Genomic DNA, 55,781 nt, shown 5'->3' with positions numbered 1-55,781 from the left:
CTGGCGTAAACAGAAGCATCATGAGTTTCGCGTCACTCGCGCCCGCGTGACCTGTTTTGAAAAAAACATCGTCCCTCGCAGGCGCCTGCTTCCGCGGGCGCCTGAAGCAATCCGTAGCATCGACAAATAAACGCTGCCCGTGCAATGCGGGATCGCAGAACACGCGAGCCAGGAACAATGCTGCAAGCCAATGCTTCATCGCCACATGCCAGCCTCAAGACTTTCGCTGCCAAGATGGCTTTTGTCCTGCTCTGGTCGGGCGGCTTTCCGATAGCAAAGATTGCAGTCGGCTACGCGCCGCCGCTGACATTGCTGGCGCTCCGCTATGGCTGCACCGTTTGCCTGCTCATCCCTCTCTTCATCATCACCAAGCCCGCGTTGCCGAAGACCCGGGCTGCCTGGGGACATGCGTGTGTGGTCGGCTTCCTGGTGCAAGTCGTGTACTTCGGCTTGAGTTACCTCGCCTTCAAAGCGGGGGTGTCGGCGGGCGTGGCGGCAGTCATCGTGTCGCTGCAGCCTGTGCTTGTGGCCGCAATGGCGCCGAAACTCGTCGGCGAACGCGTGGGCGCCCGGCAATGGCTGGGGCTGACGCTCGGGCTGATTGGCGCAACCGGTGTGGTTGTCAGCCGATCGAGTATGTCGGTGCATTCGGTCTGGGGTCTTCTGCTTGTCGTAGGCGCGTTGATTGGAATGACAGCCGCATTGCTCTATGAAAAGCGCTTTGGCGTGGCGCAACATCCGGTGACGTCAAACCTGATCCAGTATTCAATTGGCCTTGCGTTCTGCGCACCGTTGGCGCTGCTGCTGGAAGACGTTCAGGTTCAGTGGACCGGGACGTTCATGGCTGCGCTGGGATACCTCGTGGTTGGCAACTCACTGATCGCGATCACCTTGCTGCTGGCGCTGGTTCGCGCGGGGCAGGCGTCGAAGATAGCGTCCTTGTTCTTCTTTATTCCACCGGTCGCGGCAGTGCTCTCGTGGTTGATGCTCAATGAAGTCATGCCGCCGCTGGCGTGGGGAGCGATGGTGTTTACCGTTGCCGGCGTGGCGCTTGCAACCTGGTCGATATCGAGTGTCAAGCGGCAGAAACCGTGACCTTGAAGTGGACCGCCCATGCGCGTCAGAGCCCAGTGCTGCGACGAGGCCGTGAAGCGAAACACCTTCTACTAGGGAAACGCTGATTTAATCGACGCGTTTGTAAACGCTGTGACGTAGTGAAGCGTTGTTAGAGCTGGAACGACGACGGAGCGATACGGATGCGACAAATCAGTTTTGCGAGTGCAGAACACCAAGGCAAGAAACGGGTTACGCGGCGCGAGAAATTCCTGGGCGAGATGGAGCAAGTCGTGCCGTGGTCGCGCTTGCTGGGGGCATTGGAGCCCCACTACCCGAAGGGCGCGAGGGGGCGTCCGCCAATTGGGCTGGAGCGCATGCTGCGGCTGTACTTTGTGCAGCAGTGGTACGCATTGTCCGACGAGGGGCTGGAAGATGCGGTGAGCGACAGCGCGGCCATCCGGCAATTTGTCGGTATTGATCTGGGACATGAGGAGGCGCCGGACGCGACCACGGTGCTGAAATTTCGTCGGCTGCTGGAGGCGCACAAGTTGACTGCTGTGCTGTTGGAGGAAATCAACGCGCACTTGCGCGAGCGCGGGCTGATGATGCGCGAGGGGACGATGGTGGACGCCACCTTGATCAACGCACCGACCTCGACGAAGAATCGCGACAAGGCGCGCGACCCTGAGATGCATCAAACGAAGAAGCGTAATCAGTGGTACCACGGGATGAAGGCGCACGTGGGCGTTGACGCTGAGTCGGGCCTGGTGCATAGCACGCACTACACGGCGGCCAACGAGTCTGATGTGGCACACACCCATGAGGTGCTGCATGGTCAAGAGGATCACGTGTTTCTCGATGCGGGTTACACGGGGGTGCAAAAGCGCGAAGAGATAATGAAGGCGCAAGGCGACGGTGCCATTAAGACGCAAGTGCAATGGTCGGTGGCGATGAAGCGTGCCAAGCTAAAGGGCATGGCCGAAGGGCCGTTGAAGCAGTTGACGCAGGCCCTGGAGAAGGTCAAAGCGCAAATCCGGGCGCGGGTCGAACATCCGTTTCATGTGGTGAAGAACCTGTTCAACCAGAAGAAGGCTCGCTACCGGGGCCTGGCTAAAAACGGTGCGCAGTACGATGCGTTGTTTGCGCTGGGCAATTTGGTGATTGCAAAGAAAGCGTTGCTGCAATCAATGGAGAACTCCGTCTGCAAGGCGGCGTAGCGCGCAAAAAGGGGGGGAAAGCCCCACAGAAGTGAAAATTCTCAGCGGCTGGTAGGCAAATCCGCTGCCGGTTCACGAAGGAATCCGCATCGTGCGCACAGCGTTGCACGATGCTGCTTTGTTCAGCGTTTCCCTAGGTGTTTAACCCGACGAATCCAGACCGCGGTAATAACCCGCTATTACCTTCTTTTCCGTCAACGTTGCATACTGAAGCGACGCTATGACACGAGTTCAGCATGACCAAATTCCTTCATCTCATGATTCGCGTTGAATCGCTGGATCGCTCCATTGCGTTCTATCAAAACGCGTTCGGCATGCGCGAGTCGCATCGCCTTGACTTCGATACCTTCACGCTCGTTTATCTCCGCGATCCCGAGAGCGGGACCGAGATCGAACTCACGTTGAACAAAGGCGCGACCACGCCCTACACGCACGGCACGGGCTACGGTCACGTGGCATTCGCCGTCAACGATATCGAAGCATTCCGCGACTCTCTGCTAAGCCGGGGCATGCAGCCCGGCGACCTGAAATCGCTGAGCCACGACGGCGCGGTGGCGGCGCGCTTTTTCTTCATCACCGATCCCGACGGCTACAAGATCGAAGTGTTATCCAGGGAGGGCCACTACGTATGAACTGACGCTGGCGCCGTACACAATATAAAAGGAGACAAATCATGCCCAAGGCGATCCCCATTGCCATAATCGCGGCCGAGACCGGCGACGCGATCCCCGCTATATCGTCCATATCGTCCGTACCGTCTGCGCGCGTGAGCCGCAGGCACTTCCTCCAGGGCTCCGTGGTTCTGACTGGTTTGCTGGTGGCCGGCACGCCGATCGCCCTGCTCGCGCCAAGCCGTGCCTGGGCAGTGGAACTCAGCCATATCGACCAGAACCAGGCCGACGCAATCATGGTGCTCGCGCGCACGCTGTATCCGCACAAGACGTTGCCGGACGCGGTCTACGCGCTCGCGGTCAAGGACGTGGATGCAAAAGCCACGGACTCGAAGACCATCGATGTCATCAAGACCGGCGTGGCGAAACTGAACGACGCCGCGTCCGGTAAGTGGAACGACACAGCAAGCCTCTCCGACGCGCAGCGAACCGCCATTGTCGAAGCCAATCAGACCGATCCGTTCGTCCTGCTCGTGCGCGGCCAATGCGTCACTTCGCTCTACAACAACGAGATGGCATTTGCCCATTTCGGCTACGAAGGCGAAGCGTTCAGCAAAGGTGGCTATGTGTATCGCGGCTTCAACGACCTGACCTGGTTGCCCAATCCGCCCGCCGACGCAAGTCCGCCGGTCGCATGACAGCAAACATCAGCGACGATAAGCAAAGACAAAGGCGCACATCTGATACTGCCGAGGAGGCAAGCATGGCTAAGTTCGACTACAACGACGACTCGGTTGTCGTGATCGTCGGTTCGGGCGCGGGCGGCGGGACGCTGGCAAACGAGTTATGTCAGAAAGGGGTGAAAGTGGTCGTGCTGGAGGCAGGCAAGCGCCAGTCTTCAGCGACCTTCATCAACGACGAATGGAAGTCGTTCGGGCAACTCGCCTGGACCGATAAACGCACCACGTCAGGCACCTGGCGCGTGGCCAAGGACTTCCCTGAATTACCCGCATGGATCTGCAAGACAGTGGGCGGCACGACCACGCACTGGGCGGGTGCGTCGCTGCGTCTTCATGAGCACGAGTTCAAGGCGCGCACGACCTATGGTTCCATCGATCAGGCGAACCTGCTCGACTGGCCGATCGCGCTCTCCGATCTCGAACCCTACTACGCACGCGCCGAAGACAAGATGGGCGTCACGCGCACGAACAACATTCCGGGCCTGCCGGGCAACAACAACTTCAAGATCCTGTACGACGGCGCGACCAAGGTCGGCTACAAGAATTGCAGTACCGGTCACATGGCGATCAACAGCCGCCCACGCGCCGGACGCGGCCGCTGCATGCAGCTCGGCTTCTGTTTCCAGGGCTGCAAGTCGGGCGCGAAATGGTCCACGCTCTATACGGAAATTCCCGCTGGCGAAGCCACGGGCAGGCTCGAATTACGGCCGGAATCGCACGTGATGCGCATCGAGACGAATGCTGCCGGCAAGGCCAGCAGCGTGGTCTATATGGATGCCGACGGCAAGCAGCAGCGTCAGCGCGCACGCGTGGTCTGCGTCGCGGGAAACTCGATAGAAACGCCGCGCCTGTTATTGCTCTCGGAATCATCGAAACATCCTGACGGCCTTGCCAACAGCTCGGGCCAGGTGGGCCGCAATTACATGCGGCACACCACGGGCTCGGTGTTCGGTGTGTTCAAGGAGCCCGTGCATTTTTATCGTGGCACGGTGATGGCTGGCATTGTCACGGACGAAGCCGAGTTCAATCCGAAGCGCGGATTTGCGGGTGGCTACGAAATGGAAACCATCTCGCTCGGTTTGCCGTTCGCCGCCGCGTTCTTCGATCCGGGTGCATGGGGATCGGACTTTGCTTACTATATGGACAACTACGCAAATACCGCCGGCATGTGGATTGTCGGAGAGGACATGCCGCGCGAGACCAACCGCATCACGCTGAATCATGACGTGAAGGATCAGGTCGGGCTGCCGGTGGCGAACGTCCATTACGACGATCATCCGAATGACATCGCCATGCGCAATCACGCGTTCAAGCAAGGTGAAGCCATCTATGCGGCGGCAGGCGCCGTGAAGACGCTGCGCACGCCGCCCTACCCGTCCACGCATAATCTGGGCACCTGCAGGATGAGTGCGAAATCGAGTGACGGCGTCTGCAACAAGCACGGCCAGACCTTCGATGTCCCGAACCTGTTTATCTCCGACGGCAGTCAGTTCACGACCAGCGCGGCCGAAAATCCGACACTGACCATCGTGACGCTGGCAATCCGGCAATCGGATTACATCGCGGACCAGATGAAACGCCGTAATATCTAGAAAACAGAGGCTTGCGAAGCGACCGAAGCGACCCACAGGAACCGCCGCCCGGCGGTTCCTTCTTCAATGTCAGGAGCTGTCCATGTGCAGGATCTACGCTCAAACCGATCCCATTCTCTATGAATGCCGCGCGCGCTCGGTGCGCATCAGCGGCGTGACAACAACCATCCGGCTGGAAAACCTGTTCTGGCAAACCCTGTCCGAGCTCGCCGCCGACAACGACATGACGACCAACCAGCTCATTGCCAAGTTGCATGAGGAGGTCACGCAGCATCTGGGCGAAACGACGAATTTTGCGTCGTTCCTGCGCGTCACCTGTCTTCGATATCAAGGGCTGAGGGCGAATGCATCGATGGATTTTCGCAGCCACGTGGCAGCGGCGACGACTGACAAGGTGACGGGCTGACCGATGACAAAACCGATGACCGGACGTGCATGGGCGAAATCGTCTTGCGGGGTGCTACTCACGCTCACGCTACTCGCGGCAGTTGTATTGCCGGCGCAAGCGGCGCCCGATGCCGCAGCCGCTTTGTCGATCGTGCAGAAGAACAACTGTCTCTCCTGTCATGCCGTGGATTCGCAAGTGGTCGGGCCGGCGTATCGGGAGATCGCGAAGAAGTATCACGGCGATGCCTCGGCGCCCGACAAGCTCTTCACCAAAGTCCGCAATGGCGGCGCTTTCGTTTGGGGTGAAGTCCCCATGCCGCCGAACCCCAATATTAGCGACGCCGACTTGCATACGGTGATCGCCTGGATTCTTTCCGGCGCGCCCGACAAGTAAGTCGACTCTTTGAGCCCAAGCGCGCTGCCCTTTCCACGCAGCGCGCGATATTTTTCCCCTCTAGGTAAAACCCCTTATTTCGCGCGGCCTCCTCACGCACTAACCTCGCGTCAGCTATAAACAGAACGTCGTTCTATCTGACAGAACTTCGTCAAAGCGAGACACCCATAGGAGGGTTCAATGGCAAGCCTGCCAATCGATGCGACGCACGGGTCGCCCAATTCAAGCGCCGGCGTGGGCGATACAACGTTCGGCGTCAATGCGCGCATCGACCGGCTGCCGGCGACGCGTTCCGTCTGGATGCTCGTATTCCTGCTGTCCATCGGCGGCTGGTTCGAATTTTATGACCTGTTTTTTACCGCCTACGTAGGCCCCGGCCTCGTCAAAAGCGGCCTCTATTCCACGACAACGGCCTCATTCTTCGGCGTCTCGGGACTTGGCGCGTTCGTGGCGGCGTCGTTTGCGGGCTTGTTCATCGGCACATTCTTTCTGGCCGGTCTCGCCGATCGATACGGCCGCCGCACCGTCTTCACAGTCTCGCTGCTCTGGTATTCGGCGGCCACGCTGATCATGGCGCTGCAAACCACCGCGCCCGCGATCAACCTATGGCGGCTGATTGCAGGCATTGGCGTGGGCGTGGAGCTTGTGACTATCGATACCTACGTCAGCGAGCTCGTCCCGAAACATCTGCGCGGCCGTGCGTTCGCGTTCGTCCACCTCGTCCAATATTCGGCCGTGCCCTCGGTCGCGTTTCTCGCATGGTGGCTCGTGCCGCAAAAACCCTTCGGCCTGGATGGATGGCGCTGGGTGGTGATCATCGGTGCATTGGGTGCAATCGTCGTTTGGGCGATCCGCCGGCGCGTGCCTGAAAGTCCCCGTTGGCTCGCGCAACAGGGCCGTACGGCGGAAGCGGAGAAGGTACTGCAAGCCATCGAGGCGAAAGTAGCCGCGCAATATGGACGCGCATTGCCGACGCCCGTTGCAACCGTCGAACCGGCGACCACGAAGGCCGCGTTCCGCGAAATCTGGCAGCCGCCGTATCGCAAACGCGCGATCACCATGCTCGTCTTCAACTTCTTCCAGGCGATCGGGTTCTACGGCTTTGCGTCCTGGGTGCCGACGCTGCTCGTCTCCAAAGGCGTCACGATCACGCACAGCTTGCTGTACTCGTTTGTCATCGCGATATCGAATCCGTTTGGACCGTTGATCGGGATGGCGATTGCGGACCGGATTGAACGGAAGACGCTGATCGTGTTATCGGCATTCGGCATCGTCGTGTTCGGCAGTTTGTTCGCCACGCAGACATCGCCAGTCATGCTGATGATCCTCGGCGTGCTGATCACGCTTTGCGGCACGTTGCTTTCGGTCGGCTATCACGCGTATCAAACCGAGCTCTTTCCCACGCGTCTGCGCGCTCGCGCCGTGGGTTTCGTGTATTCCATCTCGCGTCTTTCCGCCATGTTTTCCGGCTTCATGATCGCGTTCGCGCTGCGCCACTTCGAAGTGACCGGCGTGTTCGCCTTGATCAGCGTGTCGATGGTGATGGTGATGGGCGCGATCGGCATCTTCGGACCGCGTACCAACAATCGCAATCTCGATGAAATTTCGCAATGATGGTTCGATCTGAACAAGAGGTTCTGACATGACGCTTCCGTTAGCTGGCGTGCGGGTGCTGGATTTATCGAATGTATTGGCCGGGCCGTTTTGTGCGTATCAACTCGCGCTGCTCGGCGCGGAAGTGATCAAGGTCGAGCATCCGGAAGGCGGCGATCTGGCAAGGCGCCTGGGTGCCGATAAGGACGCGTCGGAACGCGGCATGGGTGCGTCGTTCGTGGCGGTCAATGCGGGGAAGCAGTCGATCACGCTGAACCTGAAAGATGCGCGCGGCAAGGAGATCTTGCGCTCACTTGTGAAGACGGCGGACGTGCTAGTAGAGAACTTCCGGCCCGGCGTGATGACGCGCTTGGATCTTGGCTACGAGGCTTTGAGCGAGATCAATCCGAAGCTCATCTATTGCGCGATCTCCGGTTTTGGTAAGGATGGCGAATTTTCCAAGCGGCCTGCGTACGACCAGATTATTCAGGGCATTTCTGGCGTGATGAGCGTGACGGGCGATGCCGAAAGCGCGCCGCTGCGCGTGGGCTATCCGGTCTCGGATACGGTCGGTGGCTTGACGGCGGCGTTCGGCATTTGCGCGGCGCTGGTCGATGCCCGCGCGAATGGACGCGGCCGGATGCTCGATGTATCGATGCTCGAAGCCACGCTCTCGACCATGGGCTGGGTCGTGTCGAACTACCTGAACGCCGGCGTCACGCCCGCGCCGATGGGCAACGAGAACTTCACGGCTGCGCCCTCGGGCACGTTCAAGACGGGCGATGGTTTGCTCAACATCGCGGCGAACGAAACGAAGCAGTTCGTGAGTTTGTGCCGGTTGATCGGGCGCGCGGATCTCGCCGATGACCCGCGCTTTTCCGAGCGCAACACGCGCAAGGTGAATCGTGCGGCGTTGAAGGTGGAGATTGAAGCGGCGCTGGCAACCGACAGCGCGGTGAACTGGGATGCCAAGCTGACCGAAGCCGGCGTGCCGGTTGGACGGGTGATGTCCGTGCCGGACATTCTCGCGCATCCGCATCTGGTATCGCGTGAATTCGTGCACGAGTTCAACGGTGACAATGCCGTCACGCGGCAACGCGTCACCCGCGCCGGCTTCCGTTTCTCTGATGCCGACACCGCGCCCGCCACCCCCGCGCCGACCTTGTCCGCCAACACCCGCGAGCATCTTGCAACGCTCGGTTTCGACGATACGCAAATCGACGAACTGCGCGCCGAAGGAGTGATCTGACCATGACGCAAACATTTGACGCGGCCACGCTTGCCGCGGATTACTGGAGCACGTCGATCATCGATATCCATCCGGGATCGATCAATGTCCGTGGCTTTCCGATTCAGGAGTTGATCGGCGCGATCAGTTTTCCGCAGATGATCTGGCTCATGCTGCGTGGCGAATTGCCGGATAAAGCGCAAGCGGCATTGTTCGAAGCGGCGCTCGTGGCGTCGGTCGATCATGGTCCGCACGCGCCGTCTATCGCCATCTCGCGCATGGCGACAAGTTGCGGTTTGCCGTTGAACGGCGCCATGGCATCGGCTATTAATGCACTCGACGATGTCCACGGCGGCGCGGGTCAGCAAGCGGTCGGGCTATACGATTCGATCGTCGCGCTCGAAGACGCCGGCGCCACGTTGAGCGATGCTGTCGCGCAAGGCGTGGATACGTTTATCGAAACGAAGGGCAAGTATCTGCCCGGCTTCGGGCATCGCTTTCATCCCGTCGATCCGCGTGCGGTCAAGCTGCTTGCGTTAGTCGATACAAGCGTTGAACAAGGCGCAATCAGCGGACGATACGCGGCGGTTGCGCGCGGTGTAGAAGCGTTGCTCAAGCAGCGGAAAAACAGGCCGGTGCCGATGAACATCGACGGCGCAACGGCCGTGATCTATGCGGAACTCGGCTTCGCGCCGGAGTTGGCGCGCGGGGTGTTTTGCTTATCGCGCGCGGTCGGGATCTTGTCGCACGCGTGGGAACAACGCGGGCGCAACGAGCGCAATAAAGGGCCGATGCCGCGTCAGATGGCCTACAAATACACCGGCAAGCCCGAGCGTCATTTGGGCTGAACCTTCGCGGCGCGTTCCTGCGCGTTGCGCAACGCGCGCGCGTCGCCGCCGAGTGCATCGGTTGCGCGGGCCGCGCAATCGAACAACGCGCCAATATTGCGCGCCACGAACGCCAGATCGATCCGCGAACTCGGACCGGCGAGCGTCAACACGCCGCGCAGGGTCTGGCGCACCCCGAAGACGGGCATCGAAATGCCGGCGGTCTCGCGGTCGCGTTCGCCCATGGAGACGCAGTAAAAGTCGTCGCGAATGCGCTCGAACACTTCGCCTTCCGCTCCGCCGAATGCAAGCAGCACCAAGCCGCCTGAGCCGCTTCCCAACGGCAACACGTCGCCTTCGCGAACGTGATAACGCACTGCGTGCGTCGAATCCACACGATGCAAACACACCCGCACCGCTTCGTCACGCACATAGAAGGACACGCTTTCGCCACTGATTTCGGCGAGCTCGCGCATGAGCGGAACGAGGATATCGCCGAGATTCAAACTGCGTTGATACAACGCGCCGAGCATGAAGGTGGCCGGGCCGAGCTGATAGCGGCCGTCATCGAGACGCAGCAGCAAGCGGTGCTGAATTAGCGCGCCCGCCAAGCGAAGCAGCGTGCTTTTGTAGAGCCCGGTACGCGCGGCGAGTTCGGCAAGCGTCAGCGATCCATCGTCGGGCCTGAACGCAAACAGGATCGAACAAGCACGGTCGATGACGGCAACGCCTTCGCTTTCTTTCGGGCCAGGTTTGATCTCGGGGGTTTGCATGGTTGAGTGACGTGGGTGAAGCGTCGTGTCCTGTATATGGTTCGATGGGGAATTTTACGCGATGGCGGGGACGTCTCATACGGTTCATATAGGTGGCTGAGCCCCCCTTTTCTGCGGAGCCGGTTTTGATGAATATCGAAAGCGCTTTGATCGGGCGATGGCAAACCCCAGATTCACAGATGCGTGGCGGGGCAGAGCGTTAGTTGCTTTTTTGCGCGTTGGCGTCACGTGCGAAAGCATGGAATACGTGGCAGCATTTATGCATCGAACGACACTGGCCAATCCCGCGGAGAACGTGCATGAACGATCGAAAACTGCTGGCGCGCACGCCTAAACTTGAAATTGCGTACGTCGATTTGGGTCCAACCGATGGGCCGCCGGTCATGCTGGTCCACGGTTGGCCCGATGCCGCGCGCGCCTGGACAACCGTAGCGCCACGTCTCGCTGCGGCGGGCTTTCGGACGATCATGCCGGACTTGCGCGGCAGTGGCGACACGCGGTTTCTATCGGCGGATTCTGTACGCGACGGCTCCGGCGTGGCGCTCGCGCAGGACGTGATCGACTTAGCCGATGCCTTGGGAATCCATCGTTTCGATGTCATCGGCCACGACTGGGGCGCACGCGCGGCCTATACGCTGGCAGCGCTGTTTCCTGAGCGTATAGGCCGCATCGCCGGACTCGCGCTGGCGTTCCAGCCCAAAGGTTTGTTCGAACTGCCGCACTTCTCGCAGGCGCGGAGGTTTTGGTATCAATGGTTCATGGCACTCGATGACGCCCCCGCAGCAATCGCCGCCGATCCCAAAGGTTTCGCGCGTCTGCAATGGGATACGTGGTCGCCGCCCGGCTGGTTCGACGATGATGAATTCGCGCTCACTGCCGCCGCTTTCGATAACCCCGACTGGGTGCCAATCACGCTCAACGGTTATCGGCGGCGCTGGCGTCAGGGGGAAGTATCCGATCCGGCATACGCTTCGCTGCGGGAGAAACTGGCGACTATCGACCAGCTTTCGACACCTACGCTGATGATCCAGGGCGGCTCCGATTTCTGCGACGAACCGGCTTCGTCGGAAGGGATGAAGAAGAAGTTTACGGGTGGTTATCGGCGGGTGGTCCTGGACGGCGTGGGGCACTTTCCGCCCCGCGAAGCACCCGACGCGGTGGCGGATCTGGTGATCGGGCATCTGCGCGGGGAGTGAGTGCTTTAGCCGAGCGCACCAAAGCTAAGCGCTAACGTACTCATCCGTAGACAACATAGTTGCATAGGCAAAACCCAGCGCCGCCATGAACGCCGCATGCACCTGGGCGGCCGGAACCTTGACGCCGCCGAACTCCATGTCGAGCGTAGCAACGGCATCATGTATGACCGTCGCCTTATAGCCAAAATCGACAGCCGCCCGCGTGATTGCGTCCACGCACATGTGGCTCATCGCACCGGCAACAATCACTTCTTCAATGCCATTGGCGTCCAGAATCTTCTCCAGGTCAGTGTCACGAAAGGCATTGATTTGATGTTTCAGGACGACGTGCTCCCCTTCCTTGTTGATCACTTGCGGAGCGATCGCGGCCCCTTCCGAGCCGGCGACGAAAAACGCTGCGTCGCTCTTCGGCGACTCATGGCGAACATGCACGACGAGGTGGCCAGCAGCACGTGCTGACTGAAGCAGACGCGCCGCATTCGCGGCTGCGGCTTCGATGCCGGTCAACGTCCATTTCCCACCGGGGAAATAATCGTTTTGCAGGTCTACGATGATGAGTGCACGCTTGGACATGTTCTACTCCTGGGTTTGGCGAGAATCGGGAACGTTCTGCGAGACTCAAGAGTAAGCTTCTGCGATGATTTAGTGAATTGGCAGGACTGACAGAAAACGAGGTAAAACTGACAATGGCAAAAAAACCAGCCGTCGTGGAAATAGCATTGTTGATCTATCCGGGGAGCCAGCTTGCCGCTATTCACGGGCTGACGGACCTGTTTTACATTGCGGAGCGCTTATATCAGCGGTCAAACAACGTTGGACATCCAGTGCTCAAGGTAAGCCATGTCCAGTTCGACGCCGGCAGTTCCGCCCCGCCATGGGCAGATTGCGCGCCCGATTTCGTGATTCTTCCGCCAGCACTCGGAACGCTGCCCGTCGGCGATGCTTTCGCTCCGATCGCCACATGGTTGAACGACTGTCATGCGAGAGGGTCCGTGCTGGCGTCCGTTTGCGTCGGGACATTTCTATTGGCGCAAACCGGGCTGCTCGCCAAGCGCTTGGCAACAACGCATTGGTCGCAGGCGCAACTCCTCGCTGAGCGCTTTCCCGACATTCACGTCGATGCCGACAAACTACTGATCGACGACGGCGACATTCTGACTGCGGGAGGCGTGATGGCGTGGGCTGATCTGGGGCTCAGGATAGTCGATCGTCTGCTAGGCTCTGCGGCAATGGTGGAGACTGCACGCTTCCTCCTGGTCGATCCTCCCGGACGAGAGCAGCGCTATTACAGCGCCTTCTCTCCGAAACTCAATCACGGCGACAAGACAATCCTCGACGTGCAGCACTGGCTACAGACAGACGGCGCCAACCATCCGACAATCGCTTCAATGGCTCAGCGCGCGGGGTTGGAGGAAAGAACCTTTCTTCGTCGATTTCAAAAGGCCACCGGTCTTCGCCCGACTGAGTATTGCCAGCATCTGCGGGTCGGCAAAGCGCGTGAAATGCTCGAAACGAGCCAGCAATCGTTTGATCAGGTCGCCTGGAAGGTCGGTTACGAGGATGTTGGATCGTTTCGAAAGATTTTTATCCGGCTGACGGGATTGGCTCCAGGGGACTATAGAAGGCGCTTTCAAACGCAGAGCGAAGGCATGGCCGCCGCGCCGTTTTAGGGGGCATTCAATTCAAACTTCTAAAGAACGGCAGCCGACCCCGAAACAGCATGCCCGATGCGGGTAAGGTGAAACGTGCGGCGCAATTCGAAGCCCAAACGTTCATACAACCCAATCGCAGAACGGTTGTCGCTGAACACGTGGAGAAACGGAGCCTCCCCCAGTTGCTCGATTTGCCTGCCCAAGGTTTTCACGAGCCGGCCGGCAAGCCCTCTTCCGCGCCAGTCTTCATCGACACAAACAGCGCTTATCTCAACGTAACCGTCGGGCCGCATCCGTTCGCGGGCCATCGCAATGAGACGCCCCTGGTCGCGGATGCCGATGTAATTGCCCATCTCACTCGTCCGCTTGCCGAAAGGACCGGGCTTCGTCTTTTGGACGAGATCGAGCATATCTTTCGCATCGGCGTTACTCAGCGGGATCATTTCCTCAGCGTCCATGTCCCGGGCCTCCAGGTGCGTAGCGACCATTTGATGGACGATGCGATGCCCACGTGCGTCATTTGCAGCGCATGGGCTGGAGCCATCGCATCGAATGATTGCAAAACGACTTGCTCGCCGGGCAGCAAAAGCGCGTGGGGCGCCCGGTAGGTAGCCGGGGTTTCGGACGCCAAGGCGGCGAAGGGCGCCACATCGGGATGCTATCGGCGGGCAAACGATTCGCCGAGCCCAAGATGCGCCTGCCGGGTCGTGAGCGCCGCCCAGATCGGGTGGTCGAGGCCGACGTGCATTGCATGATTCATATGCTTTCCCTTTGCAAGAGCCGACTCTGCCGCCGCGGATTGAATGCCTGGCCAAGCGCAACGCGTGTCACATACCCACGCTTTCCTTGATCGCTTGCTCGATGATCGATAACCCCTTATCGATCTCAGCCTCGGCAATGGTAAGCGGCGGAGCGAGACGGAAGACGTCGCCAAGTCCCGGCAACTGCACGATATTCATATGCAGGCCGAGTTCGAGGCAGCGACGTGTGATTGCAGCGGAAAGATCCGGCGCCGGAGATTTCGTTGCTCTATCTCCGACAATTTCAATCCCGAGCATCAACCCGCGTCCACGCACATCGCCGATACAGTCGAAGCGGCTTTGAAGCGTCTCCAGACCGCCGCGCAAACGAGAACCAAGCACACCGGCGCGCTCAACCAGCCCGTCCCGCTCGATGATTTCGATGACCTTGAGCCCGACCGCTGCCGGCATCGGATCGGACACGTGCGTCGTATAAAACAGGAAACCTCGTTCGTGCGCCTGGTCCTCGATGTCCTGCGTCGTCAGCACGGCGGCCAGCGGAAGTCCTGCGCCCAGCGTTTTGGACAAGGTCAGGATGTCGGGCGCTACGTCGTCGCGCTCGCACGCGAACATGGTTCCGGTTCTGCCCATGCCGGTTTGCGCTTCGTCCACGATCAACAGCATGCCGCGCTCGACGCACTTCGCTTTTAGCGCGCGCATATAGCCTTGCGGCAATTCAATCAGGCCACCCGAACTCAGGATTGGCTCAGCGATAAACGCCGCGAGGCTGCCGCAAGATTGCCTGTCGATCAGGTCGAATGCGTAGTCGAGTTCGGCCGCCCAATCGTATGCGCCGTTGCGTTCGAACCTTGGCCGGTACGGATACGGCGCCGGAATGGCGAAGGACCCCACAGCGGCCGGACCGTAACCCTTGCGGCCGGCGCTGTATGTGGCCGATGCTGCGCCGCCAGTCATCCCGTGCCACGATTGGGCGAAGCTCACGATCTCGTACCGTCCGGTGACGAGCTTCGCCATCTTGATCGCTGCTTCGTTGGCTTCACCGCCGGTGCTGAGCAGCAGGGAGCGCTCGAGTCCTTTAGGCGCGATGCCGGCCAGGCGGGTTGCCAGATCCACGACCGGGCGCGAGAGCATCCCGCTGAAAAGGTGCGTGAGATTACGTGCGCTCTCGGCGATAACTTCAGCGATTTCCGGATGAGAATGGCCGAGGATGGCGCTCATCTGTCCAGAGGTGAAATCGAGTATCGCGCGGCCTGTGGAATCATGAACATGGCTGCCGCTGGCACGCTCGATTATGACGGGCGAGAATGATCCGCCGTAGCGGATCAGGTGCTGCTGAGCGTTTGACCAAAAGTCCCGATCGGTTTGTGCTGACATGTCTGTGTCCAGAGAGGCGGGCGGATGTGCCGAAGGTCAATGTAAGCGAACTAAATCGGCGGGTGGAAATGAAAAGTTGTGATGCCTGCCATTCGAGGAGCTGATGCCATCATGTTGCAGCTGGATTTCGATTTGCTCAGGACGTTCGTCGCCATAGCGGATGCCGGATCGCTCACGCGCGCGGCGGCGGAAGTTGGCCGTACGCAATCCGCGCTCAGCATGCAGTTGAAGAGGATTGAAGAGATCGTCGATGGCGCCGTGCTGGTGCGTACCGCACGCGGTGTCGAGCTGACATCGCGCGGGGATCGGCTGTTGTCGCACGCCCGAAGGCTGGTGCGCGCACACGACGAGGCGCTGGTCGACGTGACGGGTCGCGGGCTCACCGGTTCGATCCGGCTTGGATGCCCCGAGGACTACTGCACGGAGTTCCTTCCGGCCGTGCTGCGCGCGATAGCGGCGCAGCATCCGCGGGTCGCGCTGGAAGTCGTCTGTGCGCCTACGCCCTTGCTTGAGAAAATGCTCGATGCACGCCGTGTCGATGTGGCTTTGGTATCGCTCGCCGCGCAGGGAAATCAGGAGCGGGTGATTCGATGGGAGGACCTGGTATGGATCGCGTCGCAGGACTTCTACGCCTCAAGCGACGGACCGCTTCAAATAGCCTTGTCCGCGCCCGAAACACTCGATCATCAGGCGGCGCGGCGTGCGCTCGACAGTGCCAACATCAGCTATCGCGTGGCTTATGAAAGCGTCAGCAAGGATGGGCTACTGGCCATCGTGCGGGCGGGCATAGCAGCCGCTGTGCTGACGAGAGGGGCGGTGCCGGCTGATTTGCGGATCATGCCCGCCGGCGAACTGCTCCCGCCGCTTCCACATGTGGGCATTGCCGTCGTTTCACATTCGGGTCCGGTCGATTCGCTGCTTGTGGAAAATGTGAAGGACCTCATGACCCGCACCTTGAGAACGATGTCGGCGCCTTCGTCCTGATGAGTTCCGCCGGGTGCCATCGAGATGCTTGCGAGAGCCTTTCGAAGGCAACTGCGAACGCTTCGGACGCACGGCTATAATCGTGCTCAATCGTGGCTATGGAAGTTTTATTCGTGAAAAAGATTGCTGTTGTTGCGCTTGTCGCGCTCGTCCTTACCGGCTGCTCGTCCGCTGAAAAGCAGGAGGCGCAAGCCCAGAAATTCGCCCGCAACGAAACCAGCCTTGCCGCCGCTCAACACAATGCGGTAGTCAATTGCGATGCGGCGAACTGCGACGCCGCCTGGGCGCTTACAAAACGCTATATCGAGCAATATTCCGATACGTCGGTGACACGCGCGGACGCGGTCGCTATCGACACCGACGTGCCTTCCGGCGGCGGCAAGGCCAGCTTATCGGCCACGCGTGACGCGAAAGGTTCGGGCGCAACGCTCACCCTCTTTGCGCAGTGCCGCGGCATGTACGGGCAAGACAGCGCAAAAGGTTCGGACTACGACAAGTGCGCCGACAAGATCCTCAAGGCCCAGAACGGATACGCGGCGTTTCTCCAGGCACATGCATCTGGTCAGTAAATGCGTTGAGTGCGCTGCCCGCCCGACGCTGGCACGTGTGAGCGTACTCAACCTTTCTCGCAAATTGCCTGGATAAGCGCGGCGCGCCCTTCGCTCAGGTTGCGGCGAAGGTTCACAGCGGCCTGACCGAACGCCGGACCCATGACCGTCCCGAGAGCGAGCACGGGCGGCGTCGAAGACCGCGCCCGCTCGGCCTCCCGCTCCAGAAACCAGCTAACTCCCGCTTCCGTGCAGTCGGTCCACGACGTGATGCGAAACCCTTGGCTTACGAGGACGGTGCGCATTGCGTCGGCCGACAGGAGGAAGCTCGTCTCCGGCCCGCTCGCCCAAGGCACCGGGTAATGCAGGGGATCTTCAGATGCGGCAACGACATCGAAGATGGCGAAGTGGCCGCCACGGCGCAGCACGCGACGCGTTTCACCGTAGAGAGCATCCCGGTCGGCAATATTCATGGCAACGTGCTGCGACCACGCGACATCGAACGCGTCTGCAGAGAATGGCAGGGAAAGTGCGTTCCCGCGCTGGTAGGCGACCTTGTCCTCGAGACCTGAACGCTCGGCCAGAAACCGGGCGGCGTCGACAAACGACTGACTTAGATCGATGCCCTGCACCGTGCATCCGAAGGTCTCGGCTAAATAACGGGACGGTCCGCCGAGGCCAGATCCTATATCGATAACGCGAGTCGCCTCGGTGATCGGCAGTGCCTCAGACAGTTCAACGGTGGCCGCCAGTCCCCGCGAATGGAACTGATCGAGTTGAGCAAGATCTTTCGCCGAAAGCCGCTTCTCGCCAAGTCCGCTTAAGGCCAGCGCCGCGCGGAGGTGCTCGACCAGGCTCGGTCGCTCATAGTGTTGGGTGATCTCATTGGCTTCGTCCATGGACCTGCTCCGTCATTATTTGCAACAGCGGTCAGTGTAGCGATCGAACACGAAAAACTGTATGGTCGTAAATGCCAACTTTGAAGTCATTTGCGCCATATGCATTTGCATACTTCAACGTGTCAATCGCAGACATGCGCAAGAAGCTCCGACAGCGGTGTACAGTCACAAACCGTGCTCGCAGTTAATAGAGTCCCGTCGCCACGAGCCATCACATCGGCACCCTTGCCCCATGCAAAATCCAAATGTGTCCGTGACCTCCGTCGCGTTGCCGTCCAGTTCACGCGTAACGCGCATGTACGAGCATCCCAGCCTCGCGGATGCCTACACCATCCGCTTGCCGGACAACGCAACCACCGATCCCGAACTACTCGCGCGTTTCATGTTTTCGCATCAAGCAGCATGGGTTGCAAAGCTCCTGCGGGTGCGCGACGCGCTCGTTGCCGGATTCGGCCTCAAGACTGCGAAACGCCTGGCGGAATCTGCACGATCCGAGCAGGATAAGCACGTCTCCATTTTCAGGATCTACGAGCGCTCGGTCGATGAAATTATCCTCGGCGAAGACGACAAGCATCTCGACTTCAGGGTGTCGGTGTTCCAGGAAGCCAGGCAAGAGGTTGCAGGCGGCGGGCGCTACCTGACGGTATCGACTGTCGTGCAATGCCACAATCTTCTGGGCCGGTCGTACATCCTGTTGATCACGCCATTTCATGAAATGGTGGTTCGATCGAGCATGCGCCGCGCTGCGCTTATCGGCTGGCCCACTGCCTCCTGAGGCGCCTTGCGCTCGACGCATCGCGACACATCGACGCTTTCGCGCACGCGAAACCACCTACTCTTCCCGGTCTCCTTAGAGCCGTGAAGTAAACGCGCGTTTTCGTTGGCACGAGTCGATTCGAAAAAACCGGCATCGCCAGCTTAAGTGATCAGCTTCGTCAACGCCGGGACACTCAGTACTGCGGCGTAATATCCCATGAACTGAACGCCGGTGTTAAAGCCGAAGCGCCGGGATAACAGTCCTCCTAAAAGCCCGATCGTCACGATCACGAGGAACCCCAGCAACTGCCCTTCCCACACGCTGATCACCACGATCAACCCCGCGAACGTTGCAATAATCGCTTCATGGCTGAGTCGCCGTGCAACGAACGAAGCCGCACGGTGCGCATAGTTCATCGAAAACGGATACGCAATCAGCGCCGCCAGCACGACCGACAACAAACCGTAGCCGAGGAATTCCCAGCTCGTCATCAATGTGTGCAGGTTGTTCATTTGCCCCGTGGATGTATCGACGAAAAAGCGCGGCGGCGCGTTGAACAACGGTGCCGCCGGACCCGCTGCCACAGGACTCAACGGTAGTCCGAACGCAATCAGTGGAATCAGTGTCTCGGCAATGTACGTAGCCTCGGTCACGCCGTTTCGTGCGGCAATAACCGTGGTCAAACGATGGTACGCGTGCTTGACCCGCGAGCCGACCAGTTCGCCCATCACGACGGTCATCGCGACCGGGCTGAAGACAAACGTTGCGCTCGACACCGCCGCCGTCGCAATGGTCCAGTTTCGCTGCTGACGGTCAAGCACCTTCAGCGGATTGGGAAAGTAGCCACTCCAGCTTTTCACGTCGGGCGCGAGCGAGAACGTCTTGACCTTGTCGCGGCGCATCACAGCGCGATCGGCGGGCGAGAGGATTGAAAACAGGTCGGCAATCAGCGGGCCAATAGCAATGCCCAAAAAATAACTGACGCTGAGTTTCACGCCGTATTTCCCGGTCAGCGCCTGAAGTCCGACGATCACGAGCACGAACGGCACGAGCAGCAACACGGACGCCCATCGGCCCGATGAAAAGTACGCGATCGCAACGGCTGCGGCGAGAAATACCCACGGCGCAGCTTTCGATATCGACGGGCCGAACGGTGCAAGTAACACAGCGAACAACACGGCCAGCGGCACAGCGACGAAAGCCGCGATAATCCCACCCGAAATCATCTTTCTCAGCGCAATGTGCGGCACGCCGAGATTGCGCAGCATGGTCGCTTGCTGAAGCAGGGGCGCCGCGAGCGTGTCGCCTGGAATGCCGAGCAGCGCGGTCGGGATGGCATGCGTCATGTGTTTTGCCACGGCCCCGGCCATGAAGAACGTAAAGACCCCCGCGGGCGGCACGCCGAGCAGCGCGACCAGCAGGGTAAGCGGTGCAAGCGTGGTGGTTTCGTCCGTGCCTGAAATGAGGCCGATGCCGGCGAACACGACGGCGCCGATCAGGCCCATCGATACCGCCACCAGTATCTGGTGAACAAGCGCATCCATCACGAGGATTCCTTACTTGTTTTCGTTTCGATGAAAACGCGGCCTTCATCGAGCGCACGTTTTGATGCCTCGATGCGCTGCTCGTGTTTGAGGAATACATCGTAGAGACCCAGCTCTTTCATCTCTGTGGCCACCGGCAGCGGCAGATCCGCGACAAAGCCAAGGCCGCCCGCCTCGGCCGCGAGTTGATCGAGCACTTCTTCGCGGCGAGCTGTATCGGATGCCTGGTCGACCACTACACGTTTCGGCTTGAACAGCTTCGCGCACACCGCGCCCGCGATCAGGCAGCCGGCGAGTCCCAGCAGCATGGCGTAAGCACGGGTCATCGCGGCGTCGTGGACGAAGAGCGCGAGAAAATAATTGGCCGAGAAAAATGCGCCGAGGCTGATGCCGACGCCAAGCACGACAGACCACGCGAGATGCCGGATATCGACGGTGTCTCCCCACACTTCAACCAGATGGGAAACCCGCGCATCGACGTCTGTACTCGTGCCAACGGACGTGGATCTCAACGCCTCATCGGCGTCCAATACTGAATGCTTCATTGTCTCCTCCGTTTGCGGAAGTTTTTGTTTCGTTATCGCCGTCGTGCCCACGGTCGCTGCTCAAGCGTCGCGAGGTCCGGCAAGCAGCGTCATGGCGTAGTCGGTACGGACATCGTTTGCAGCAACCATCTTTCCAACGACCCAGTCGATATCCACGCCGGCCGCACCCGCGGACATCGCGATATTGCGCGCGTGAAGCGCCATGTGCCCGCGCTGGATACCTTCGGTGGAGAGCGCGCGCAGCGCGCCCATGTTTTGCGCGAGGCCGACGGCCACAGCAATCTCGCCGAGATCCTGAGCCGAGTGCACGTCCATGATCTTGAGGGCGAGCCGCGCGAGCGGATGGGTTTTGGTGGCGCCGCCGACAAGACCCACGGGCATCGGCATCTCGATGGTGCCTACCAGATCACCGTTACGCGCTCTTTCCCACGTGGTCAGCGATGTATATCGACCGTTCCGGCACGCATACGCATGCGCGCCCGCTTCGACCGCGCGCCAGTCGTTACCCGTTGCGACGATCACCGGATCAATGCCGTTCATGATCCCTTTGTTATGCGTCGCGGCGCGGTACGGATCGATGGCCGCGAACAAACAGGCATCAATCACGCCTTCGATCACCTGCTCGCCCGAATACTCCCTGGTCGTCAGCGTCTCGGCGGAGTAACGAACTTGCGCGCGGGCGAGGCGCAGATCGGCGAGGTTCGACAAGATGCGCAGGCGAACCTTACCGCCCGTGATCTCCTCCATGCGTCCCGCCACGGACTCCGCCATCGTATTGACGGTGTTCGCGCCCATTGCATCGCGTACATCGACGATCAGGTGCGCCACCACCATCGCCCCGCGAGGCGTTTCGGGAAACACGTGAACCTCGATGTCCTTGCAACCTCCGCCGAGACCGATCAGCACCTTGTCGCGGCTATTCGCCAGCTGGATCAGTTCTTCCTTGTGCTTGAGGATCGACAAACGCGCGCCGTAAGGATCGCTCACGCCGATGATCTGCACTTGCGCACGCATCAGCGGCGCGGTGCTCGACGTGATGAAACCGCCGCCCTCGCGCGCCATCTTTGCCATGAACGACGCTGCGGCGACTATCGAAGGTTCCTCCACTGCCATGGGCACGAGCACGTCGCGCCCGTTGATCTGGAAGTAGCCGGCTACGGCCATGGGCAACTGGAACGTCCCGATCACGTTCTCGATCATGCCGTTGGCGGTTTCCAGCGAAAGTGCATCGGCGTTGCCAAGCAACGCATGGTCGGCGTCGCTCAGATTTGCTGCCTCGGCAATGTGCTTCAGACGCTGCGCCGGCGACAGCCCGCGAAAATTCGGCAACTTTGAATCGATGTTCACTCGCAATGCTCCTTGGCTTTCGCTGTTATTCATTCGCCCCTCGCGTCCCTGCTTGCGGAAGTGGCTGGATCGAGCGAATAATAGGCCGGCTGTACCCTATTAAAAGGCACACTTACCCGAGACAGCGACCTCACTGTACCCAGAACAATTCAGTCGGACACGGAGCAATCAGGATCATGCAACGCGAAAAGACGGGCCTGCCTCGCTCCATCGCAGACAATTTGGCCAGACAGATCAAAGACGGCCTGCTTCAGGCTGGCGCCAAATTGCCATCGATTAGGGAATACGCTGAGGGGAACGGTTGCTCGAAGAACACCGTTATCAGCGCCTTTGACATCCTGACGGCAAGCGGCCTGATCGAACCGAAGCGAGGGTCGGGATTTTTCGTGTCACGTTCGGTCGACGTACAGCCGGTCGGAGAAGAACCCACCACGCTGGACCGGGCTATGGATGTTGTCTGGCTGATGCGTGAACAGCTGCAGAACAAGCCCGAGTTTCTTAACCTGGGCGAAGGATTTCCGCCGGTTGAGTGGCTGGAAGAAACGCGTCTGGATCAATTCCATCAGCGTGTGGTCCGGACCGGCGTGGGTTCGCTGTTTCGATACGGCAGCCGCTTCGGATATCTGCCGTTGCGCCAGCATCTTCAGCAGAAGCTGGCCGCGTATGAGATTGAAGCCGCGCCGACGCAGATCGTGCTCACGCACGGCGCGAATCAGGCGATGGACATGGTGCTGCGATATTTCGTGCGTCCGGGCGACACCGTACTCGTCGACGACCCCGGTTATTACCCGCTGTTCGGGAAGTTGAAGTTGAGCGGAGCGAACATGGTCGGCGTGCCAAGAGAGATTGATGGCCCTGACATCGCGGTGCTCGAGGAGCACTTGAAAACCTATCGGCCGAAACTTTTTTTCACGCAATCAGTGGGACACAATCCGACCGCGACCGACACGAGCGCCGCGAAGGCGCATCGTATACTCCGGCTGGCCGAAACCTACGATCTCACGATTGTCGAAAACGATGCGCTCGCCGACCTGAAACCACGCTCGCTTACGCGCATCTCGACGCTGGATCAATTGCGCCGGACGATTTATATCGGCAGTTTCGCGAAGTCGGTATCCGCCGCGTTGCGCGTGGGCTTTCTTGCTTGCGACCCGGCGCTGGCAAGCGATCTCGCCGATGTAAAAATGCTGACGCACGTGAGCAGTTCGGAGTATTGCGAGCGCACGCTGGAGGCCATTCTCAGCGATGGCCACTTCCTGCGTCACACCAATCATATGCAGGAGAAACTTCGACGGGCGACCGAAGCGGGGGTCAACGCGCTTCACGCATTGGGCGCGACGATCTATAAGGTCAGCGAACAGAGCCTCTATCTTTGGGCAGCGCTGCCGCATTGCGAGGACTCGATCAAGTTTGCGAAAGCGATGCTCGCGCAATCCGTCATTCTCGCGCCGGGGACGGTCTTTTCGCCTCACGCGGAAAGCGTTTCGCCGTACTGCCGGTTTAACGTCGCGTATCTGAAGGATCCTCGATTTGCGGCCGCGCTCAAAGCACTCGGCTGAGGCGTAGGCACCTCGCTGCTCCCCCTGCGCATTTTGTCGAAAGCAAAAAAAGCCCAACTATGAGTTGGGCGAATTCCATCGGGATCGGAGCGACCCGCTGGAGGAGGTGCTGTTCGTAGATTCGTTAATTCGTTGATTCGATATGGCTAAGTGAATTGAATGAGCGCGCAAGATCACCACGCGCTCACCAACTCTCTTCGAAGCATTTTTCCAAGCCGCCATCGTTTCTGCGCGGCTTGATATTGCGAGCGGCTAACGTCGATTAATGGCGGGAGTAGATCGACGTGCCGTTGTCATTCGAAATTGGGCTCACGACTGCGTGGCCACCCGATGCGGACGTGCCATCGATTACACCGCCGTAGCTGTTGGCAGCGCCGTTTTGCGCAGACACACGCGCTTCGGCAGCCTGAACGTCAGCCGGGTAATACGGGTCATCGCGACCGGGTTGATAGCCCGCCTTTTCAAGCTGGACCAGTTGGGCCTTTACTTCGGCGCGAGTAACGGGCGCGTTCGATTGCGCGAAAGACGACACGGCCGGGATAGCGAGCGCTGCAGCAACAAGCGAGTGAACGAGTTTCATGACCTACCTCCGAATCTTGATTTTCGCCGCGAACAACCCTGTTCGCGTTTCAGTGATTCAAGTGTAGGTAAATGCACGCTTAAGATTAATAGCAGACTGCGCAAGGGATTATTGTTGATTTAGTGTAAACCCTAGCTAATTGAAAGGGAGCCGAGAATGTCGCCATACAAGGGGCCGACGGTCAGCGAACGGCTCCTTTACCGGCAGCGCCGTGTATGGGGCCGGCGCGTTCTTCAATTGCACGCCGAACGGGGTCGCGCAGTCCGAGGAAGAACGCCAGCTCCGCGACGATGAAGAGCGGCCCCACCGCCAGCCCGATGACATCGTCTACGAAAGCCGGCTTGCTGCCTTCGAAATAGTGCCCGATGAACTGGATCACCCAGCCGATAAAAAACAGTCCCAGTCCCCAGGCAAGCCAAGATGCGGTTGTCTGCATCGCGAGCAGCTTTCCCGCCCACACGCTCAGCGCGAGCAAAATGGTCATCAGGATTCCGAACCGCAGGTCGAGCCGAAGATAGAACACGGCGACTGCCGCGGCGAGCAGCATTGCCGGCGACACGCTCAGCGTGCCCGTCACGCCGAGCGCCGGACGGGCGAGTAGCGTGGCGACCGCGACCACGATCAATGGAATGCCGATGAGATGCGAAACGATATTGCGCGAGTCGCGGTGATACACCGCGTACTGTCCAAGCTGGTCAACCAGGGATTTCATAGAGTGCTCTCCGATTCATCGTGAATGGCATGGCTTAGCGTACGCGATGACGGCTTTAACGCGCATTCGTGTTTGCGCCGATACCCTCAGTTGATTCCCCCCTTCTTATTACCTTAGGCGCCTTTCAATCGTTGACTTCCCGGCTCTGAATACTTTATTCTATATAGAGATAAGCTTATATGTAAAAGTAATATAGCGGAGTTTTTCGAGGTAATAAGGCAATGTTGTTCCGGCAATTTTTCGATGGCCAGTCAAGCACCTACACCTACGTGCTCGCCTCTCGGGCAGGTGGGGAAGCGCTCATCATCGATCCCGTAAAAGAGCAGCTCGACCAATATCTGAAAGTGATCGAGCAGCTGGATCTGCGGCTGGTTCATGCCATTGACACCCACACCCATGCCGATCACATCACGGCGCTTGGCGACCTTCGCGATGCCACGCAGTGCACGACGATCATGGGTGAGATGTCGAAGGCGCATTGCGTATCGCAGCATGTGCGTGAAGATGAAATCCTGCGTATCGACGGCATCGCGCTACGCGCGCTCTATACGCCCGGCCACACCGATGAATCGTTCAGCTTCGTCTTGAACCCTTCGGCACCGCAAGCCGTTTTCACCGGCGATGTCCTGCTCATTCGCGGCAGCGGACGAACTGATTTTCAGGGCGGCGACGCGCATCGGTCGTGGGATTCGATCGTCAACAAACTGTTCAAGCTACCCGACGAAACCACGCTCTACCCGGCTCACGATTACAAGGGATGGACCGCGTCGAGCATCGGTGAGGAGAAGCACTTCAATCCAAGACTCGCGGGGAAAACCGAGAGCGAATACGTGGCAATCATGAAGGGCTTGAATCTTCCGAGCCCCAAGATGATGGATGTCGCCATCCCCGCGAACCTGGCATGCGGTCAGCCATCGACGCCCGCAACGCGCCAGGGCTGATCGATGACCCTTCATGCTTCCGCTGCCGTGACGCAAGCAATCGCAGCGGTGCTCTGCGGCGGTTTCGTCAGCTTCTCGCTTGGCCTCGTCGGTGGGGGCGGTTCGATCCTCGCCGTGCCGCTGATCCTCTACGTAGTCGGTGTCCAGAACCCGCACATCGCGATCGGGACCGCGGCGTTGGCGGTCGCGGCCAGCGCCTACATCAACATGATTCCGCACGCGCGCGCCGGGCATGTCCGTTGGGGACCCGCCTTCGCGTTCGCGGCGAGCGGCGTGCTTGGCGCAATGCTGGGTTCGAGCATCGGCAAACTGGTCGACGGCCAGAGGCTTTTGACTTATTTTGCGTTCCTGATGTGCTTCGTCGCGTTCCTCATGCTCCGGCCGCGCCCCTCGGCCACGGCCGTTGCCGGCGCTTACCCGACGCCTTATCCGCGGTTATGCGGAACGGGATTGGGTGCAGGAAGCTTGTCCGGATTTTTCGGGATCGGCGGAGGTTTCCTGGTCGTCCCGGGCCTGATGTTCGCCGGTCGAATGCAGATCGTCGATGCAATCGGCACGTCGCTATTCGCGGTCGGCTCGTTTGGTTTGACAACAGCGATCAACTACTCGCTGTCGGGTCAAGTCGACTGGCTGGTTGCGGCGGAATTTATCGGCGGTGGCGTGGTTGGCGGTTTATTGGGCACTCAGGCGGCCTGTCGCCTCGCACGAAAGCGTGGCGCGCTGAATCGCGTTTTCTCCGCGATGATTATTTCGGTCGCAACCTATATGCTCTATCACTCGTGGCAGGCGCGATAACTTTCGGAGCGCTGACACTGAATCAACTCAAACTCTTAATCGATGCAGGCAAGTCATGACGCAAGCTAAGTTCGCTCCGGGAAGTCCTGTCATCGAGGAATTTGGACAAGCGCATTGGATCGACGGCGCGGTTCACCTGCCGGACGCGAATGCGACATACCGGATCGTTTTTTCGGTCAGCGCGCCAGGCAAGAAGCCCGAGGCGCCTAATGCGGGACTCGAGCGCGTCGCGCGCGCCGTGAACTTGTACCGCATGTCCGGGGTGACGCCGGATCGGCTTCACTGTGTCGCGGTTATCCACGGCGAAGCGACATCGAGTGTCTTGAACGACTCGCCATACCAGGCCGCCCATTCACGGCCAAATCCGAATGCGCGCCTCATTGGAGCGCTGCAAGCAGCGGGCGTTGAAATATCGGTTTGCGCGCAGGCGCTAATCGCCAATGGTTTCCCGCAAGATGCCCTTCTTCCCGGCGTGACGCGCTCACTTTCTGCACTCACGACCATTACCCTTTTGCAAAAAGATGGATATAGCTTGATGCCGTTGTAGATGGCAAGAAGCATGAGGTTGAAATTGAATATAGGTCCGATCGCGTTACCGCTGCACCCGCTGATTTTCGTGTTGAGTATTGCAGTAGCATTACTTGTTGCGCAGTTCGCGAGTCATGGCGAGCCGAAACTTCAACGGGTAATTTTCACCAGCGTATGGGTCGGATTGCTGGTCGCGCGTTTATCGTTTGTCATTCGCTTTTTCCCTGACTTCCAGGACAACTTCCTGAAGATGTTCGATATCCGCGATCTCGGGTTCGACTTTATCGCGGGGATCCTGGCCGGGCTTTGCGTGGCTGCGCGGTTCTTCTTTCGTTTACCGTCGATGCGGAAACCGCTGGTCATCGCGGTATCGTCAGGCGTGCTGGTATGGGGCGTAGCGAATGCTGCCATCGCTTTTTATAGAACACCTGAGACCATTCCTTCGATTGCGTTGATGAATCGCGACGGCGATCAACAAGCGCTCACCACAGGCGACGGCCACCCGACCGTGGTCAATCTCTGGGCGTCATGGTGCGGCCCATGCCAGTCTGAAATGCCGGTGCTCGCGCGCGCACAAATTGACCATCCCGGCGTCAATCTCGTGTTTGTCAACCAGGGCGAAACCGCGAGTCATGTGGATAGTTATCTTGAGTCTCATGACCTGCATATCCAGAATTCCCTACTTGATCCCGCGCACGCAGTGGCGAAAGCCGTGGGTGCTATCGGCTTTCCGACCACGCTTTTCTACGATGCAAACGGCCGGCTGTTATCGAAACACCTCGGCCCCTTCTCCAAAGCAACGTTCAATCAGGCGCTCAACGCGTTTTATCCTTCGCCCTGAAGATGTTTTAGTCATTGACGCCGCTTTGCGGAAAGATCCGGATGATCCAATCGACGAAAGCCTTGATAGCCGCGCCCGCATTCCTCCCGTTCGGATAAACAATTGAAATGGGCACCGGCGCACTTCTCGCGCTTGCCAGAACCTCTTTCAGACGCCCGGTTTCCAGATACGGCGACGCGACAAACTCCGACAACTGGATCAATCCCAGTCCCTCCAGGCCGCATTGCAAATACGCTTCTGTCTCATTGACGGCGAATCGGCTTGGCATGGTGACCGTGACATTCTCACCGTCCACCTTGAAGCGCCAGTCGAGCGGCCGGCCCGTCGCGTTCGCTATATAGTTGACCGCGCGATGATCGCTGAGCGACTCGACGGTATCAGGTTCACCGTACTCCTTAAGATATCGTGGCGCCGCGCAAGTCAACCAGTTCAGTTGGCCCAGCCTGCGTGCGGTCAACGTCGAGTCCGTCAGTTCGCCAGTGCGGATGACGCAATCGATACCATCGTAAATCAGGTCGACCGGGCGATCGCTAAGAACCAGCGTTAGTTCAATGCCGGGAAAAAGCTGTTCGAATTCCCGCAGCCGCGGCAGCACGATCGCGCGGCCTAATACGCCCGGCATACCCGCTCGTATTCGCCCGTGTGGAGTCGCCGCATCCGCTAACAGGCCGCTCTCTGCCTGCGCTATGTCCGAGAGGATCGCCCGGCACGACGCGTAATAACGCCCGCCTGCATCGGTGAGGCTGAGAGTCCGTGTACTTCGCCGAAGCAGCGGCGTACCCAGATGCTTCTCGAGATTCTTGATGACCGTCGTGACCGATGACCGTGGCATTGACAAGGTCTGCGCCGCCTTGCTGAAGCTCTGCGTTTCGACGACCCGGGCAAAGGTTGTCATCGCTTGAAGTTTGTCCATGAACGGCCACGTGTCCGGTTCTATTGCGTCGTTTATTTCGTCGGTGACAGGCAGTTCGAAAACTGAATCGTTCGACATCGTTCGATGTGCGCGCGTTCTCATTTCAGTGACGGCGAACAATGCCGTGCACCCGCGCCACTAGACTTTCGAGTGTCCGGAGGATCTCCCCTTAAACCCACTGCGGAGAAATGAACCGGTGATAACGGGTCGCGTAAACACGCATCCGACAACTTCTCTCAAGCTAAAAAGGGTACTCGTATGTCGCATGCTAATTCTATTCTTGTCCTGGGTGCAGGCGAACTCGGCATGGCCATGTTGCGCAGTCTCGCGGGCCGCGCTACACCGGCAACAGGAATTTCAATCGCGGTTTTGCTGCGCCCATCGACCATCGATTCGCAGGATCTCGCCAAGCAAACAGACATTGCCGAGCTGCGGACGCTTGGGATCGAACTGGTCGCCGGTGATCTGGCGGCGCAATCGGAAGACTCGCTGGCTGCGGTTTTTGAACGCTTCCACACGGTCATCTCGTGCACGGGATTCGTGGGCGGCAGCGGCGTTCAGCGCAAGCTCGCCCGCGCAGCGCTGAAGGCGGGCGTGAAGCGATATTTCCCTTGGCAATTTGGCGTTGACTACGACGTTATCGGCCGTGACAGTCCGCAGGATCTGTTCGATGAGCAGCTCGACGTGCGCGACCTGCTGCGCTCGCAGAATCAGACGGAATGGGTGATCGTATCGACGGGCATGTTTACCAGCTTTCTCTTCGAACCGTCGTTCGGCGTGGTGGATCTCGCGCAAAACACCGTGAACGCGTTGGGAAGCTGGGACATCGGCGTGACCGTGACAACCGCCGGCGACATTGGCGCGCTGACCACCGAGATTGTGTTCGCGGAGCCGCGTATCGTGAATCAGATTGTGTATATCGCGGGCGATACCGTGACTTACCGTCAACTCGCCGATTCAATCGATAAACTACTGGACCTGAATGTCCGTCGCACCGAGTGGAGCGTGCCGGAATTGAAACGCGAACTGGCCGATGATCCGGAGAATTCGATCAAGAAATATCGCGCGGTATTCGCCGAAGGGAAAGGCGTAGCGTGGGACAAGTTGCAGACGTTCAATGCCCAACGCGGCATTGCGGCTTGCGGGCTCGAAGACTGGATGCGCGCTAGTCTTGTGGCGCGCGAAAGCGTTGCCGGTCAGTCATAAGCTCAACCGTACTGCCGGGGCCTTAGATCCGCTGAAGCACGAGCCAGCGGATCGGGTCTGGGCAGCACGAAAAACCTCGCGGCCGCTACGCGTTCACCGTCCGCGCACTCAGGATGCGCGACAGGTTAATTTCGATCCAGTCCGCCAACGACGTCACCTGGCGCGCGACCTCCTCCCCCAGCGGCGTCAGCCGATAGTCAACATGCGGCGGCACTTCGTCATACACAGTGCGAATCACGAAGCCATCGGCGGCCAGCCACTGCAGCGTCTGCGCGAGCATCTTTTCGCTCACGCCATCGACCTTCCGGCGCAGATCGCTGAAACGGCAAGTCTGCTCGAGCAGCACCATCAACACGAGAACACCCCATCGGCTCGTGACGTGCTTCAGCACTTCCCGCGACGGGCAGTCCGCTGACAGCAATTCGCCGCGACGCAACATCGCCGATAACGGCACACCGTCCTGAGCCAAATCAACATTTGAATCCATGGATACTTACCTTCGCGTACGTACTTACGAAAAGTTAGTTTATCCGATACGGTACGGCTTCGGTCCCATTTATTCCAGGAGTTTGATCATGATCGTCGTTACCGGAGCCAACGGCCAACTCGGCCGGCTCGTTATCAAAGCGTTGTTGAAGACCCAATCGGCAGGTGGCATTGTTGCGGCGGTGCGCAGTCCGGAGAAGGCGGCGGATCTCGCCGCGCTCGGCGTCCAAGTCCGTCGCGCTGACTACAACGAACCCGCCACGCTCGACGCCGCCTTCAAGGGCGCGGACAAAGTGTTGCTGATTTCATCGAGTGAAATTGGCCGGCGCGCAGTCCAGCATCGCGCGGCAATCGATGCCGCGAAGCGCAATGGCGTGCGATTGATCGGGTACACCGGTGTGCTGCGCGCCGATACGTCGCCGCTTGGATTAGCCGATGAACATCGCGAGACGGAAGAAGCACTGCGCGCATCGGGCGTACCGTTCGTTTTGCTACGTAACGGCTGGTACACCGAGAACTACCTCCGAAGCCTCGCCGCTGCGCTCGAACACGGCGCGATCCTCGGCGGCGCGGGCGACGGCAAGATTTCATCGGCCGCGCGGGCGGACTATGCGGAAGCGGCAGCGCTCGCGATGACTCGTGATGCGCAGGCTGGGCGCGTTTATGAACTGGCCGGCGATTCCGCCTACACCCTCACCGAGCTCGCAGCCGAAATAACCAGGCAGTCGGGCAAGAAGGTCGAATACCAGAATCTGTCCGAGGCGGACTATAAGGCGGCGCTGGTCGGTATCGGGTTACCGGAAGTGATGGCTGCGCTGCTGTCGGACTCGGATGCGGCTACATCGAAGGGCGCGCTCTTCGACGATGGTCGGCAGTTGAGCCAACTCCTTGGCCGGCCGACGACGCCGCTGGCTACCGTAGTGGCCGAAGCGCTCGCGGCGTGATCGCCAGTCTCTTGTAGTTGGTAGCGATGGCGCGTGTCGGATAGTCAATGGAACCGACACGCGCCGACGGTTCAATGTGTCGGCGGCGTTGCATTGCCTTTCAGCTTTTACTACCCGGCCAGCATGACAAGGAATGCCCATCTCTCACACCTGGCCGTATACTTATCAGATGTAGCGTTTTTTGTTGTCAAACAGCCTCTGCGCTGGTAGCCTCGCTCCAAGCTATTGAAACGACAGCATAAATAACTCATGCCAGCCGCTTTACCATCGTCATCCATTCGCAATGCCGAGAACCGCGCCTCAATCAAGCGGCTTACTCGTGAGCATTTCGCGCTTTATCGCGGATATCTGGATGGCATTTCGGTCGAGCAACTGCACGCTACTTACGGCGATGCCACCACCGACCTCCGGGCGACTCGTCGTTTAATCGGCCTGTTGCGTGACACCCTGTCAGGTGCCGCCCGCCGTACCCGCGATGTCGAAGCCACGCATCTTCTGCGCCTGAGACCAGGCAGCATTCCCGATACACAACGGCTGGCGGCGAGCGAGATGCCATCGCTTGAGGCTTATCGGGAATCCGTCGATCCTGACGGTTTTCATAGCGAAGCCGAGCTGCTGGAGCTGTATCAGGCGGAGTTTTCTCAGGAGAGCACACAGGGCATTGATAGACGCACGACCCGCAATGCCCGCCTGCGCCGGCGCCAGATTGACGCCCTCGCCCGCATGGAAGCCAGCCTGGTCCAGGCTCCGCAGCCCGGCCACCCGGTCGCGAGCTGGCTCGAACCAGCAATTGCCGGCCGTCTTCAGCACACGGGTATTCATACGCTCGGCGATTTGCTCGGATTCATCGAGACGCGCGGCCACCGTTGGTATGCAAGTGTGGCGCGCGTCGGGCCAAAGGCGGCTCGCCGGATTGTTGACTGGCTTGCTCTTCACGCCGATTCGCTCCGTCATACGCTGTCCAGACGCGCGCTCATTCCCCGCCGACGCTTGTTGCAGGGCGATCCGACGCTCGTCCGGCCGCGCCAGAATGGTATCGTGCCGATCGAATCACTGGCTGTACCCGCGGAAATGGACGGTTCTGCCGGCACCAACCGGGCGCAAAACCACCGTTCTTCGTGCCCGCTGGACACGGATTTGCAAGCAATCGACACGTGGCTCGCCACTCGGCAGCACAGCCCGCACACCGCTCGCGCCTACCGCCGGGAGGCGGAGCGCCTGCTGTTGTGGGCAATCAACGAGAAGAAGAAAGCGCTGTCGTCGCTGGATCACGCCGACTGCGCGGGGTATATCGAGACGTTTCTGGCCGATCCGCAACCAGCCGCACGCTGGGTCGGACGGGCGAAAATAGAGCGGACTCATCTCGATTGGCGACCGTTCATCGGCTCCCTTTCTAATCGCAGCCGGGAAACCGCGCGGGCAATTCTTCACGCGATGGGCCAGTGGCTGGTCGAGCAGAACTATTGGGCGCGCAATCCTTTTTCGACTGTCGCGGCAGTGGAAATCGGCGCGCGGATCGACGTTTCAGGGCGCTCTCTCAACCACGGGGAGTGGCAGAGCGTGGTCCAGGCGGCCTCTCGCGACCAGTACTCTCAACGGGGTTTGCGTGATTATCTGGCGCTGAATCTCGCGTACTCGACCGGGCTCCGGCGGGCGGAATTAGCGGACGCAACAACCGGCCGCCTGGTTCGACCCACGCTGGAGAACGACTTGGAGCCCCGGCCTGACGGCGCATCGGCTAGCGCGTGGCAACTGACAGTGCCCGCAAAAGGCCGTGCGGCTCGAACTGTTCCGGTCTCATCAGCGGTAATGGGATTGGTTTTTGAGAGCCTGCGAGCCCGCGGTTTGCCCGTCGACCCCAGTGCCTGTCCGTCCGACACCCCTCTTCTTGCACACTTTCGCACCGGTAATTCGCTGACGCCCGACGGCATGGGACAGGTGTTCCGCCGGCTTTTCTCCTGGGTCGCTGTTCTTTCAACGCCGCAAAATCTGCTCGATTCACGTCGCTGTTTCAACGCGAGCACGCATTGGGTTCGCCACACTCACTCGCACCACGCGCTAGAACGCGGCACGGACTGCCGCGAAGTCCAAATCCGGCTCGGCCACGCTAGCCTGTCCACTACGCTTTTGTATGTGAAAACCAGTCGTCAGGGCGGGATTGCGAACGGTAAAAGCGGCATGTCGCCGACGCGCTGATAGCAACAAATCCCTCGCCGGCGCTTGAATCTACAGACGAAAAGCGCCGCCAAACCCTCGATTCGCCTCAAGTCTTTTCTCAGCTTTCTCCCCTAGGCCTAACAACCACGTGCCTTTGCGGCTTTCGGGCTCGGCAAAGTTTACTTGCGTTTACTCCGTATACCTCTTAGTCTTCGCTTACCGTCGGTTCTACCTTTTAAGGGAGAATCCACGTTTTTGGTAGAACCAGAGCCACCGGGAAGAACGCATGGATATTAACCTTTCGACGCCACCTATCGAGGTGACGCCGGACGACCTCGTCAATTTGGCGGCTCGCTCCGCGAAAATGCTCGAGCGAATTCGCACTCAAATGCTCCAGCCGTTCCCACGGAAGGTCGCCCCGGTGTTCCCGAGCGGCAAACTGCAGGAACTATGCGGCATCGACAAAGCTCGCTTCTCCTATCTGATCAAGAAAGGAGAGCTGCCGCAAGGCACCCAGGAAAAGCCGGGGGCCGCGCGACAATTTACGCTCGCCGAAACCATCGAGTGGGTTCGGGCGGAACGTAAGCCAAGACAACGTCCAGCGGGAAAAGACGGCAAAGTCATTGCGATCGGCAACTTCAAGGGCGGTGTGACCAAGACCACAACCTCCATGGTGCTGGCGCAGGGTTTGTCATTGCGTCACGGCCGCAAGGTTCTCCATATAGATATGGACCCGCAGGGCAGCGCGACCACGCTGTACGGGATCAACCCGCACGCGGAAATCAATGGCGACCAGACTATTTTGCCCTTGATTGAGGCTTACGTCAGTGGCGAATCCTTCGATATGAAGCATTTGCCCATGCAGACGTATTGGGAAAACCTTGACCTGATCCCGTCATCCACGGATTTGTTCAACGCTGAATTCATGCTGCCGGCGCGCGTTCACGCGTCGCCGAGCGCGAAGTTCTGGAACGTGCTGAACGACGGGCTCGCGGAACTCAAGCACGAGTACGACTACATCATCATCGATACCGCGCCCACGCTGAGTTACTTGACCATCAATGCGCTTTTTGCCGCCGATGGAGTCATCGTGCCGGTGATGCCGGACACGCTCTCGTTCGCGTCGATGGTCCAGTTCTGGTCGCTTTTCTCCGACATGGTCTCCGGCATGAAGCAGTTCGGCGAATCGGCCGATGAAGCCAAGGTGTTCGATTTCATCGACATCCTGGTGACGCGCATGCCGAACAAGGCGAATGCGTCCATCGTGCGGGACTGGGTCATTACGACTTACGGCGAGCGCGTCTTGCCCGTCGAAATCCCGGAAACCGACCTTGCCCGAACGACCACGAACGATTTTTCGACGGTGTACGACTTCCCTAACTATGACGGCAATGCCGCGACGCTTCGACGAATTCGCGTGCCGTATGACCAGGTCGTCGATCTGATCGACAGCAAGGTCTGTTACCTCTGGGACAAGGAGTAAGCATGTCTACAGCAGCGAAACAAAAGGCGAAGGCGGCAGGAATTCGACTCGATGACGACGGGATTGATGCACCTTCGGAACCGGTCGCACCGCGCACTGCGCCTGGGCAGCTGATCGGTCTTCAAGGGCGCGTTCACAGCCAGCAGGCTGAAATTGACAAGCTGAAGCGGGCGCTGGAACAGCGAGCGCCCGGCAAGCTCCCGCTGAACAAACTTCACGAGATCCCGGGTCGTCGCCGACGCCTTACATCGTCGGAATACGCCGAGCTTAAAGCCAATCTGTCGGCATACCCCCTCGCGCAGCCTATAACGGTGCGCGAGCGCCACGACGGCGAGTACGACATCGTGGCTGGTCATAACCGGGCTTCGGTGTATCGGGAATTGGGCCGCACTGAGATTGACGGCATTGTGCTGGACATCGATGCGTCGATGGTTGAGTACGCCGCCTTCTTTTCCAATCTCTTGTCGCCTACTCTCTCGGACTTCGAGAAATTTTGGGGCTTCAAGTCGCTTCACGATTCCACCGGAATCACGAAGGAAGATTTGGCAAAAGCGGCAGGCATCAGCGACTCACATGTCGGCCGGATCATGAAGTTTGATTTGCTGCCGGACGAATGCAAGGAACTGCTGGCAACTCGTCCCGAGCGTTTGGGAAGTAACGCTGCAGAGCAAATGGCGAAGGCAGTGGCGGAGGGCCGTGTCGACAAGGTTAAAGCAGCCATCGAGCGACTTTTAACCGACGACACATATACCCAAGCGCAAGCGGTTGCTTCGACGAAGCCGGATCGAGCGCCGCGCGAGAAGCACGAGCCTCTGATTATCAAACGCGGAGCCAAGAAGGTTTGCCAGATTTCGGCTCGAAACGGAGTGATTGGAGTGTCGTTCTCAGGCAAAGCGGCTGACGAAGCAGAGCAGTGGGCCGAACGAATTCACGCGTTTATCGAGTCGGAACTCGAAAAGCAGTGATCCCTAGTAGGGAACTGCTTTAAATCAATGACTTAGCGCACAGCACTCCAGTACCCGGAAGTCGCGAATCAAAACTCACGACTTCCCTAGTAGGGAACCGTTAAAAATCATGGACTTAACCAAAGAGCCAGGAATGATCATGAACTGATTCGACTGCAGGAAAAACAAAAGCCTTCGGCGGGAACCGAAGGCTTTTGAGTAACCGGGCTTCGCTGTCGCTTGCCCACCGCTGCATTTCTCCGACGGGAATCGGATAAAGGCCCAACACCTCGAAGTGTAGCGGATAGCGATCGGCAGTCAAGCGTTTCTCTTCCATTTTGAAGAAATGGACGTGTGACATGCTTATCGCGCAACTTTCCGTTGCTGGCGAGGGGGACTTGTACCTTCTTCCACCCTCCGACGACTCCGTTGACATCGACCAAACCGCGCTGGATGAATTTCTCGCCGGTCAATCAAATCTCCCTTGGGTTGTATTTCGGGCCGCTCATCGTGCGGCAAACTTCCCGGCACTCCCTGCTCGAGCCCGAGCTGTGTTGGCCGCACTCGCACGCACGGTTGACGCCAATCGGCCGTACGCCGCCATATTCGCCCGCCGAGAGCTTTTGACGGGACGCGCCATGCAATCGATGCGCACGTTCTATCGAAGCCTGGATGACCTCGAAGTAGCCGGTCTGATTGAACGTGTGCCCCAGAAACGCTTTGGAACCGCAGGGTTGTTTGGGCGCGCCTATCTCCACCTCACGGAAAAGTCCGCGATCGTGCTGGGGTATATGTCTCCGCCAGCGGTGTCTCAGCCGTCCATGGCGCAATCTTCCCCTTCCTCGCTTCCTGACGGATCAGCTGCACGCCTAGCTGATCCGTCTTCGCAGGACGATACGGCACTCAGCGCATCCAGCCATTCGTTTAGCCGGCCGTGTGTCACGGTGGCAGACGGAGCTATATATAAGGATCTATTCCCTAAGAATCAAAAGAGACAACCAGGAGAACTCCCAGCGGATCTCCAGCGCTTGCTGAGTTTGGGTTTTCGTCAATTTTTGATTTTTAAACTCATGCGAGAAGCGAAAGCGCAGGCAAAGCTGCTTTCAGACGTGGTCGAAGCGACCTGGGAGCATCTGAGAAATGCAAAGCGCCCCATAAGCTATCTTCGCGCTCTGCTGCGTTCACCGGTCGATTTTGGACATCAGATTCGCGCCAAGCGACTCGCTGCCGAACGACTGGCCGAGCAGAACGCGCAAACCGCGAATATCGACGCCACTGTGCGTCAGTGCGCCGACCACGTGTTTATCGATAAGGCAAACACTCGCCTCATCACGGTCGCAAGCGCAGCGGATTCGATCAGCGTCCACGACTACCGTGAAGCAAAGCCACGCATCTCGACCGGACAGTGGGCAGCGGCATTCGTCGCTGCGTTGAATGCAAGGGAAGTCATCCGGGCGACGCCCGATCAGATCAACGCATTCCGATTGAAGTGCGACGACAATCAGAATCACCCGCTCCAGGTAAAGGCCACAATGCCGGGCGGAGAAGCGGCGCCGCGGGCCAGAACATCGACGGTCAACGATCGCCTGCGTGAGATGAAGAAGATACTTCGGGCCTCATGTGCCGGTGTTTCCTTGGACACACGTGACGTGCAGCTTGACGTGAGTTCTGGACAAGGCCTGAAGGCAATTGGTTAATGGCGTGCTTCCTTTCGTTTCCTCGGCGTGATGGTCTGGGACGTTCTGCGCGTTCACTGCACGAGGAGCATCGATCGATCAACGTCATCGGCGTGTAACGGGAACAGCAGCCGCATGAGACTTCACGGATGAAGGCTGCACATGTCCCTCGTGATCATTGGCGGAGCGCTTATGCAAGTCGCGTCGGGCGTGGTTAAACATCAAGCCGGCATGCAAGGGAGGATGTTCCGAAGCTACGGAATTTCCAAAAATGGATGGAACAAAACCGGCGCGCACATGCCATGCCAAACCTACGAGTCGTGATGGTCAACGGAATAAAACTTGTAAAATCGCAACTAACGGTCAATCCTAAACGCATCCTTCGACTGTGACGTGCAACCTCAGCTATCAGCCGCGTGGCTCTATCCGCATTCAAACGCGCTCCCTGGCCGCCTACAGCGCGCTAGAAAAGAGAAGTACGAGTCGGACGCCCAGCCGCCATCCGCACACACAAGCGCGAACGGGCCTACAAATCCGGGAATTGATTGGAGTTTTGCCCAAAGATACGGATGTCAGCTGAACCCACCAAAAGCCAACGTCACGATCATTCATTCAAACACGTCGCATCAAGTATCATGCGGGTGGGATCTTTGTCAGACGGGAATACAATAATGACAACCGAAATGGGTTTGGTGCGGCCGGAAACGCTGCGTCATCAAGTGGAGAATGTGCTTCGACAAGCCATCACGTCCGGGCGCTTCGCACCCGGCGCGCGGCTGATCGAACGCGACTTGTGCGAGACGCTGGGCGTCAGCCGGACCTCGGTTCGGGAGGCGCTGCGCCGACTTGAAGCCGAAAAGCTGGTATGTAGCGTGCCGCATAAAGGGCCGGTCGTTGCTATTATGTCCAAGCAGGAGGCCACGGAGCTGTACGCAATCCGAGGTTTGCTCGAAGGATTCGCCGCCGGAGAATTCGCTCGAATTGCAGACGAAGCGGCCATCGCAGAATTCGGAGAAAAAGCGAAGGCCCTGCGGGCACAAGCACTGGCCGGCGACCAAGCAGGCGTGCTCAAGGCGAAGACCGAACTCTACGATGTCCTCCTCAATAACTGCGGCAACGCGCTGGTGAAAGAGATATTGATGAGCCAATACTCGCGGGTCAACCTGCTCCGCGCCACCTCATTGATGCACCCAGATCGCCTCCCAGCCAGTCTTCGTGAAATCGACAAACTATTCAAAGCGTTGAAGGCGCGGGACGCGGAAGGAGCCGCAGCAGCTGCGCGACTACATGTGGCAAATGCGGAGAAAGCAGCAATGCGGATGCTTGATGAAACGGCAGAAGGCCAAGAATAAAGGTTACAGGTTAGAGGGAGCTGACGATCGCCAGCTCCCAAATGGCAAAAGCCGCGCAACTTTGAACAAGGTTATGAAAGAGGCCGTTTCCAACGACAGTTGGAAACGGCCTCTTCCGTTCCAGAGTTGCGACTATCACCCACTGATACCCACTGATCGCGCGTCGAAGCCACCCAATCATCACTAACTGCCTTTTCGTGCGTAAGGCAATCAAACCAGTTTCAAACTCGCCACCGCTCAATGACCGAAATAAATAGAATGCGTTCCGTCCGTTGGGGTAATCGACGAGCGCACGCCCGAATCTGACGTACCGCTCATCGAAGGACCATACGACGTAGCGGCAACGCCGCGCTCCGATTCCACGCGCTGCTCGGCGGCCTGAGCCTGGTTGGGATAAGTCGTACGATCAGCCGCAGGGTTATACCCCGCCTGCTCCATCTGCTGAAGGTCACTTTTCACCTGAGAACGCGTCACTTGCGTGTTGTCCTGAGCGAAGGCGAGCGCTGGAGCGGCGAGTGCTGAGGCGATAACAACGGCAGGAACAAAAGTCTTGAACATGATCGAACTCCCATGAAGTTTGCTAAGCGGATACATGCAAACTGCAGGCCAGGTCAGCGCTCGCTTAAGTTCTTCCCTCGATTTCATTTACTGGGAACAACAATGCGATCATTCTCATCGATTTGGACCCAGCTTCGTTGCGAGCGAGACAACAAATGACATACTTAGGATTGCAGATAATTGTCAAAATTTCCACCAGTACGAAAAGAGCGAAGCCTGTAAGAAAGCGCAAGCAGCGTAAATCTCAGACTATGCAGTACACGAAAGGAACAAATGCTCTGAGCCGCCCACGATATCTCCTAACAGGACTTACATATTTAAATAACTTGTTTTCGCAAATTGACGTAAACGCCTACGATAGTTTCTTGAACGTATCAAATTCATGTCGTGAGCAGCTCACAACCAACAGTCATGACCTACGACGAACCCGCCAGCTCCACGCCCGATTTGCTTACGCGGTCATCTCCCGTGGTGTTGCGCGGCGATGACGCCTATGACCGCATACGCCGCGACCTGCTTTCGTGCAAGCTCATGCCCGGGTCGACCGTGACTGAAAGCCAGCTGATGTCGGAGTACGACATCGGCAAAACGAGTTGCCGTATCGCGCTCGTGCGGCTCGTACATGAGGGCTTCGTTCGTTCTCTGCCGCGACAGGGTTATCGAATTGCAGCGATCACATTGAAAGATGTCGAAGAGGTGTTCGCGCTGCGGGTACAACTCGAACCACTGGCAGCGCGGCTGGCCTGCGGGCGTGTGGACGTTGAATTGCTGCGGCGTCTCGAAGCGGCATGCCGCGTGCCGCATCCGGAGCGGGCGCTGTCGGCGCAAATCGATGTTTTCCTCGACGCGAATCGCGGATTTCATCTGGCGATAGCCGCAGCCAGCGGTAACGAGCGCTTGCATAGAACGCTCGCCAGCTTGCTCGATAAAATGTCGCGTCTCGTCGCGCTTGGCTTTGGAGTGCAGGGCACCAAACCCGAGATCAAGCACGATCACAACGCGATGATCGATGCGTTCATCGCAGGCGATGAACGCCGCGCGGAGACCATTGCGCGCCGACATATAGAGACATTCCAGAGCATGACAATGGAGAAGGTCTACGCGAGTCTTTCCAGCGCGGGGGCATCGTTGCCGCTGTACACAGTGGCGGAGCTTCGCCGATGAGCGCCACCACTTCCGCGGCCATCTCATTGCGCTGTGTCGGGAAAAACTTCGGAACACTAAAGGTTATAGATCACGTTTCGTTCGATGTCGAGCAAGGCGAAATAGTGGCGCTCCTCGGCACCTCGGGATGCGGCAAGAGCACGCTGCTCAATATGGTTGCCGGACTGCTTGAGGCGAGCGAAGGCGAACTCTGGATCGACGGCAATCGCAGCGAAGGGACGAAGGACCGCAATGCTCTCTCGTATATGTTCCAGGAAGACCGGCTGTTGCCCTGGCGCACCGCACGTGCGAATGCGGAGTTCGGTCTTGAAGCGGCGCGTCCCGCGATTCCAGCTCGCGAACGCCACACGCGCGCAAACGCGGTTCTTGATTTGGTAGGACTCCAAGGTTTCGCCGATTCCCACCCGCACCGGTTATCGGGCGGCATGCGCAGCCGCGTTGCGCTTGCACGGAGCCTTGTCACCGGGCCCCGCATCCTTTTGATGGACGAACCGTTCTCAAAGCTCGATCCGCAGATGCGCTCACAAATGCACGACGAACTGCTGCGCATTCATGCCACGCAGCGCATGACCGTGCTGTTCGTGACTCACGACGTGGAGGAAGCGATTGTGCTTGCGGATCGAGTCGTGGTGCTTGCGCCGCGTCCTGGCCGCGTGCGCGAGATTGTCGATGTCAACCTGCCGCGCCCGCGTACCGCCACCGATCCCACCGTGGCCGAGGCGATCCGCCAATTGCGTCTCCTGATCTGACCCATGTCCACTGTTCCGCGTAGTTCGTTCGTTTCAACCGTTGCACAACGCGTGGTCCTCGTTGTCCTGCTGCTCGCGGCATGGTGGCTCGTATCGCTGCGCATGCCGCAGTTCGTATTACCCGGGCCGCTGAGAGTGGCGCACGCATTTGTCGGTCTCGTACAAAGCGGCACGTTCTTCGATGATCTCGGCATCACGCTGTATCGCGTGGTGGCTGGATTTCTACTCGCCGCTGCGGTCGGTGCGCCGCTTGGCATTGCGCTTGGTTCCAGCCCGCGCGTGGCGAATTTCTTCGAGCCGCTGCTATCGATTGTGAACACCGTGTCGTCGGCGATCTGGGCGGTGTTCGCCATCATCTGGTTTGGCATTTCGAACGCGACCACCATCTTCGTCGTGTTCATGACGGCAATGCCGCTGATCCTGACGAATGTATGGCAAGGCGCGCTGACCGTGGACAGGAATCACGTCGAGCTCGCGCGCAGTTTTCGCATGTCGCGAACGCAGATCATGCGCAAGATTTTCATGCCTACCATCCTGCCGCATTTCTTCGCCGGCGCGCGGCTCGCGTTCGGTTTCGGCTGGCGCGTGTCGCTGGTGGCGGAGACGATCGGGTCATCGAATGGCATTGGTTACCGCTTGCGGCAGGCGGCCGATCTCGTGCAAACCGATCAGGTTTTCGCGTGGACCGTCACGCTCGTTGTCCTGATGCTGTTGCTCGAAGCGGGTGTGTTGAAGCCACTCGAGCGCCGCCTGTTTCGATGGAAAAAGACCGACTGATATAACGGGGAACAAGGAACATGAAACGCATTTCATTCTTCAGGCGAGGCGCGGCGGCAGCTGCCGTTGCGACGGCCGCGATGCTCGGCGACTTGCAGACGGCGCACGCTGAACCCATGCGCATCGGCTATTGGACGAGCGGCGTGAGCCTGGGTTTCGGCGCGGTGCTCGAGGCGCAAAAATTTCTGCAGCAGCGCGGCCTCGACGTCACCTTCGTTCGTTTCTCCGACGTCAACGCGCCGAATCGCGCGCTGGCCGCCAACGCGATCGACTTCGCATTCGCGGCGCCCGCAGCCGCTGTTTTCAGCACGGCCGCCGAGGGCGTGCCGTTGAAGATCGTGCTTGCGACTCAACCGGCCGATGTCGAATTCGTTGCGCCGGAGGACTCGCCGATCAAGTCGCTTGCCGACCTCCGTGGCAAGAAAGTCGGCATGTCGCCGCCGGGCAGTTCGGTTGCGGCAATCGCCACCGCGGTGCTGCAGGGCAATGACGGCATCAAGGCCAACGACTTTTCCATCGTCCCAGGAAACGAAGCGCGGCTCGCGCAGTTCCTGGTCCAAAAGCAGGTCGATGCTGCCGCGTTGAGATCGGTAACCATCGCACAACTGAAGGAATTGAAGATCAAGCGGCTCGGCAGTTTTGGCAGTGAATGGAAGAAGCTGACGAAGTCCGATGCAACGCCTTACATAGGCGTGAGCGCGATCCGTGCGGACTACCTCGCCCAGCATCCGCAAGACGTGGCGAAGTTGATCGCGGGCATGCGCACGGCGCTGCAGTGGGGCGCAACGCATCAGAACGATGTAGCCGCAATCTTGCAGAAGAGCGCGAATCTTCCCGCCGAAGACGCGCAAGCGTATGCCTCGCGATGGTCGGACATCAATCGCGTGACCTTCGATCCAATTGACCTCGAGACGCTCAAGCGCGAGCACCAGATATTCGTGGACGGCGGTGTGATCAAAGGCACGCTGCCCACCGATCTCTTCGATACCGGCCCCTATGCCGCGTCGAAATCAATCCAATAACAGGAGCAGACACCGTGACCACCTCCATTCCATCGACCATGAAGGCGCTCGTGCTGAACGAGCACGGCGACCTCGATCAACTCCACGCAGTGACCGACAAACCCGTGCCGAAGGCAACGCCTGGACATGTGGTGATCCGCGTGCGTGCATCGTCGTTCAACTATCACGATGTGTTCACCGTGAAGGGCATGCCGGGCATCAAGGTGCCGTTTCCAGTCGTGATCGGGCTCGACATGGCGGGCGACATCGCGGAGTTGGGCGAGGGCGTGCAAGGGTGGAAGACCGGAGACCGTGTGCTCGTGAACCCGCTGTATCCCGGGAAAGGCTTGATGGGCGAGATGCTCGATGGCGGCATGGCGCAATATTGCCTGGTGTCGGTCGGGCAGTTGCTTCGGTTACCCGACGCCGTGAGCTACGACGCCGCGTCCGCTTTGCCCGTGGCGTACGGCACCGTACACCGCATGCTGGTCACGCACAAGACGGTGAAGGCGGGCGACCGCGTATTGATTCTCGGCGCGAGCGGGGGAGTGGGGACGGCCTGCATTCTGATCGCAAAGCAACTCGGCGCCGAGGTGATCGCGTGCGCCGGCAGCGACGAGAAGTGCGAGCAGCTGAAAGCACTCGGTGCTAATCATACGGTTAACTACAAATCGACCGATTTCTCGAAGTGGGCGATTGGCGAGTACGGCAAGCCGCAGCGCCGGACTTACGAGGGAGGGGTGGACGTCGTGGTGAATTTCACGGGCGGCGACACCTGGGTGCCATCGCTGAAGTGCCTGAAGCGCGGCGGCACGCTGCTCGTGTGCGGCGCGACGGCTGGCCACGCGCCTGCCGAAGACCTTCGATACATCTGGAGCTTTGAGCTGAAGATCATCGGCTCGAACAGTTTCTACGATGAAAACCTGCGCGCGCTGCTCGACCAGATCGCGGCGGGAGAGCTGGTGCCGTCCATCGACCGGACGCTGCCGCTAGAACAAGCGGCCGAAGGACTGCGGCTGATTCGCGACCGCGAAGTGCTGGGCAAGGTCGTGGTCAATCCCTGAATAGTTTGGCGAGAGAAACTGAGGAAAACATCATGAGCGAAGCAACATTGCCGAGCGCGCACGATATTGAGGCGCGTTTGCGGCGAGGTCCTTTTCACGAATGGCTGGGCTTGAAAGTGATATCGGTGAGCGAGGGCGAGATTGAATTGCGTGCGACCTGGCGCGAAGAATGGGTCGTGAATCCCGACAAGGGCTACACGCACGGCGGCATTCTCGCCGCGCTCGTGGACCTGGCGGCGGATTGGGCGCTGGTATCGAAGACTGGACGGGGTGTGCCTACCATCGACCTGCGCGTGGACTATCACCGTGCCGCGTTCCAGGGCGACCTGACCGTGAAGGGGAAGGTGATCAAGTTCGGCTCGCAAGTGTCCGTGTCCGAAGCACAGGTCTTCGATAAAGACGGCAAGCTCGTCGCCAGCGGACGCGGCGCCTATTCAACGGCGACGGCGACGGCGACGGCGACGGCGACGGCGACGGCGACGGCGACGGCGACGGCGACGGCGACGGCGGCGGCAGCGTCAACCCCCTGATGCTGAAGCTCGACCATCTCGTCATCAACACGCGTTTCGATACCGACGCTGCTCAGCACGCTTTCGAGCAACTCGGCTTCACGGTTGCACCGCGCGGGTATCACACGCTCGGGTCGATCAATCACGCGATCGTGTTCGATGACCACTACCTTGAACTCATCGGCTTGCCTGCCAATGGCAAGACCCTGCGCGAGGAGATTGTGTCGAGCCCGCTGGGTCCCGAAGGTCTTGTGTTCCGCATCGACGATCCGGCTGAAACCTTCAATACGCTGTGCCACGCCGGTTTCCACGCGACGCCGCCGCAGACTTTCTCGCGGCCGGTCGAACTTGACGGCGAGTCTCCCGCCGACGCGCGCTTCACCACCGTTCGGTTGAAGCCAGGCCAGCTCGACGGAGGCCGCGTCTATTTCTGCCAGCACCTGACACCCGGCCTCGTGTTCCGTCGCGAGTGGCAGCGCCATCCGAATGGAGCGACGAGTTTGAGCGCGCTGCATCTCGTCGATGTTGCGCCCGAACCGTATGTGCAACTCGGCGAGATCGAGCGGGGCTTCGAACTGGTGTACTGGACGCGAGCGGATTTCGACACGCGGTTTGGCACGACTGCGCAATGCATTACCGTGCGCGGACCGCGTTATGGCGCGATAACGGTCCGCACACCGGGTTGGCGCGCATCGGGCGAGCGCGCGGCTGCAGCGGGTTTCCCTGCCTCCATCGAGTTGAAAAGGGCGCTCGTTGCACTGCCTCGCTTTGATACCTTGCTGGAATTCATACCATGACTTTCCCGATGAATCTCGGCGCGTTGATCGCGCGCGGCGAGGGTAGTGACCGAGGCGCCGACACACTAGCGATCATCGGACTAGACGATGGTTTCAACGAGCGTCAATACACCTTCGCTGAACTCGATACGCTAGCCGACGCAGTGGCGCACACGCTCGCCAGCCGGTACGCTCGAGGCGAACGCATTGCATTACTCGCAGCGAATTCGGCGAACTATGTCGCGACGATGCTGGGCATCATGCGCGCTGGTTTGGTCGCTGTGCCGGTCAACTATAAATTCCCGCGTGTGCTGATTGCGGACGTGATCGCCGACAGCGGTGCGCGTCTCGTCTTCACCGATTCCCAGCGTTTCGCTGACGCTCCCGTTGCGCTGCTGCGCGTGGTGTTCGATGGTCAGCAAGAAGCGATCAACGCCCAACCATTTCAGTCGTTTATCGCGCCCGCAAAATCGCGCGGCTTAAGCTTCGAGCCGGTAGTTCCGCACGAAAAAGAAGCGGCCTTGTTCCTGTATACATCGGGTTCGACGGGACGGCCGAAGGGCGTCGTGCTCTCGCACGCGAGTCATCTCTGGGTGGTTGAGACGCGCTTGAAAGCGCAGCCGCTTGGCGGTGAGCGCGTGCTGATCGCCGCGCCGCTTTATCACATGAACGCGCTCGCGCTCGTGTTTCTTACGCTGGCCGCGCGCGCCACAACCGTATTGATGCCCGCTTTCAACGCCCGCGATTACATTCGCGCGATTGATACTTATCGCTGCACGTGGCTCACTTCCGTGCCACCGATGATCGCCATGATGATGCAGGAGCATGAACTGCTTGCGCGTACGGATTTGTCATCGGTGCGATATGTGCGGATGGGCTCGGCCCCCGTCAGTGGCGCGTTGCTCGAGCGCACGCATGCGCTGCTGCCGAACGCGAAGGTCATCAACGCGTACGGCACGACCGAGGGCGGCCCGGTCGTGTTCGGGCCGCACCCCGCGGGTTTGCTCACGCCGGCGCACGCGATCGGCGCGGCCCATCCGCAAGTGGATCTTCGTCTCATCGATCCCAACGGCGAACTCTCGTGCGAAGGTGAACTGGAGATGCGCAGCCCGGGCCTGATGAATGGATATCACAACCGCCCGGATCTGACGACGCCGATCACGCCGGACGGTTTTTATCGTACCGGCGATGTATTCCGTCGCGACGAAGATGGCTTCTACACGTTCATCGGACGACGCGACGACATGTTCGTTTCCGGCGGCGAAAACATTTTCCCGGGGGACGTGGAAAAGATGCTCGAGCGGCATCCATCGATCCAGCAAGCGAGCGTGATTCCCGTCGACGATGCCATCAAGGGTACGAAACCCGTAGCCTTTGTCGTGCTGAAACAAGGGGCGCAATTGAGCGTGGAGGAGGTGAAAGCGTTCGCGCTGGAACACGCGCCGGCGTACCAGCATCCGCGGCAAGTCTGGTTCGCCGATGCATTTCCGCTCGCGTCGACCAACAAGATCGACCGGGCGGTTTTAAAGCGCGAAGCGGCCAGGCGTCTGGCCGATGAAGGGCGCCATGAAAAGCGCTGAGGACGCATGTATCAAGCTATATCATCGAGTTTGATATATATAAAAACTGGCGATATAGCTTGATATCTGCGCTTCCCAAGTGATGACACGGTGCGTGTTGCGGTTCTGCCCGCATCACGCACGGCGTCTGAACCATCCCGTCAGCGATAAACGGTCGCGCGTCGCGGGCAATACTTCGTGCAGCATGTCGGCGGACAAAAACACTGCGATACGGCTGCCGACCGGCGAGATGTCCCGCGTATCCAAACCTTCCGGGTGCAGCCTCAAAGCCCCGCCATGCTCGGGTAGCCAGTCCGCGTTCAGATAGACGATGACGGATACGGTCCGGCTGTCGTCGTAGCGAAACCGGTCACGATGCTGCATGTATGAAGCACCCGCTGCGTAGAACGCAAAGTGGCTTTCGTAGTCATCGAGACCCAGGAACAGGCCGCGATTCAACGCAACGCGCAGTGTTTCCATGATCGCGAGGTAGCGGTCGCACGCGATCGACTGACCGGCTTCCAGCCACTGGATCCGGTCGCCGCGCACACCAGGTTGCAGCGATTGCGCCGCGCCCTGGCTGACGCGCGCCGGGGTAAGCGCGCCGGCTGCGGCGAGCGCCGCGCATTCCAGCGCGAGCGCGAGGGTCAGATCCGCCGGCAAGAAAATGTCCTGCTCCGACCAGCCATGCTCATGAACGGCATCGACAATATGACGATGCAGGCCATCTGCCGGCGCATCGGAATGCGTCGGCGGTTGTAATCGGATCACTGCGGATTCCTTCGAACGAAGGTGCTGAGTGGAAATTCGGACGGCCGTCCGAGGTGGGCAACGGACTTAAGCGGGGAAACGGATATGCGAAGGTGGGGCTTGGATGGTGCTTTGATCTGAGCTGCGGATTTTAACACCCGGGCCTGCTGGTTCCCGGATGTTCCTTGACGCGGCATTGGCATCGAGGGGCCGGTGTTTTTCCGTTGTCGCGATTACGGCTTAGCGGATTTTTCCCGGCCGCCATGCCCCTGACCTAACCAAGTCACCGCTTCAAATCCGAGCCGCATCAACCGCTTAGATCGCCGCCCGACACGTTATCCACAGGGTTGCCAACATAAACGGTGAATAACCCGCGCGACGGTTTCGCTGCAAGAACACGTCGCGCCAGCCTAAACCGGGATCGGAAAATGCACGCCGGCCCGTTGCGCCGCATTCACGATATGCGCTTCAATTGCACGCCCGGCATGCTCGCTGTCGCGCGCCTTCAACGCTTCGACAATCGCCAGATGCTCGTGATACGTCGACAGCACCAGTTCCCGCCGATAAAACGGCAAACGCTGGCTCTCTTTCATGATGTCGGCGCTGCCGCGCAGGATCGATTCAATCGCCGTATTGCCCGCGAGGCTCACGATCCGCATATGGAACGCGAAGTCGAGTTGCGCGGCTTCATCGAGTTCGGCGCAGGTCAGCGCGCTTTGCAGCGAGTCGAGGTTGTCCTGCAGCCAGACAATGTCCGCGTCCCCAATCGCCGGCGCCGCTAATCGGGCGACAAACCCTTCGAGCGCGAAACGCATCTGGTAGGTGTCGGGCAGCGACGCCTGATCGGCGAAACGCCACGCGTGCGCGCCGGCCGCCTCGGCGCTATTCACATACACGCCTTTGCCGGGACGAATATTCAGCATCCCGAGCGCTTCGAGCGTGGAGAGCGCTTCACGCAGCGAGGCGCGGCTGATCGCCAGTTCCTCCGATAACTGCCGCTGCGCCGGCAGCAGACTTCCCACGGGATAAACGCTCGTCTCGATCCGCTCACGAATGGTCGCGATGGCGGCATCGGTCACGGTATGCGGAAGATTTTTCATAGGATGGTTAAGAGTGGCGCGGTCTGACCGCCATTGTAGGCGTGCCGTCGCCAAGCGTCTGCTTCAACATTCAATCCCCCGACGAATCGCGCACAAAAAGCCGGGTAAACCGCTAGAAATCGGCCCTTGACTCCACTATATCGGCTTTCTAATATTCCTCATCAGCAACTGGTCCGACCAGTCTGAACAGTTAGCATAGTCACCAATCCCGTGCCGTGCGACATCGAGGAGACACACCGTGTTGAGATTTCTTAATTCCCTGTTTGGGCGAGTCATGATTGCGCTGGTCGCGGGCATTGTGATCGGCGCGGTGTTTCCCCACTTCGCGCAGACGCTGAGGCCGCTCGGCGACGGTTTCCTCAAGCTCATCAAGATGGTGATCGGGCCAATCGTGTTCTGCGTGGTCGTCTCGGGCATGGCAAGCGCGGGGAACCTCAAGAAGGTCGGGCGCGTCGGGTTGAAGTCGGTGATCTACTTCGAGGTGATGACCACGATCGCGCTCGTCATCGGCGCCGTGCTCGCGTATGCGACGCGACCGGGCGCAGGCATGAATATCGACCTGCATACGCTCGATGCCGGCTCGCTTGCCACCTACACGGAGCACGCAAAAAGCCTGAAGGATACGGCCGGCTTCCTGCTCAAGATCATCCCCGATACCGCCACTGACGCCTTCGCGAAGGGCGACATCCTGCAAGTGCTCGTGTTCTCCGTCCTGTTCGGCGCGGCGCTTTCGCTGCTAGGCGAGAAGGCGCAGCGCGTGACGAGTCTTATCGATGAACTCTCGCACGTGTTTTTCCGCATCATGGGCTTCATCATCACGCTCGCGCCGCTCGGCGTGCTCGGTGCAATTGCGTTCACGACCGGGACGTATGGTATCGAGTCGCTGAAGCAACTCGGCATGCTGGTGGTCGTGTTCTATGTGAGCTGCTTCCTGTTCGTGTTCGTCGTGCTCGGCGTGGTGATGCGGCTCACCGGTTTCAGCATCTTCAAGCTCGTTCGATATCTGCGCGAAGAACTGTTGATCGTGCTTGGCACCGCCTCGTCGGACGCCGTGCTGCCGCAGATCATGCGCAAGCTCGAATGGATGGGCGTGAAGGATTCCACCGTCGGACTCGTGATCCCGACGGGTTATTCGTTCAACCTCGACGGCTTCTCGATCTATCTCACGCTTGCCGTGATCTTCATCGCGCAGGCCACCAACACGCCGCTGTCGATCCACGACCTGATCGTGGTGGTGCTGGTGTCGCTGGTGACATCGAAGGGCGCGCATGGCATTCCAGGCTCAGCCATCGTGATCCTGGCCGCCACGCTCTCCGCGATTCCCGCCATCCCCGTGCTCGGCCTTGTGCTGATCCTGCCGGTGGACTGGTTCGTCGGCATTGCGCGTGCCGTCACGAACCTGATCGGCAACTGCGTCGCGACGGTGGTCGTGGCCGTGTGGGAAAAAGATATCGACCGGGTCCGCGCCACGCGCGTGTTGAATCAGGATGCCGAACTAATTTTCGTCCCCGCCGATCACATCGGCGCAAACCATGGCCATGGCCACGAACCCGCGCACGCAGTCTGAGCGCGCCGTGTTCATCGCCATTCCCTGAATCGTTTTAAAGGAACCACTTTCATGGCTAGTCCCGTACTCGACCCGAACGCTCCGGCATTTACCCGCCGCTTCATGAACCTCGCCGATCCGCGTCTCGGCGCCACGGCGCTCTTCGCCAGCGATGAATTCTTCGCGTCCAAGGAGCGCATGCTCGACCCGCAGCCGGCGGTTTTCATTCCGGGTAAATACGACGATAACGGCAAGTGGATGGACGGTTGGGAAACGCGCCGCAAGCGCACCAATGGCTACGATTTCTGCATCGTCAAGCTGGCGCGGCCGGGCACCATTCACGGCGTTGACCTGGATACGAGTCACTTCACCGGCAACTTCCCGCCGGCAGCATCAATCGATGCCTGCATGAGTGACAGCGCCACGCCGCAAGATGATGCCGACTGGCGCGAGATCGTGCCGGCGACCACGCTGCAAGGCAACCAGCATCACTATGTTTCGATCGCCGATGCCCGCGCTTACACGCACCTGCGCGTGAACATTTATCCCGATGGCGGCATCGCGCGCTTGCGGGTGTACGGCCAGCCGAAAGTGGACTGGACGCGCGTTGAACGCGGCTCGCGACTCGATCTGGCTGCTATCGAAAACGGCGCTTATCTGGTCGCGGCGAACAACCAGCATTTCGGGCCAGCGTCGCAGATGCTGATGCCCGGGCGTGGCGTGGATATGGGCGATGGGTGGGAAACGCGGCGCCGCCGTGAGCCCGGCAACGACTGGGCGATCGTGGCGCTGGCGCACCCCGGCGTGATCCACGCGGTCGAAGTCGATACGGCCCACTTCAAGGGCAATTTCCCCGATGGATGTTCGCTGCAGGCAGCACGCGTTGCGGGCGGCACGGACGAGTCGCTCGTTACGCAGGCCATGTTCTGGCCGGTTCTGTTGCCGCAACAGAAGTTGTCGGCGGACAATATCCATCGATTCGAAAACGAAGTGGCCGCGCTAGGCCCCGTCACGCACGTTCGCTTCAACATGTTCCCGGACGGCGGCGTGTCGCGCTTGCGCCTGTTCGGTGCCATCGAGTAAGACGACATGAACACGCTTAACACGCTTACGCTCGAACCCCTGACGCGCGCGGCGTTTAAACCGTTCGGCGATGTCATCGAACTCGACGGCGCGCAGCATTTCCCGATCAACGGCGGCACGACCGAGCGTTTCCACGATCTGGCGTGCGTGGATGTTGGCGCGGACGAGGGCGGCCGGCCGCTCATCAATGTATTCCGAGGGCAGCCGCGCGCACAACCGGTCGAGATCTCGATGATGGAGCGTCACCCGCTGGGCAGTCAGGCATTTCTGCCGCTTGGCGTGGCGTCATATCTGGTGGTTGTCGCGCCAGCAGGTGAATTCGATGCCTCGAAACTGCGCGCATTTTTCACGCGCGGCTGGCAGGGCGTGAACTATGCGCGGGGCGTCTGGCATCATCCGTTGATCGTGCTGGATGCGGCGGCGGATTTTATCGTGGTGGATCGTGGCGGGGAGGACGCGAATTGTGAGGAAACCTACCTATCTGAGCACTTGCGGCTGATCGAGGGCGAACTCGTTTGTTCATCTGCGGCGTGAAAGCGTATATCCGGGCCTGTGCTTTTGTTTTTGGAGCATGGCCCGGCATCGTCATATAAGCCCTTGCTCCATGCGTTATTCTGGATGCATCCCGCTTCCATGCGGAGCGAAACCAGATGATGGAAGGCATTGGCAAATGACACAGAACATCTACGACAACCCTGCGTTCTTCGAGGGTTACAGCAAGCTGGTCCGCTCGGTGCAGGGACTGGCGGGCGCACCGGAATGGCCTGCGCTCATGGCTCTGCTTCCGCCGATGCGCGGCCTCAGGGTCGTGGATCTTGGTTGCGGTTATGGCTGGTTCTGCCGTTGGGCAGGCGAGCAGGGAGCGGCGTCCGTCCTCGGTCTCGACGTGTCCGAAAAGATGCTGGAACGCGCGAGATCGTCATCTGCGGACCCGGCGATCACCTATGCAGGAATGGGGACCGACAGATGAAGAGGTCGCCGCGCGCCCCGAACTGGCGGAGGAGCGCGAGCGTCCCATGATGTTGCTGGTATCCGCGAGCCGGTAAGCGTCCTATGAGCGGCTTCAGAGACTAGGGCTGCATGGCAGCTATGACACCCTCTTGCCCGGTATCGAGGCCCGATGAACCCCACACGTCCGGGGCCGCGCTTGCGCACACCCGATTACGCCCGGCGTTTTTTGCGCGATACAACTGCGCGTCGGCGGCGCCCACGAGGCTTTCCTCGGTCACGAAGGTTGAATCGGATTCACCTGCGCAATTCAGCGCCACAACACCAAAACTCGCGGTGGAACGTACCTCGCGGCCGTCCCACGCGCGCGTGGTCGTCAATTCCAGCGACTGGCGCATCCGCTCGGCGAGCATCGTCGCGCCCGCGAGATCCGTTTGCGGAAGCAGCAACAGGAATTCCTCGCCGCCGTAGCGGATCACGCTGTCGACCTGATGCCGCGTGTGGGCAAGCAACATGGCCGCAAAGGTGCGCAAGACGGCGTCGCCCGCGGGGTGCCCGTAGGTATCGTTGATCTGCTTGAAGTGGTCGATGTCGCACAGGATCACCGCGAGCTTGAGCTTGTATCGGCGGGTGCGCTGGAGCTCGGCGGCGAACAAAACATCAGTCAGGTAGCGGCGGTTGAAGCAGCCGGTGAGATAGTCGCGCACCGAGAGATTGCGCAGCATGGCGTGCTGGCAGAACTGGTCGCGGATCAGGCAATTATGGCGGCGAGCCATCACATAACCGAGAGCGTTGGTGAAAACAAGCAGCATGGACGATGTCAGCAACGCCGACGGGTCCAGCGCCTTGGACGCGGCGGAGATGGCGACAAATCCGGCTGTTGCGGCGAGCGCGATGAGTAACGCCCAGATCAGCTTGTTCGGGATGAAGTTATAAACCACGATCAGCATGATGCCCATGGACATGCAGTGCACCGTCATGCCGGTCGGACGCAGCCATGTGATCGCCATGAAGGCCGCGAAGCCGACCACTTCGACCGCGCTCGCGGCCATGCGCAGGGATGTCACTGAAACTTGCCGCAAGCTTGCAATGCGTAAGCTCACCACGCACGTCAACGCGACGAAGCAGCGGGCCAGGAACAGCACAAGGGTCGTGCGGGTGTAACCGAGGGCACTGATGTCCGTCACCACGAAAGCGACGTAGAACACGCTGCAAAATAACAGCGCGCGCACGAGCGCAGCATGGTTTGCGATCCGGTGATGACGCTGAAACTCATGTTCCACCGACGGGTCTTCAAACTCGGACCACAGGCGGTCAAGTCTGAAATTCGTCTCGGTGTCAAACCGTGAAATTTCACTCAGTTCTGCCATCGCTCGCCATGTCGGATGTCGCGGTTGGGGCAACATGATAAGTCATTTCATTGATTTACCCGATGGCCCGGCGAGCATGACCTCGCCCGCAAACCTGGCAGCGATTCCGTCCAGTGTGTCACCCAACCGTATACCTGCGCCGGATCGGCCTGACCGCGAGGCGGCCATGCGGCGAATAGCGTAAAACCGGGCACCTCGGTATCGACGCGCGGCCCAGCCATTTCCCGGCCTGGGCCCTTCAGGATGTGCCGAAAGGAGTCGATATCCCGGACACGGGACTGAAAGTCCGGTCCGGAGATTGGAGAATTCCACGCGGCCTGTCGCACGGAATTCCGAGGTGAACGTATGCAAAAGAAACTGTTCGTCACGGTAGCCGCCGCGCTGATGTCTTCTCTGGGCGCGCTGCATCCCGAATCCGCATGTGCCGCCGATGCTGCAGCCTCGGCCTATGAAGACTCGACCGTCGATGCATCTCTCGATTTCGGCGAAGAGCGCGTTTCCGCCGATGGCGACAATCAGGCGCGCCTGAAGGACCTGCGCTACGCGTATTTCATCGGCTATAACGCGCGCGCCAGGGAGGACTCGAAATCCTATGCGACCTTGGGTGACGAGGTGAAACATCAGCAGAAGCAGCTTGTCGCGCCTGCCATGCCCGCACCGCCGAAACCGGTTGCCGAACGGGTTGCGCCGCCAAGGCGGGCCGTAGCGCAAGCCGCATCGCCAAGACAAGTATCCGCACCGGTCGTACCGCCGAAGCGAATTGCTGCCGCGCGAGTCACACCCTCCAGGCAGGTCGTCGCACAAGCTGAACCTGTTCCGCTGAAGCGCGTTCTCGCGCAAGCCGCGCCCGTGCCGCAGAAGCACGTTTACGCGCAAGTCGAGTCTGTGCCGCCGAGGCGGGTCGTAGCGCCCGTCGTTTCATTGAAGCAGGCTTCGATGCAGATCACGCCGCGTAAGCGGGCTGAAGTGCAACCCGTCTCTCTGAAGCAGGTTTCTACACGGACTACGCCGCCGAAGCTGTATGCCACCGAATCCGAGCCGCCGATACTGATTCCGACGCAAGCCGTGAGGGTATTGCCGGAATCAAAATCGGACAATGACGATGAGGCGCAGGTAACGCAGAGCCGCAATTCGCAGAAGGCTCAGCGGGCGGTGCCGCAGTACCGGCAGGCCGATGAGGAATCGCAATACGCCGCGGAGCAGCGAGCTCAAGCGACTCCAGCGGCTCAAGCAGCGCAACCTCGGCAATATCAGCAATATCAGAACAGGCAGCCCCAGCAATACGCTGCGGCGCCGGCCTATAACCAAGCGTCAACAGAGTCTCAGCAGGAAGGTGGGTACGCAGGGCGGGAATACGGGCCGCCGCCCTTGCCGCCTCGAACCGTTCAGGCTAGCCGGTACGCGTCCGCGCAGTACCAACCGGCCTACGCGCAGCCCGCCTACGTACCTCGGCCGCCCCCTCAGGCCGCGGCACAGCAGGTCGTCATAGTGGGCCGCGCGCCTGCCTATCCGTCATATAACCAGATGTACACGCCGCCTGAACTTCGGCGACCGTACCCCGCCGGTTACGGCAATCCGGCGCAGCCAGCCGGGTATCAGGGATGGGAGTAGGCGGCTCATTCACATGAGCCGCCGGGCGAGCTAACCCGCGTACGCAACAGGCCGCTACAAGCGGCCTGTTTGCA

55 protein-coding genes and 1 pseudogene are annotated in these 55,781 nt (G+C 59.6%); 40 read left to right on the top strand and 16 right to left on the bottom strand.

From position 1 onward, the window contains the following. Positions 1-177: 177 nt before the first annotated feature. The 10 genes from ACSQ83_RS29380 to ACSQ83_RS29335 all read left to right on the top strand — a co-directional run bounded on the left by ACSQ83_RS29380 (position 178) and on the right by ACSQ83_RS29335 (position 9,666). Positions 178-1,095 (top strand): DMT family transporter, encoded by a 918-nt coding sequence (locus tag ACSQ83_RS29380; RefSeq protein WP_436230556.1) that lies wholly within the window; start codon positions 178-180, stop codon positions 1,093-1,095. 161 nt (positions 1,096-1,256) lie between these two features. Next, positions 1,257-2,273, top strand: a complete 1,017-nt coding sequence (locus ACSQ83_RS29375; RefSeq protein WP_436230555.1) for an IS5 family transposase — start codon at positions 1,257-1,259, stop codon at positions 2,271-2,273. A gap of 236 nt (positions 2,274-2,509) precedes the next feature. Next, entirely contained in the window at positions 2,510-2,905 is a 396-nt protein-coding gene (locus ACSQ83_RS29370) for a VOC family protein (protein ID WP_436230554.1), read from the top strand. 41 nt (positions 2,906-2,946) lie between these two features. Next, positions 2,947-3,582 (top strand): twin-arginine translocation signal domain-containing protein, encoded by a 636-nt coding sequence (locus tag ACSQ83_RS29365; RefSeq protein ID WP_436230553.1) that lies wholly within the window; start codon positions 2,947-2,949, stop codon positions 3,580-3,582. Between the two features lie 65 nt (positions 3,583-3,647). Beyond that, on the top strand, positions 3,648-5,216 hold the full coding sequence (locus tag ACSQ83_RS29360; RefSeq protein WP_414951519.1) for a GMC family oxidoreductase: 1,569 nt from the start codon (positions 3,648-3,650) through the stop codon (positions 5,214-5,216). 82 nt (positions 5,217-5,298) lie between these two features. Beyond that, a complete protein-coding gene (locus tag ACSQ83_RS29355; protein ID WP_299708297.1) occupies positions 5,299-5,622 on the top strand; it encodes a ribbon-helix-helix domain-containing protein in 324 nt (107 codons plus the stop codon). A 3-nt stretch (positions 5,623-5,625) separates the two neighbouring features. Then, positions 5,626-5,997, top strand: coding sequence for a c-type cytochrome (locus tag ACSQ83_RS29350; protein WP_414951520.1), 372 nt, complete (start codon positions 5,626-5,628; stop codon positions 5,995-5,997). A 180-nt stretch (positions 5,998-6,177) separates the two neighbouring features. After that, a complete protein-coding gene (locus ACSQ83_RS29345) occupies positions 6,178-7,611 on the top strand; it encodes an MFS transporter (RefSeq protein WP_414951521.1) in 1,434 nt (477 codons plus the stop codon). A gap of 28 nt (positions 7,612-7,639) precedes the next feature. Then, positions 7,640-8,839 carry a CaiB/BaiF CoA transferase family protein gene (locus ACSQ83_RS29340; protein ID WP_414966371.1) on the top strand — a complete coding sequence of 400 codons (1,200 nt, stop codon included), beginning with the start codon at positions 7,640-7,642 and terminating at the stop codon, positions 8,837-8,839. Positions 8,840-8,841: 2 nt separating this feature from the next. Beyond that, positions 8,842-9,666: a citryl-CoA lyase gene (locus ACSQ83_RS29335; RefSeq protein WP_436230552.1), complete on the top strand. Its 825-nt coding sequence runs from the start codon at positions 8,842-8,844 to the stop codon at positions 9,664-9,666. On the opposite strand, the gene ACSQ83_RS29330 is transcribed toward ACSQ83_RS29335, so the two are convergent. Then, complete coding sequence (locus tag ACSQ83_RS29330) at positions 9,654-10,418, bottom strand: IclR family transcriptional regulator (RefSeq protein ID WP_414966369.1); 765 nt, start codon at positions 10,416-10,418, stop codon at positions 9,654-9,656. The two genes, ACSQ83_RS29335 and ACSQ83_RS29330, sit on opposite strands and share 13 nt — an antisense overlap. Before the next feature lie 299 nt (positions 10,419-10,717). On the opposite strand from ACSQ83_RS29330, the gene ACSQ83_RS29325 reads away from it, so the two are divergent. Then, positions 10,718-11,614 carry an alpha/beta fold hydrolase gene (locus tag ACSQ83_RS29325; RefSeq protein ID WP_436230551.1) on the top strand — a complete coding sequence of 299 codons (897 nt, stop codon included), beginning with the start codon at positions 10,718-10,720 and terminating at the stop codon, positions 11,612-11,614. Between the two features lie 24 nt (positions 11,615-11,638). Here ACSQ83_RS29325 and ACSQ83_RS29320 read toward each other — a convergent pair whose 3' ends face one another. Continuing rightward, on the bottom strand, positions 11,639-12,187 hold the full coding sequence (locus ACSQ83_RS29320) for a cysteine hydrolase family protein (RefSeq protein WP_414951527.1): 549 nt from the start codon (positions 12,185-12,187) through the stop codon (positions 11,639-11,641). Between the two features lie 113 nt (positions 12,188-12,300). Between ACSQ83_RS29320 and ACSQ83_RS29315 the strand changes: the two genes are divergently transcribed. Next, entirely contained in the window at positions 12,301-13,284 is a 984-nt protein-coding gene (locus ACSQ83_RS29315; protein ID WP_414951528.1) for a GlxA family transcriptional regulator, read from the top strand. Positions 13,285-13,304: 20 nt separating this feature from the next. On the opposite strand, the gene ACSQ83_RS29310 is transcribed toward ACSQ83_RS29315, so the two are convergent. Beyond that, on the bottom strand, positions 13,305-13,724 hold the full coding sequence (locus tag ACSQ83_RS29310) for a GNAT family N-acetyltransferase (protein ID WP_436230550.1): 420 nt from the start codon (positions 13,722-13,724) through the stop codon (positions 13,305-13,307). 369 nt (positions 13,725-14,093) lie between these two features. Beyond that, positions 14,094-15,401 carry an aspartate aminotransferase family protein gene (locus ACSQ83_RS29305; RefSeq protein ID WP_436230549.1) on the bottom strand — a complete coding sequence of 436 codons (1,308 nt, stop codon included), beginning with the start codon at positions 15,399-15,401 and terminating at the stop codon, positions 14,094-14,096. A gap of 111 nt (positions 15,402-15,512) precedes the next feature. Between ACSQ83_RS29305 and ACSQ83_RS29300 the strand changes: the two genes are divergently transcribed. Then, entirely contained in the window at positions 15,513-16,385 is an 873-nt protein-coding gene (locus tag ACSQ83_RS29300) for a LysR family transcriptional regulator (protein ID WP_436230548.1), read from the top strand. Positions 16,386-16,498: 113 nt separating this feature from the next. Continuing rightward, positions 16,499-16,954, top strand: coding sequence for a hypothetical protein (locus ACSQ83_RS29295; RefSeq protein WP_414951533.1), 456 nt, complete (start codon positions 16,499-16,501; stop codon positions 16,952-16,954). Between the two features lie 47 nt (positions 16,955-17,001). On the opposite strand, the gene ACSQ83_RS29290 is transcribed toward ACSQ83_RS29295, so the two are convergent. Further along, the gene (locus ACSQ83_RS29290; RefSeq protein ID WP_414966363.1) at positions 17,002-17,832 is read right to left on the bottom strand and encodes a class I SAM-dependent methyltransferase; all 831 of its coding nucleotides are present in this window, start codon (positions 17,830-17,832) and stop codon (positions 17,002-17,004) included. Positions 17,833-18,064: 232 nt separating this feature from the next. Between ACSQ83_RS29290 and ACSQ83_RS29285 the strand changes: the two genes are divergently transcribed. Then, complete coding sequence (locus ACSQ83_RS29285) at positions 18,065-18,607, top strand: DUF2867 domain-containing protein (RefSeq protein ID WP_436230547.1); 543 nt, start codon at positions 18,065-18,067, stop codon at positions 18,605-18,607. A 143-nt stretch (positions 18,608-18,750) separates the two neighbouring features. Here ACSQ83_RS29285 and ACSQ83_RS29280 read toward each other — a convergent pair whose 3' ends face one another. Genes ACSQ83_RS29280 through ACSQ83_RS29270 form a run of 3 tightly spaced genes read right to left on the bottom strand, consistent with a single transcriptional unit; the run spans position 18,751 to position 22,058 of the window. After that, positions 18,751-20,133 carry a tripartite tricarboxylate transporter permease gene (locus tag ACSQ83_RS29280; RefSeq protein WP_414966361.1) on the bottom strand — a complete coding sequence of 461 codons (1,383 nt, stop codon included), beginning with the start codon at positions 20,131-20,133 and terminating at the stop codon, positions 18,751-18,753. Continuing rightward, positions 20,133-20,678, bottom strand: a complete 546-nt coding sequence (locus tag ACSQ83_RS29275) for a hypothetical protein (RefSeq protein WP_414966360.1) — start codon at positions 20,676-20,678, stop codon at positions 20,133-20,135. The genes ACSQ83_RS29280 and ACSQ83_RS29275 overlap by 1 nt, the downstream gene beginning before the upstream one ends. A 60-nt stretch (positions 20,679-20,738) precedes the next feature. Next, positions 20,739-22,058 carry a hydroxymethylglutaryl-CoA reductase, degradative gene (locus ACSQ83_RS29270; protein ID WP_436230546.1) on the bottom strand — a complete coding sequence of 440 codons (1,320 nt, stop codon included), beginning with the start codon at positions 22,056-22,058 and terminating at the stop codon, positions 20,739-20,741. 143 nt (positions 22,059-22,201) lie between these two features. Here ACSQ83_RS29270 and ACSQ83_RS29265 point away from each other — a divergent pair, with 143 nt between their 5' ends. Continuing rightward, complete coding sequence (locus tag ACSQ83_RS29265; protein ID WP_436230545.1) at positions 22,202-23,584, top strand: PLP-dependent aminotransferase family protein; 1,383 nt, start codon at positions 22,202-22,204, stop codon at positions 23,582-23,584. Between the two features lie 262 nt (positions 23,585-23,846). On the opposite strand, the gene ACSQ83_RS29260 is transcribed toward ACSQ83_RS29265, so the two are convergent. Both ACSQ83_RS29260 and ACSQ83_RS29255 read right to left on the bottom strand, forming a co-directional pair. Further along, positions 23,847-24,164, bottom strand: a complete 318-nt coding sequence (locus ACSQ83_RS29260) for a DUF4148 domain-containing protein (protein WP_436230544.1) — start codon at positions 24,162-24,164, stop codon at positions 23,847-23,849. Between the two features lie 181 nt (positions 24,165-24,345). Next, positions 24,346-24,876, bottom strand: coding sequence for a DUF962 domain-containing protein (locus ACSQ83_RS29255; RefSeq protein WP_414951542.1), 531 nt, complete (start codon positions 24,874-24,876; stop codon positions 24,346-24,348). A 221-nt stretch (positions 24,877-25,097) separates the two neighbouring features. On the opposite strand from ACSQ83_RS29255, the gene ACSQ83_RS29250 reads away from it, so the two are divergent. The 4 genes from ACSQ83_RS29250 to ACSQ83_RS29235 are packed head-to-tail and all read left to right on the top strand — an operon-like array spanning position 25,098 to position 27,981. Next, positions 25,098-25,817: an MBL fold metallo-hydrolase gene (locus ACSQ83_RS29250; RefSeq protein ID WP_414951543.1), complete on the top strand. Its 720-nt coding sequence runs from the start codon at positions 25,098-25,100 to the stop codon at positions 25,815-25,817. A 3-nt stretch (positions 25,818-25,820) separates the two neighbouring features. Further along, positions 25,821-26,612, top strand: a complete 792-nt coding sequence (locus ACSQ83_RS29245; RefSeq protein ID WP_436230543.1) for a sulfite exporter TauE/SafE family protein — start codon at positions 25,821-25,823, stop codon at positions 26,610-26,612. A gap of 55 nt (positions 26,613-26,667) precedes the next feature. Continuing rightward, positions 26,668-27,159, top strand: a complete 492-nt coding sequence (locus tag ACSQ83_RS29240; protein ID WP_436230542.1) for a DsrE family protein — start codon at positions 26,668-26,670, stop codon at positions 27,157-27,159. Between the two features lie 12 nt (positions 27,160-27,171). Further along, positions 27,172-27,981 carry a prolipoprotein diacylglyceryl transferase family protein gene (locus ACSQ83_RS29235; protein ID WP_436230541.1) on the top strand — a complete coding sequence of 270 codons (810 nt, stop codon included), beginning with the start codon at positions 27,172-27,174 and terminating at the stop codon, positions 27,979-27,981. A gap of 7 nt (positions 27,982-27,988) precedes the next feature. Here the strand turns inward: ACSQ83_RS29235 and ACSQ83_RS29230 are convergent, their stop codons facing one another. After that, entirely contained in the window at positions 27,989-28,894 is a 906-nt protein-coding gene (locus ACSQ83_RS29230) for a LysR family transcriptional regulator (RefSeq protein ID WP_436230540.1), read from the bottom strand. Between the two features lie 258 nt (positions 28,895-29,152). Here ACSQ83_RS29230 and ACSQ83_RS29225 point away from each other — a divergent pair, with 258 nt between their 5' ends. Then, positions 29,153-30,100 (top strand): aromatic alcohol reductase, encoded by a 948-nt coding sequence (locus ACSQ83_RS29225; RefSeq protein WP_436230539.1) that lies wholly within the window; start codon positions 29,153-29,155, stop codon positions 30,098-30,100. 85 nt (positions 30,101-30,185) lie between these two features. Here ACSQ83_RS29225 and ACSQ83_RS29220 read toward each other — a convergent pair whose 3' ends face one another. Beyond that, a complete protein-coding gene (locus ACSQ83_RS29220) occupies positions 30,186-30,587 on the bottom strand; it encodes a winged helix-turn-helix transcriptional regulator (RefSeq protein ID WP_436230538.1) in 402 nt (133 codons plus the stop codon). An 88-nt stretch (positions 30,588-30,675) separates the two neighbouring features. On the opposite strand from ACSQ83_RS29220, the gene ACSQ83_RS29215 reads away from it, so the two are divergent. The 6 genes from ACSQ83_RS29215 (at position 30,676) to ACSQ83_RS29190 (ending at position 39,142) form a co-directional block, all read left to right on the top strand. Further along, positions 30,676-31,530 (top strand): SDR family oxidoreductase, encoded by an 855-nt coding sequence (locus tag ACSQ83_RS29215; RefSeq protein ID WP_436230537.1) that lies wholly within the window; start codon positions 30,676-30,678, stop codon positions 31,528-31,530. A gap of 249 nt (positions 31,531-31,779) precedes the next feature. Next, positions 31,780-33,726 (top strand): phage integrase family protein, encoded by a 1,947-nt coding sequence (locus tag ACSQ83_RS29210; RefSeq protein WP_436230536.1) that lies wholly within the window; start codon positions 31,780-31,782, stop codon positions 33,724-33,726. Positions 33,727-33,973: 247 nt separating this feature from the next. After that, positions 33,974-35,170, top strand: a complete 1,197-nt coding sequence (locus tag ACSQ83_RS29205) for a ParA family protein (protein ID WP_414951554.1) — start codon at positions 33,974-33,976, stop codon at positions 35,168-35,170. A 2-nt stretch (positions 35,171-35,172) separates the two neighbouring features. After that, positions 35,173-36,135: a ParB/RepB/Spo0J family partition protein gene (locus ACSQ83_RS29200; RefSeq protein ID WP_414951555.1), complete on the top strand. Its 963-nt coding sequence runs from the start codon at positions 35,173-35,175 to the stop codon at positions 36,133-36,135. A 338-nt stretch (positions 36,136-36,473) separates the two neighbouring features. Continuing rightward, on the top strand, positions 36,474-37,811 hold the full coding sequence (locus ACSQ83_RS29195; protein ID WP_436230535.1) for a replication protein O: 1,338 nt from the start codon (positions 36,474-36,476) through the stop codon (positions 37,809-37,811). A gap of 650 nt (positions 37,812-38,461) precedes the next feature. Then, positions 38,462-39,142 (top strand): GntR family transcriptional regulator, encoded by a 681-nt coding sequence (locus ACSQ83_RS29190; protein WP_436230534.1) that lies wholly within the window; start codon positions 38,462-38,464, stop codon positions 39,140-39,142. Positions 39,143-39,379: 237 nt separating this feature from the next. On the opposite strand, the gene ACSQ83_RS29185 is transcribed toward ACSQ83_RS29190, so the two are convergent. Next, the gene (locus ACSQ83_RS29185; protein ID WP_414951560.1) at positions 39,380-39,700 is read right to left on the bottom strand and encodes a DUF4148 domain-containing protein; all 321 of its coding nucleotides are present in this window, start codon (positions 39,698-39,700) and stop codon (positions 39,380-39,382) included. Between the two features lie 411 nt (positions 39,701-40,111). On the opposite strand from ACSQ83_RS29185, the gene ACSQ83_RS29180 reads away from it, so the two are divergent. From ACSQ83_RS29180 to ACSQ83_RS29145, 8 genes are read left to right on the top strand one after another with little or no spacing between them, the layout of a single operon-like run. Continuing rightward, a complete protein-coding gene (locus ACSQ83_RS29180) occupies positions 40,112-40,864 on the top strand; it encodes a GntR family transcriptional regulator (RefSeq protein ID WP_436230533.1) in 753 nt (250 codons plus the stop codon). Then, positions 40,861-41,613 (top strand): ABC transporter ATP-binding protein, encoded by a 753-nt coding sequence (locus tag ACSQ83_RS29175; protein ID WP_436230532.1) that lies wholly within the window; start codon positions 40,861-40,863, stop codon positions 41,611-41,613. Before ACSQ83_RS29180 ends, ACSQ83_RS29175 begins: the two co-directional genes overlap by 4 nt. Positions 41,614-41,616: 3 nt before the next feature. Continuing rightward, positions 41,617-42,390 (top strand): ABC transporter permease, encoded by a 774-nt coding sequence (locus ACSQ83_RS29170; RefSeq protein ID WP_414966344.1) that lies wholly within the window; start codon positions 41,617-41,619, stop codon positions 42,388-42,390. A 20-nt stretch (positions 42,391-42,410) separates the two neighbouring features. Further along, positions 42,411-43,412: an ABC transporter substrate-binding protein gene (locus ACSQ83_RS29165; RefSeq protein WP_436230531.1), complete on the top strand. Its 1,002-nt coding sequence runs from the start codon at positions 42,411-42,413 to the stop codon at positions 43,410-43,412. Between the two features lie 38 nt (positions 43,413-43,450). After that, positions 43,451-44,455: a quinone oxidoreductase family protein gene (locus tag ACSQ83_RS29160; RefSeq protein WP_436230569.1), complete on the top strand. Its 1,005-nt coding sequence runs from the start codon at positions 43,451-43,453 to the stop codon at positions 44,453-44,455. A 32-nt stretch (positions 44,456-44,487) separates the two neighbouring features. After that, positions 44,488-44,985: a PaaI family thioesterase gene (locus ACSQ83_RS29155; protein WP_436230530.1), complete on the top strand. Its 498-nt coding sequence runs from the start codon at positions 44,488-44,490 to the stop codon at positions 44,983-44,985. Continuing rightward, entirely contained in the window at positions 44,985-45,761 is a 777-nt protein-coding gene (locus ACSQ83_RS29150; RefSeq protein WP_436230529.1) for a VOC family protein, read from the top strand. The genes ACSQ83_RS29155 and ACSQ83_RS29150 overlap by 1 nt, the downstream gene beginning before the upstream one ends. Further along, complete coding sequence (locus ACSQ83_RS29145; protein ID WP_436230528.1) at positions 45,758-47,320, top strand: class I adenylate-forming enzyme family protein; 1,563 nt, start codon at positions 45,758-45,760, stop codon at positions 47,318-47,320. Before ACSQ83_RS29150 ends, ACSQ83_RS29145 begins: the two co-directional genes overlap by 4 nt. Before the next feature lie 114 nt (positions 47,321-47,434). On the opposite strand, the gene ACSQ83_RS29140 is transcribed toward ACSQ83_RS29145, so the two are convergent. Both ACSQ83_RS29140 and ACSQ83_RS29135 read right to left on the bottom strand, forming a co-directional pair. Continuing rightward, positions 47,435-48,070, bottom strand: coding sequence for a 2OG-Fe(II) oxygenase (locus ACSQ83_RS29140; RefSeq protein WP_436230527.1), 636 nt, complete (start codon positions 48,068-48,070; stop codon positions 47,435-47,437). A 389-nt stretch (positions 48,071-48,459) separates the two neighbouring features. Continuing rightward, a complete protein-coding gene (locus tag ACSQ83_RS29135; RefSeq protein WP_158938430.1) occupies positions 48,460-49,149 on the bottom strand; it encodes a FadR/GntR family transcriptional regulator in 690 nt (229 codons plus the stop codon). Between the two features lie 238 nt (positions 49,150-49,387). Between ACSQ83_RS29135 and ACSQ83_RS29130 the strand changes: the two genes are divergently transcribed. The 4 genes and pseudogenes from ACSQ83_RS29130 to ACSQ83_RS29115 form a co-directional block, all read left to right on the top strand. Continuing rightward, the gene (locus tag ACSQ83_RS29130; protein WP_436230526.1) at positions 49,388-50,716 is read left to right on the top strand and encodes a C4-dicarboxylate transporter DctA; all 1,329 of its coding nucleotides are present in this window, start codon (positions 49,388-49,390) and stop codon (positions 50,714-50,716) included. A gap of 51 nt (positions 50,717-50,767) precedes the next feature. Then, positions 50,768-51,778, top strand: coding sequence for an allantoicase (gene alc / locus ACSQ83_RS29125; RefSeq protein WP_436230525.1), 1,011 nt, complete (start codon positions 50,768-50,770; stop codon positions 51,776-51,778). A gap of 6 nt (positions 51,779-51,784) precedes the next feature. Then, positions 51,785-52,312: an ureidoglycolate lyase gene (locus ACSQ83_RS29120; RefSeq protein ID WP_436230524.1), complete on the top strand. Its 528-nt coding sequence runs from the start codon at positions 51,785-51,787 to the stop codon at positions 52,310-52,312. A gap of 136 nt (positions 52,313-52,448) precedes the next feature. Beyond that, positions 52,449-52,745, top strand: a pseudogene (locus ACSQ83_RS29115) (class I SAM-dependent methyltransferase); the annotation flags it as partial. 103 nt (positions 52,746-52,848) lie between these two features. Here the strand turns inward: ACSQ83_RS29115 and ACSQ83_RS29110 are convergent. Continuing rightward, positions 52,849-54,096, bottom strand: a complete 1,248-nt coding sequence (locus ACSQ83_RS29110; RefSeq protein ID WP_414951575.1) for a GGDEF domain-containing protein — start codon at positions 54,094-54,096, stop codon at positions 52,849-52,851. A 345-nt stretch (positions 54,097-54,441) separates the two neighbouring features. On the opposite strand from ACSQ83_RS29110, the gene ACSQ83_RS29105 reads away from it, so the two are divergent. Further along, positions 54,442-55,707, top strand: coding sequence for a hypothetical protein (locus ACSQ83_RS29105; protein ID WP_436230523.1), 1,266 nt, complete (start codon positions 54,442-54,444; stop codon positions 55,705-55,707). The last annotated feature ends 74 nt before the right edge of the window (positions 55,708-55,781 follow it).

The organism is Caballeronia sp. LjRoot29 (assembly GCF_964252755.1).
In the GTDB taxonomy this organism is placed as follows: Bacteria; Pseudomonadota; Gammaproteobacteria; order Burkholderiales; family Burkholderiaceae; genus Caballeronia.
This window is presented reverse-complemented; position numbering and strand designations above follow the sequence as displayed.

Excerpts from the sequence above, each read along its gene's own strand:
- ACSQ83_RS29335 (WP_436230552.1), top strand. The coding sequence starts at position 8,842 with ATGACGCAAACATTTGACGCGGCCACGCTTGCCGCGGATTACTGGAGC.
- ACSQ83_RS29240 (WP_436230542.1), top strand. The coding sequence starts at position 26,668 with ATGACGCAAGCTAAGTTCGCTCCGGGAAGTCCTGTCATCGAGGAATTT.
- ACSQ83_RS29270 (WP_436230546.1), bottom strand. The coding sequence starts at position 22,058 with ATGAATAACAGCGAAAGCCAAGGAGCATTGCGAGTGAACATCGATTCA.
- ACSQ83_RS29345 (WP_414951521.1), top strand. The coding sequence starts at position 6,178 with ATGGCAAGCCTGCCAATCGATGCGACGCACGGGTCGCCCAATTCAAGC.
- ACSQ83_RS29325 (WP_436230551.1), top strand. The coding sequence starts at position 10,718 with ATGAACGATCGAAAACTGCTGGCGCGCACGCCTAAACTTGAAATTGCG.
- ACSQ83_RS29185 (WP_414951560.1), bottom strand. The coding sequence starts at position 39,700 with ATGTTCAAGACTTTTGTTCCTGCCGTTGTTATCGCCTCAGCACTCGCC.
- ACSQ83_RS29120 (WP_436230524.1), top strand. The coding sequence starts at position 51,785 with ATGAACACGCTTAACACGCTTACGCTCGAACCCCTGACGCGCGCGGCG.
- ACSQ83_RS29365 (WP_436230553.1), top strand. The coding sequence starts at position 2,947 with ATGCCCAAGGCGATCCCCATTGCCATAATCGCGGCCGAGACCGGCGAC.
- ACSQ83_RS29110 (WP_414951575.1), bottom strand. The coding sequence starts at position 54,096 with ATGGCAGAACTGAGTGAAATTTCACGGTTTGACACCGAGACGAATTTC.
- ACSQ83_RS29105 (WP_436230523.1), top strand. The coding sequence starts at position 54,442 with ATGCAAAAGAAACTGTTCGTCACGGTAGCCGCCGCGCTGATGTCTTCT.
- ACSQ83_RS29350 (WP_414951520.1), top strand. The coding sequence starts at position 5,626 with ATGACAAAACCGATGACCGGACGTGCATGGGCGAAATCGTCTTGCGGG.
- ACSQ83_RS29300 (WP_436230548.1), top strand. The coding sequence starts at position 15,513 with ATGTTGCAGCTGGATTTCGATTTGCTCAGGACGTTCGTCGCCATAGCG.
- ACSQ83_RS29170 (WP_414966344.1), top strand. The coding sequence starts at position 41,617 with ATGTCCACTGTTCCGCGTAGTTCGTTCGTTTCAACCGTTGCACAACGC.
- ACSQ83_RS29200 (WP_414951555.1), top strand. The coding sequence starts at position 35,173 with ATGTCTACAGCAGCGAAACAAAAGGCGAAGGCGGCAGGAATTCGACTC.
- ACSQ83_RS29135 (WP_158938430.1), bottom strand. The coding sequence starts at position 49,149 with ATGAAAAATCTTCCGCATACCGTGACCGATGCCGCCATCGCGACCATT.
- ACSQ83_RS29195 (WP_436230535.1), top strand. The coding sequence starts at position 36,474 with ATGCTTATCGCGCAACTTTCCGTTGCTGGCGAGGGGGACTTGTACCTT.
- ACSQ83_RS29280 (WP_414966361.1), bottom strand. The coding sequence starts at position 20,133 with ATGGATGCGCTTGTTCACCAGATACTGGTGGCGGTATCGATGGGCCTG.
- ACSQ83_RS29360 (WP_414951519.1), top strand. The coding sequence starts at position 3,648 with ATGGCTAAGTTCGACTACAACGACGACTCGGTTGTCGTGATCGTCGGT.
- ACSQ83_RS29380 (WP_436230556.1), top strand. The coding sequence starts at position 178 with ATGCTGCAAGCCAATGCTTCATCGCCACATGCCAGCCTCAAGACTTTC.
- ACSQ83_RS29290 (WP_414966363.1), bottom strand. The coding sequence starts at position 17,832 with ATGGACGAAGCCAATGAGATCACCCAACACTATGAGCGACCGAGCCTG.
- ACSQ83_RS29150 (WP_436230529.1), top strand. The coding sequence starts at position 44,985 with ATGCTGAAGCTCGACCATCTCGTCATCAACACGCGTTTCGATACCGAC.
- ACSQ83_RS29245 (WP_436230543.1), top strand. The coding sequence starts at position 25,821 with ATGACCCTTCATGCTTCCGCTGCCGTGACGCAAGCAATCGCAGCGGTG.
- ACSQ83_RS29180 (WP_436230533.1), top strand. The coding sequence starts at position 40,112 with ATGACCTACGACGAACCCGCCAGCTCCACGCCCGATTTGCTTACGCGG.
- ACSQ83_RS29265 (WP_436230545.1), top strand. The coding sequence starts at position 22,202 with ATGCAACGCGAAAAGACGGGCCTGCCTCGCTCCATCGCAGACAATTTG.
- ACSQ83_RS29250 (WP_414951543.1), top strand. The coding sequence starts at position 25,098 with ATGTTGTTCCGGCAATTTTTCGATGGCCAGTCAAGCACCTACACCTAC.
- ACSQ83_RS29160 (WP_436230569.1), top strand. The coding sequence starts at position 43,451 with ATGAAGGCGCTCGTGCTGAACGAGCACGGCGACCTCGATCAACTCCAC.
- ACSQ83_RS29165 (WP_436230531.1), top strand. The coding sequence starts at position 42,411 with ATGAAACGCATTTCATTCTTCAGGCGAGGCGCGGCGGCAGCTGCCGTT.
- ACSQ83_RS29210 (WP_436230536.1), top strand. The coding sequence starts at position 31,780 with ATGCCAGCCGCTTTACCATCGTCATCCATTCGCAATGCCGAGAACCGC.
- ACSQ83_RS29155 (WP_436230530.1), top strand. The coding sequence starts at position 44,488 with ATGAGCGAAGCAACATTGCCGAGCGCGCACGATATTGAGGCGCGTTTG.
- ACSQ83_RS29275 (WP_414966360.1), bottom strand. The coding sequence starts at position 20,678 with ATGAAGCATTCAGTATTGGACGCCGATGAGGCGTTGAGATCCACGTCC.
- ACSQ83_RS29205 (WP_414951554.1), top strand. The coding sequence starts at position 33,974 with ATGGATATTAACCTTTCGACGCCACCTATCGAGGTGACGCCGGACGAC.
- alc (WP_436230525.1), top strand. The coding sequence starts at position 50,768 with ATGGCTAGTCCCGTACTCGACCCGAACGCTCCGGCATTTACCCGCCGC.
- ACSQ83_RS29355 (WP_299708297.1), top strand. The coding sequence starts at position 5,299 with ATGTGCAGGATCTACGCTCAAACCGATCCCATTCTCTATGAATGCCGC.
- ACSQ83_RS29330 (WP_414966369.1), bottom strand. The coding sequence starts at position 10,418 with ATGCAAACCCCCGAGATCAAACCTGGCCCGAAAGAAAGCGAAGGCGTT.
- ACSQ83_RS29230 (WP_436230540.1), bottom strand. The coding sequence starts at position 28,894 with ATGGACAAACTTCAAGCGATGACAACCTTTGCCCGGGTCGTCGAAACG.
- ACSQ83_RS29190 (WP_436230534.1), top strand. The coding sequence starts at position 38,462 with ATGACAACCGAAATGGGTTTGGTGCGGCCGGAAACGCTGCGTCATCAA.
- ACSQ83_RS29260 (WP_436230544.1), bottom strand. The coding sequence starts at position 24,164 with ATGAAACTCGTTCACTCGCTTGTTGCTGCAGCGCTCGCTATCCCGGCC.
- ACSQ83_RS29375 (WP_436230555.1), top strand. The coding sequence starts at position 1,257 with ATGCGACAAATCAGTTTTGCGAGTGCAGAACACCAAGGCAAGAAACGG.
- ACSQ83_RS29370 (WP_436230554.1), top strand. The coding sequence starts at position 2,510 with ATGACCAAATTCCTTCATCTCATGATTCGCGTTGAATCGCTGGATCGC.
- ACSQ83_RS29285 (WP_436230547.1), top strand. The coding sequence starts at position 18,065 with ATGCAAAATCCAAATGTGTCCGTGACCTCCGTCGCGTTGCCGTCCAGT.
- ACSQ83_RS29315 (WP_414951528.1), top strand. The coding sequence starts at position 12,301 with ATGGCAAAAAAACCAGCCGTCGTGGAAATAGCATTGTTGATCTATCCG.
- ACSQ83_RS29145 (WP_436230528.1), top strand. The coding sequence starts at position 45,758 with ATGACTTTCCCGATGAATCTCGGCGCGTTGATCGCGCGCGGCGAGGGT.
- ACSQ83_RS29235 (WP_436230541.1), top strand. The coding sequence starts at position 27,172 with ATGAGGTTGAAATTGAATATAGGTCCGATCGCGTTACCGCTGCACCCG.
- ACSQ83_RS29255 (WP_414951542.1), bottom strand. The coding sequence starts at position 24,876 with ATGAAATCCCTGGTTGACCAGCTTGGACAGTACGCGGTGTATCACCGC.
- ACSQ83_RS29220 (WP_436230538.1), bottom strand. The coding sequence starts at position 30,587 with ATGGATTCAAATGTTGATTTGGCTCAGGACGGTGTGCCGTTATCGGCG.
- ACSQ83_RS29175 (WP_436230532.1), top strand. The coding sequence starts at position 40,861 with ATGAGCGCCACCACTTCCGCGGCCATCTCATTGCGCTGTGTCGGGAAA.
- ACSQ83_RS29225 (WP_436230539.1), top strand. The coding sequence starts at position 29,153 with ATGTCGCATGCTAATTCTATTCTTGTCCTGGGTGCAGGCGAACTCGGC.
- ACSQ83_RS29310 (WP_436230550.1), bottom strand. The coding sequence starts at position 13,724 with ATGGACGCTGAGGAAATGATCCCGCTGAGTAACGCCGATGCGAAAGAT.
- ACSQ83_RS29305 (WP_436230549.1), bottom strand. The coding sequence starts at position 15,401 with ATGTCAGCACAAACCGATCGGGACTTTTGGTCAAACGCTCAGCAGCAC.
- ACSQ83_RS29320 (WP_414951527.1), bottom strand. The coding sequence starts at position 12,187 with ATGTCCAAGCGTGCACTCATCATCGTAGACCTGCAAAACGATTATTTC.
- ACSQ83_RS29215 (WP_436230537.1), top strand. The coding sequence starts at position 30,676 with ATGATCGTCGTTACCGGAGCCAACGGCCAACTCGGCCGGCTCGTTATC.
- ACSQ83_RS29340 (WP_414966371.1), top strand. The coding sequence starts at position 7,640 with ATGACGCTTCCGTTAGCTGGCGTGCGGGTGCTGGATTTATCGAATGTA.